This is a genomic window from Microbulbifer maximicatervae (SeqCode) (genome assembly GCF_052467305.1).
Genome location: NZ_CP174306.1, coordinates 3,859,214 through 3,915,541, shown reverse-complemented (window position 1 = coordinate 3,915,541; position 56,328 = coordinate 3,859,214). Strand labels below are relative to the sequence as shown.

The 56,328-nt window shown below is 47.5% G+C and carries 54 protein-coding genes, 1 other RNA gene and 2 pseudogenes (1 of these 57 running past the window's edge); 21 read left to right on the top strand and 36 right to left on the bottom strand.

What is annotated here, in order from left to right; genetic code table 11:
• The first annotated feature begins 114 nt into the window (after nt 1–114).
• Nucleotides 115–1,107, top strand: coding sequence for a hypothetical protein (locus ACJJI4_RS17150; protein ID WP_444925907.1), 993 nt, complete (start codon nt 115–117; stop codon nt 1,105–1,107).
• Nucleotides 1,108–1,493: 386 nt separating this feature from the next.
• On the opposite strand, the gene ACJJI4_RS17145 is transcribed toward ACJJI4_RS17150, so the two are convergent.
• Both ACJJI4_RS17145 and ACJJI4_RS17140 read right to left on the bottom strand, forming a co-directional pair.
• Nucleotides 1,494–2,618, bottom strand: a complete 1,125-nt coding sequence (locus tag ACJJI4_RS17145) for an alkene reductase (protein WP_444925906.1) — start codon at nt 2,616–2,618, stop codon at nt 1,494–1,496.
• 38 nt (nt 2,619–2,656) lie between these two features.
• Complete coding sequence (locus ACJJI4_RS17140; RefSeq protein ID WP_444925905.1) at nt 2,657–4,147, bottom strand: aldehyde dehydrogenase family protein; 1,491 nt, start codon at nt 4,145–4,147, stop codon at nt 2,657–2,659.
• A 142-nt stretch (nt 4,148–4,289) separates the two neighbouring features.
• Between ACJJI4_RS17140 and ACJJI4_RS17135 the strand changes: the two genes are divergently transcribed.
• Nucleotides 4,290–5,180 (top strand): LysR family transcriptional regulator, encoded by an 891-nt coding sequence (locus tag ACJJI4_RS17135; RefSeq protein WP_444925904.1) that lies wholly within the window; start codon nt 4,290–4,292, stop codon nt 5,178–5,180.
• Between the two features lie 116 nt (nt 5,181–5,296).
• Here ACJJI4_RS17135 and ACJJI4_RS17130 read toward each other — a convergent pair whose 3' ends face one another.
• Complete coding sequence (locus ACJJI4_RS17130; RefSeq protein WP_444925903.1) at nt 5,297–7,462, bottom strand: winged helix-turn-helix domain-containing protein; 2,166 nt, start codon at nt 7,460–7,462, stop codon at nt 5,297–5,299.
• 220 nt (nt 7,463–7,682) lie between these two features.
• Here ACJJI4_RS17130 and ACJJI4_RS17125 point away from each other — a divergent pair, with 220 nt between their 5' ends.
• From ACJJI4_RS17125 to ACJJI4_RS17115, 3 genes are read left to right on the top strand one after another with little or no spacing between them, the layout of a single operon-like run.
• Nucleotides 7,683–8,528 carry an alpha/beta hydrolase gene (locus ACJJI4_RS17125; protein WP_444925902.1) on the top strand — a complete coding sequence of 282 codons (846 nt, stop codon included), beginning with the start codon at nt 7,683–7,685 and terminating at the stop codon, nt 8,526–8,528.
• A 57-nt stretch (nt 8,529–8,585) separates the two neighbouring features.
• Entirely contained in the window at nt 8,586–9,326 is a 741-nt protein-coding gene (locus ACJJI4_RS17120; RefSeq protein ID WP_444925901.1) for a serine hydrolase, read from the top strand.
• A gap of 18 nt (nt 9,327–9,344) precedes the next feature.
• Nucleotides 9,345–9,788 (top strand): serine hydrolase domain-containing protein, encoded by a 444-nt coding sequence (locus ACJJI4_RS17115; protein WP_444925900.1) that lies wholly within the window; start codon nt 9,345–9,347, stop codon nt 9,786–9,788.
• A 167-nt stretch (nt 9,789–9,955) separates the two neighbouring features.
• On the opposite strand, the gene csrA is transcribed toward ACJJI4_RS17115, so the two are convergent.
• From csrA to ACJJI4_RS17085, 6 genes and pseudogenes are all read right to left on the bottom strand, one after another.
• Nucleotides 9,956–10,168 (bottom strand): carbon storage regulator CsrA, encoded by a 213-nt coding sequence (gene csrA, locus ACJJI4_RS17110; RefSeq protein WP_444925899.1) that lies wholly within the window; start codon nt 10,166–10,168, stop codon nt 9,956–9,958.
• Nucleotides 10,169–10,755: 587 nt separating this feature from the next.
• The gene (locus ACJJI4_RS17105) at nt 10,756–11,076 is read right to left on the bottom strand and encodes a hypothetical protein (protein WP_444925898.1); all 321 of its coding nucleotides are present in this window, start codon (nt 11,074–11,076) and stop codon (nt 10,756–10,758) included.
• 181 nt (nt 11,077–11,257) lie between these two features.
• Nucleotides 11,258–11,551: a hypothetical protein gene (locus tag ACJJI4_RS17100; RefSeq protein ID WP_444925897.1), complete on the bottom strand. Its 294-nt coding sequence runs from the start codon at nt 11,549–11,551 to the stop codon at nt 11,258–11,260.
• Nucleotides 11,552–11,569: 18 nt separating this feature from the next.
• A pseudogene (locus tag ACJJI4_RS17095) lies at nt 11,570–11,818 on the bottom strand (restriction endonuclease); the annotation flags it as partial.
• A gap of 69 nt (nt 11,819–11,887) precedes the next feature.
• Nucleotides 11,888–12,952 carry a helix-turn-helix domain-containing protein gene (locus ACJJI4_RS17090; protein WP_444925896.1) on the bottom strand — a complete coding sequence of 355 codons (1,065 nt, stop codon included), beginning with the start codon at nt 12,950–12,952 and terminating at the stop codon, nt 11,888–11,890.
• 2 nt (nt 12,953–12,954) lie between these two features.
• Entirely contained in the window at nt 12,955–13,584 is a 630-nt protein-coding gene (locus ACJJI4_RS17085; RefSeq protein ID WP_444925895.1) for a hypothetical protein, read from the bottom strand.
• Between the two features lie 1,025 nt (nt 13,585–14,609).
• Between ACJJI4_RS17085 and ACJJI4_RS17080 the strand changes: the two genes are divergently transcribed.
• Nucleotides 14,610–15,653, top strand: a complete 1,044-nt coding sequence (locus ACJJI4_RS17080; protein ID WP_444925894.1) for a competence protein CoiA family protein — start codon at nt 14,610–14,612, stop codon at nt 15,651–15,653.
• 97 nt (nt 15,654–15,750) lie between these two features.
• On the opposite strand, the gene ACJJI4_RS17075 is transcribed toward ACJJI4_RS17080, so the two are convergent.
• Nucleotides 15,751–15,945, bottom strand: a complete 195-nt coding sequence (locus ACJJI4_RS17075; RefSeq protein WP_444925893.1) for a hypothetical protein — start codon at nt 15,943–15,945, stop codon at nt 15,751–15,753.
• Nucleotides 15,946–16,272: 327 nt separating this feature from the next.
• Between ACJJI4_RS17075 and ACJJI4_RS17070 the strand changes: the two genes are divergently transcribed.
• Genes ACJJI4_RS17070 through ACJJI4_RS17060 form a run of 3 tightly spaced genes read left to right on the top strand, consistent with a single transcriptional unit; the run spans nt 16,273 to nt 17,121 of the window.
• On the top strand, nt 16,273–16,785 hold the full coding sequence (locus tag ACJJI4_RS17070) for a hypothetical protein (protein WP_444925892.1): 513 nt from the start codon (nt 16,273–16,275) through the stop codon (nt 16,783–16,785).
• 2 nt (nt 16,786–16,787) lie between these two features.
• The gene (locus ACJJI4_RS17065; protein ID WP_444925891.1) at nt 16,788–16,979 is read left to right on the top strand and encodes a hypothetical protein; all 192 of its coding nucleotides are present in this window, start codon (nt 16,788–16,790) and stop codon (nt 16,977–16,979) included.
• On the top strand, nt 16,963–17,121 hold the full coding sequence (locus ACJJI4_RS17060) for a hypothetical protein (RefSeq protein ID WP_444925890.1): 159 nt from the start codon (nt 16,963–16,965) through the stop codon (nt 17,119–17,121). Before ACJJI4_RS17065 ends, ACJJI4_RS17060 begins: the two co-directional genes overlap by 17 nt.
• A gap of 212 nt (nt 17,122–17,333) precedes the next feature.
• On the opposite strand, the pseudogene ACJJI4_RS17055 reads toward ACJJI4_RS17060, so the two are convergent.
• Nucleotides 17,334–17,576 (bottom strand): annotated as a pseudogene (locus tag ACJJI4_RS17055) (type I restriction endonuclease subunit R); the annotation flags it as partial.
• A gap of 206 nt (nt 17,577–17,782) precedes the next feature.
• Nucleotides 17,783–17,989 carry a hypothetical protein gene (locus ACJJI4_RS17050; RefSeq protein WP_444925889.1) on the bottom strand — a complete coding sequence of 69 codons (207 nt, stop codon included), beginning with the start codon at nt 17,987–17,989 and terminating at the stop codon, nt 17,783–17,785.
• Between the two features lie 2 nt (nt 17,990–17,991).
• Between ACJJI4_RS17050 and ACJJI4_RS17045 the strand changes: the two genes are divergently transcribed.
• Nucleotides 17,992–18,474: a type I restriction enzyme endonuclease domain-containing protein gene (locus tag ACJJI4_RS17045; protein ID WP_444925888.1), complete on the top strand. Its 483-nt coding sequence runs from the start codon at nt 17,992–17,994 to the stop codon at nt 18,472–18,474.
• Nucleotides 18,475–18,691: 217 nt separating this feature from the next.
• Here the strand turns inward: ACJJI4_RS17045 and ACJJI4_RS17040 are convergent, their stop codons facing one another.
• From ACJJI4_RS17040 to ACJJI4_RS17010, 7 genes are all read right to left on the bottom strand, one after another.
• Nucleotides 18,692–19,120 (bottom strand): hypothetical protein, encoded by a 429-nt coding sequence (locus ACJJI4_RS17040; protein ID WP_444925887.1) that lies wholly within the window; start codon nt 19,118–19,120, stop codon nt 18,692–18,694.
• Between the two features lie 6 nt (nt 19,121–19,126).
• Nucleotides 19,127–19,678 (bottom strand): hypothetical protein, encoded by a 552-nt coding sequence (locus ACJJI4_RS17035; protein ID WP_444925886.1) that lies wholly within the window; start codon nt 19,676–19,678, stop codon nt 19,127–19,129.
• Nucleotides 19,679–20,024: 346 nt separating this feature from the next.
• Entirely contained in the window at nt 20,025–20,204 is a 180-nt protein-coding gene (locus ACJJI4_RS17030; protein ID WP_444925885.1) for a hypothetical protein, read from the bottom strand.
• A gap of 386 nt (nt 20,205–20,590) precedes the next feature.
• Nucleotides 20,591–21,436 carry a pirin family protein gene (locus ACJJI4_RS17025; RefSeq protein ID WP_444925884.1) on the bottom strand — a complete coding sequence of 282 codons (846 nt, stop codon included), beginning with the start codon at nt 21,434–21,436 and terminating at the stop codon, nt 20,591–20,593.
• 711 nt (nt 21,437–22,147) lie between these two features.
• A complete protein-coding gene (locus ACJJI4_RS17020; RefSeq protein WP_444925883.1) occupies nt 22,148–23,335 on the bottom strand; it encodes an MFS transporter in 1,188 nt (395 codons plus the stop codon).
• A 91-nt stretch (nt 23,336–23,426) separates the two neighbouring features.
• Complete coding sequence (locus ACJJI4_RS17015) at nt 23,427–25,259, bottom strand: amidohydrolase (protein ID WP_444925882.1); 1,833 nt, start codon at nt 25,257–25,259, stop codon at nt 23,427–23,429.
• A gap of 82 nt (nt 25,260–25,341) precedes the next feature.
• A complete protein-coding gene (locus ACJJI4_RS17010) occupies nt 25,342–26,316 on the bottom strand; it encodes an MBL fold metallo-hydrolase (RefSeq protein WP_444925881.1) in 975 nt (324 codons plus the stop codon).
• Nucleotides 26,317–26,426: 110 nt separating this feature from the next.
• Between ACJJI4_RS17010 and ACJJI4_RS17005 the strand changes: the two genes are divergently transcribed.
• Complete coding sequence (locus tag ACJJI4_RS17005) at nt 26,427–27,314, top strand: LysR family transcriptional regulator (protein ID WP_444925880.1); 888 nt, start codon at nt 26,427–26,429, stop codon at nt 27,312–27,314.
• Between the two features lie 674 nt (nt 27,315–27,988).
• Here the strand turns inward: ACJJI4_RS17005 and ACJJI4_RS17000 are convergent.
• From ACJJI4_RS17000 to ACJJI4_RS16990, 3 genes are all read right to left on the bottom strand, one after another.
• Nucleotides 27,989–30,550 carry a hypothetical protein gene (locus tag ACJJI4_RS17000; RefSeq protein WP_444925879.1) on the bottom strand — a complete coding sequence of 854 codons (2,562 nt, stop codon included), beginning with the start codon at nt 30,548–30,550 and terminating at the stop codon, nt 27,989–27,991.
• A gap of 740 nt (nt 30,551–31,290) precedes the next feature.
• Nucleotides 31,291–31,743, bottom strand: coding sequence for a nucleoside deaminase (locus ACJJI4_RS16995; RefSeq protein WP_444925878.1), 453 nt, complete (start codon nt 31,741–31,743; stop codon nt 31,291–31,293).
• Between the two features lie 459 nt (nt 31,744–32,202).
• A complete protein-coding gene (locus ACJJI4_RS16990; protein WP_444915563.1) occupies nt 32,203–32,796 on the bottom strand; it encodes a hypothetical protein in 594 nt (197 codons plus the stop codon).
• A 1,091-nt stretch (nt 32,797–33,887) separates the two neighbouring features.
• Between ACJJI4_RS16990 and ACJJI4_RS16985 the strand changes: the two genes are divergently transcribed.
• Nucleotides 33,888–34,955 (top strand): competence protein CoiA family protein, encoded by a 1,068-nt coding sequence (locus tag ACJJI4_RS16985; protein WP_444925877.1) that lies wholly within the window; start codon nt 33,888–33,890, stop codon nt 34,953–34,955.
• A gap of 86 nt (nt 34,956–35,041) precedes the next feature.
• Here the strand turns inward: ACJJI4_RS16985 and ACJJI4_RS16980 are convergent, their stop codons facing one another.
• The 3 genes from ACJJI4_RS16980 to ACJJI4_RS16970 are packed head-to-tail and all read right to left on the bottom strand — an operon-like array spanning nt 35,042 to nt 36,200.
• A complete protein-coding gene (locus tag ACJJI4_RS16980) occupies nt 35,042–35,584 on the bottom strand; it encodes a hypothetical protein (RefSeq protein ID WP_444925876.1) in 543 nt (180 codons plus the stop codon).
• A gap of 1 nt (nt 35,585) precedes the next feature.
• Nucleotides 35,586–35,795 carry a hypothetical protein gene (locus ACJJI4_RS16975; protein ID WP_444925875.1) on the bottom strand — a complete coding sequence of 70 codons (210 nt, stop codon included), beginning with the start codon at nt 35,793–35,795 and terminating at the stop codon, nt 35,586–35,588.
• Nucleotides 35,796–35,831: 36 nt separating this feature from the next.
• A complete protein-coding gene (locus tag ACJJI4_RS16970; RefSeq protein ID WP_444925874.1) occupies nt 35,832–36,200 on the bottom strand; it encodes a hypothetical protein in 369 nt (122 codons plus the stop codon).
• Between the two features lie 789 nt (nt 36,201–36,989).
• Between ACJJI4_RS16970 and ACJJI4_RS16965 the strand changes: the two genes are divergently transcribed.
• The 3 genes from ACJJI4_RS16965 to ACJJI4_RS16955 all read left to right on the top strand — a co-directional run bounded on the left by ACJJI4_RS16965 (nt 36,990) and on the right by ACJJI4_RS16955 (nt 39,528).
• On the top strand, nt 36,990–37,409 hold the full coding sequence (locus tag ACJJI4_RS16965) for a hypothetical protein (protein WP_444925873.1): 420 nt from the start codon (nt 36,990–36,992) through the stop codon (nt 37,407–37,409).
• 478 nt (nt 37,410–37,887) lie between these two features.
• A complete protein-coding gene (locus tag ACJJI4_RS16960; RefSeq protein ID WP_444925872.1) occupies nt 37,888–38,337 on the top strand; it encodes a hypothetical protein in 450 nt (149 codons plus the stop codon).
• 28 nt (nt 38,338–38,365) lie between these two features.
• Nucleotides 38,366–39,528, top strand: a protein-coding gene (locus ACJJI4_RS16955) for an IS3 family transposase (RefSeq protein WP_444925871.1) whose coding sequence is annotated in 2 segments (ribosomal slippage) — nt 38,366–38,624 and nt 38,624–39,528 — 1,164 coding nt in all. Because the reading frame shifts where the segments join, the coding sequence is not laid out codon by codon here.
• Here the strand turns inward: ACJJI4_RS16955 and ACJJI4_RS16950 are convergent.
• The 8 genes from ACJJI4_RS16950 to ACJJI4_RS16915 all read right to left on the bottom strand — a co-directional run bounded on the left by ACJJI4_RS16950 (nt 39,525) and on the right by ACJJI4_RS16915 (nt 47,614).
• Nucleotides 39,525–40,094, bottom strand: a complete 570-nt coding sequence (locus ACJJI4_RS16950) for a hypothetical protein (protein ID WP_444925870.1) — start codon at nt 40,092–40,094, stop codon at nt 39,525–39,527. The two genes, ACJJI4_RS16955 and ACJJI4_RS16950, sit on opposite strands and share 4 nt — an antisense overlap.
• Nucleotides 40,094–40,519: a hypothetical protein gene (locus tag ACJJI4_RS16945; protein WP_444925869.1), complete on the bottom strand. Its 426-nt coding sequence runs from the start codon at nt 40,517–40,519 to the stop codon at nt 40,094–40,096. The genes ACJJI4_RS16950 and ACJJI4_RS16945 overlap by 1 nt, the downstream gene beginning before the upstream one ends.
• Nucleotides 40,520–41,238: 719 nt before the next feature.
• Nucleotides 41,239–42,480: a tyrosine-type recombinase/integrase gene (locus ACJJI4_RS16940; RefSeq protein WP_444925868.1), complete on the bottom strand. Its 1,242-nt coding sequence runs from the start codon at nt 42,478–42,480 to the stop codon at nt 41,239–41,241.
• Between the two features lie 53 nt (nt 42,481–42,533).
• Nucleotides 42,534–43,517: an HNH endonuclease gene (locus ACJJI4_RS16935; RefSeq protein WP_444925867.1), complete on the bottom strand. Its 984-nt coding sequence runs from the start codon at nt 43,515–43,517 to the stop codon at nt 42,534–42,536.
• 233 nt (nt 43,518–43,750) lie between these two features.
• Nucleotides 43,751–44,140, bottom strand: a transfer-messenger RNA (tmRNA) gene (gene ssrA, locus ACJJI4_RS16930).
• A gap of 173 nt (nt 44,141–44,313) precedes the next feature.
• Complete coding sequence (locus tag ACJJI4_RS16925) at nt 44,314–45,660, bottom strand: sodium-dependent transporter (protein WP_444925866.1); 1,347 nt, start codon at nt 45,658–45,660, stop codon at nt 44,314–44,316.
• A 40-nt stretch (nt 45,661–45,700) separates the two neighbouring features.
• Nucleotides 45,701–46,180 (bottom strand): SsrA-binding protein SmpB, encoded by a 480-nt coding sequence (gene smpB / locus ACJJI4_RS16920; protein ID WP_282931304.1) that lies wholly within the window; start codon nt 46,178–46,180, stop codon nt 45,701–45,703.
• 15 nt (nt 46,181–46,195) lie between these two features.
• Nucleotides 46,196–47,614, bottom strand: coding sequence for a sodium-dependent transporter (locus tag ACJJI4_RS16915; RefSeq protein WP_413663281.1), 1,419 nt, complete (start codon nt 47,612–47,614; stop codon nt 46,196–46,198).
• A gap of 190 nt (nt 47,615–47,804) precedes the next feature.
• Here ACJJI4_RS16915 and ACJJI4_RS16910 point away from each other — a divergent pair, with 190 nt between their 5' ends.
• Nucleotides 47,805–48,245, top strand: a complete 441-nt coding sequence (locus tag ACJJI4_RS16910; protein ID WP_444925865.1) for a type II toxin-antitoxin system RatA family toxin — start codon at nt 47,805–47,807, stop codon at nt 48,243–48,245.
• Complete coding sequence (locus tag ACJJI4_RS16905) at nt 48,242–48,595, top strand: RnfH family protein (RefSeq protein ID WP_413663279.1); 354 nt, start codon at nt 48,242–48,244, stop codon at nt 48,593–48,595. Before ACJJI4_RS16910 ends, ACJJI4_RS16905 begins: the two co-directional genes overlap by 4 nt.
• Here the strand turns inward: ACJJI4_RS16905 and ACJJI4_RS16900 are convergent.
• Nucleotides 48,592–48,936: an outer membrane protein assembly factor BamE gene (locus ACJJI4_RS16900; RefSeq protein ID WP_413663278.1), complete on the bottom strand. Its 345-nt coding sequence runs from the start codon at nt 48,934–48,936 to the stop codon at nt 48,592–48,594. The two genes, ACJJI4_RS16905 and ACJJI4_RS16900, sit on opposite strands and share 4 nt — an antisense overlap.
• Before the next feature lie 278 nt (nt 48,937–49,214).
• Here ACJJI4_RS16900 and fur point away from each other — a divergent pair, with 278 nt between their 5' ends.
• On the top strand, nt 49,215–49,625 hold the full coding sequence (gene fur, locus ACJJI4_RS16895) for a ferric iron uptake transcriptional regulator (protein ID WP_282931309.1): 411 nt from the start codon (nt 49,215–49,217) through the stop codon (nt 49,623–49,625).
• Nucleotides 49,626–49,675: 50 nt separating this feature from the next.
• On the opposite strand, the gene ACJJI4_RS16890 is transcribed toward fur, so the two are convergent.
• Together ACJJI4_RS16890 and recN are read right to left on the bottom strand one after the other, a co-directional pair.
• Nucleotides 49,676–50,275 (bottom strand): 1-acyl-sn-glycerol-3-phosphate acyltransferase, encoded by a 600-nt coding sequence (locus ACJJI4_RS16890; protein WP_413663277.1) that lies wholly within the window; start codon nt 50,273–50,275, stop codon nt 49,676–49,678.
• A gap of 280 nt (nt 50,276–50,555) precedes the next feature.
• Nucleotides 50,556–52,223 (bottom strand): DNA repair protein RecN, encoded by a 1,668-nt coding sequence (gene recN, locus ACJJI4_RS16885; protein ID WP_444925864.1) that lies wholly within the window; start codon nt 52,221–52,223, stop codon nt 50,556–50,558.
• Between the two features lie 228 nt (nt 52,224–52,451).
• Between recN and grpE the strand changes: the two genes are divergently transcribed.
• The 3 genes from grpE to dnaJ all read left to right on the top strand — a co-directional run.
• Nucleotides 52,452–53,072, top strand: coding sequence for a nucleotide exchange factor GrpE (gene grpE, locus ACJJI4_RS16880; RefSeq protein ID WP_282931312.1), 621 nt, complete (start codon nt 52,452–52,454; stop codon nt 53,070–53,072).
• Between the two features lie 123 nt (nt 53,073–53,195).
• A complete protein-coding gene (gene dnaK / locus ACJJI4_RS16875; protein WP_282931313.1) occupies nt 53,196–55,142 on the top strand; it encodes a molecular chaperone DnaK in 1,947 nt (648 codons plus the stop codon).
• A gap of 228 nt (nt 55,143–55,370) precedes the next feature.
• A protein-coding gene (dnaJ, locus tag ACJJI4_RS16870; RefSeq protein ID WP_282931314.1) for a molecular chaperone DnaJ crosses the window boundary here: on the top strand, nt 55,371–56,328 show its 5' portion. Its footprint extends 167 nt past the window's final position; only the first 958 of its 1,125 coding nucleotides appear in the window; it begins with the start codon at nt 55,371–55,373; its stop codon lies off the right edge, out of view.

Genomic DNA, 56,328 nt, shown 5'->3' with positions numbered 1-56,328 from the left:
CAGATTAAGTTCTAGTGTATTGATATATTGGCTAATACATTGAACTATGTATTTTTATTAGTATCTGATGATCTCTGAAATATAAATATACTAAAAATAAATGGTACTATTGTTATGTTTCGACTTTTATTCTTAGCTTTAGTAATTTTCGCTCTGTCTTGTTCTGTTCTTGCTGAGATGCCAGTTGTCAATGGAGTGAAAAATTGGCATTCGGTTAAATTTAAAAATGAGCTGTTACTAAATTTACACCTCTATTTATATGAATTAGCTAGAGATAAAGATTTACATAATGATTTAAAAGAGGGGCGAACTCTTTCTGTTGAGGAGCAAGAGATTTTTGACCTTGTAATTGGCGAGTATAGGAAATATGGCGCTGGCAAAAACATACATATTATCAGATCTAATTCTGAGATTTCAGATTTGACTGCCCTCTTGTTATCACATCACGCTGTTAAACAAGGTTCTGTGGAAAATGTTCTATATACACATATAAATAACCTCTCAACTATTTATAAAGCCAAGTTGTGGCCGGTCCATCAAGCGAGAAATCTTAATTGGTACCTGAATTTGAAAAGTAAACTTGATATTTATGGAGATAGGGTTTCTAGCAGCTTGGAAAAGCTATTTGATGAAAAGCTGGTTCTTGATGAGCATACGATAAATATTGTTTACAAACCTGGAATGCGCCAGGGCGCTACTACTTCTGGGAGAAGCTTTCAAACGATTATTAATAGTACCTATTCAGATTATAGTGATTGGTATGCGCTTGAGATGTTTTTCCATGAAATCTCTCATGCTAATGGAGTAGGTCGAAATAGTAAGTTGCAGCGGGTTATTAATACAGAGTTTAGTCGGTTGGGGCTGGACAGTCATAAAGGAATTTGGCATCCGATACAGTTCTATACCGTTGGAGAAATAGTTAAGAAAGTGATATTCGAGGATGACTCTGAGTATGTACCTTATGCCGAAATACGTGGCCTGTATAGCGGGCATTGGGACTACAAAGTACTTCTTGATAAGTATTGGAAGCCTTACTTGGATGGAAAAGTTTCTATGGAAGTTGCGATAAGTAATATTGCGGTAGCTTTATCAAAGAAGGCTGCTTGATCTTATACTAATATAACTAATTAGTAATATTGATGGTTTTACGGTGCCTTAAGATACTTGTAAACTTGAGGCTTATTAAATTCTCGGGTTTTACATTTTACCTAAGTCTAGTTCGGTCTACTCATCGACCTGATGATATAAATATATTTTTTTACCAGAGTGATGAGTGTTTGCATAAGATAAAGGTATAGCTTTAAAGCTTAAAAATATTACTTCTTATGAGTAGTCTGAAAAAAAGCCCCAGAAAATAGAATTCTCTGAGGCTATCTATTTCTAATCAATAAGCGCTTATGCCTTTTGGCTAGCGCTGATAGACTTTAGATATATTTATAAAAATACAACTTACAGCTAGCAATTCATGATGAACGAGCCCAACCTACGCCAGATCACGGCTGGTAGAGAGGGTAGTCCGTATATCCCACTTCGGTGCCGCCATACATAGTGTCTGGATCAACCTGATTGAGTGGCCATTCATTGCGAATACGTGTGGGAAGATCCGGGTTGGCAATAAAAGGTCGGCCGAAGCCAAAGATATCTCCATTACCTGCGTCAAGCACCCGCAAGGCTTTTTCGGGGGAATACTTTCCTGCATACATGATGCGCCCGCCAAAGATTTCACGTACTTCTCGATAGAAATTCTCAGGCAAATCCGGTGCATTATCCCAATCCGCCTCGGCCAGTGACAGATAGGCAATTCTGGCTTCATTTAGCAGCTTAATAGCTTCGATATAGGTCTTGTGGGGATCACTCTCTACCAGCCCAAGGTAGACTCTGTCCTCATCGGTACTTTCGAAAAGCGGTGCAAACCGAACACCGAGTCGTTCGCTGCCAACTTCTTTTGATACCGCTGCAACAATTTCTTTAAGGAAACGCAGACGATTTTCTAAACTACCACCATACTCATCATCGCGATGATTGGTATGTTCTGAAATAAACTGGTTCACAAGGTAACCGTTGGCACAGTGTAGCTCAACACCATCAAAACCGGCTTCCATCGCATTGCGCGCGGCTTGGGCATAGAGTTGAACCAGTTCTTTAACCTCCTCTGTTGTCAGCGCACGAGGCTCACTGGGTTCAGCCAGGGCACCTTGTCCTGGACCTGTCTCGATAAATACCTTAACAGCGTCTGCGCGGATAGCAGATGGCGCGATGGGTGCTGCATTACCAGGCTGTAGTGAAGTGTGGGATACACGCCCAACATGCCAGAGCTGGGCAAAGATGATACCGCCTTGATCGTGTACGGCTTTGGTCACTTTTTTCCAGCCTTCGATCTGTTCCTTTGAATAGATTCCAGGTGTCCAAGCGTAGCCTTGGCCTCTTGGTTCGATTTGTGTGCCTTCTGTAACCATAAACCCAGCACCAGCACGCTGTGAGTAATAGTTAGCCATCAAGTCATTGGCAATATTACCAGGCTGACTACTGCGTGATCGGGTCAGGGGTGGCAGAACAATACGGTTTTTCAGGGTGTAAGGGCCCAGATTGACTTCACTAAATAGAGCTTCGTTTTTCATACTTACTTTCCTGCTAAAAGCTAACCAAACTGAGCGACTCAAAAAAGACCCAGTGGTTCTTCATTAAGGCTGATTAGGATATTTTTCTTTTGGGTGTAGGCATCAATCATCGATTTGTGAGTTTCACGTCCGATACCTGATTTCTTGTAACCGCCAAACGGTGCATGGGCTGGAAGATCGTGATAGGTATTTACCCACATGCGGCCGGTTTCCACAGCTCGTGCAACACGCAGTGCACGGTTGATATCCTGGGTCCAAACAGCACCTGCCAGGCCGTAATCGGATTGGTTAGCCATCGCTATAACTTCCTCCTCAGAGGAGAAAGGAATCACCACCACAACAGGGCCAAAGATTTCCTCCTGAGCCACTTTCATTGCGTTGTCGGCATGGGTAATGATTGTCGGCTCAATATAAAAACCCTGTTCCAATCCCGGTTTTTGCAATCGCTTACCACCAGTCAGGATTTTTGCACCTTCTTCTTTGGCGATATCGATGTAACCAAGAATGCGGTTCATTTGAGCTTCACTGATCTGACTACCCATCTGCGTGTTGGGGTCCATGGGATCGCCGACATTTACAGATTCAAATTTGGCTTTTAATTCAGTGGTAAAACGGTCGAAGATAGTTTCGTGGACAAAAAGGCGGGCACCAGATTCACAGACTTGTCCCTGGTTAAGCAGAATAGAAAGGGCTCCGCCCTCAAGTGCTTTTTTCCAGTTCGCATCAGGGAAAACGATATTCGCTGATTTGCCACCCAGTTCCAATGTCGCCGGTACTAATTTATCAGCGGCAGCCTTGGCCACGTTATAGCCGATACCGGTTGATCCCGTGAAAGCCAGCTTTGCGATTTTAGGGTGATCGAGTAAAGCCTGGCCTGCCTCTGGACCTATGCCGGTAACTACATTCACTACACCATCGGGCAATATCGCTTTGAAAGTCTTAGTCAGCTCCAACAAACTGGATGAGGTCATTTCAGATGGCTTAATAACCACTGTGTTTCCGGTTGCAAGTGCTGGTGCAATCTTCCAGGCAGCCATCAAAAGAGGGTAGTTCCATGGAATTACCTGGCCAACTACGCCCATTGGCTCGCTAAAAACCAAACTCATGGTTTGATCATCGATCATTACCGCTTCATCGCTATGGGAGCGGATTACACCCGCGAAATAACGAAAATGATCAATTGCTAAAGGGATATCAATATTGGAGGTTTCGCGGATTGGCTTGCCGGTTTCTAACGCCTCCAAGTAAGCGAAGAACTCCTTTTTTTCCTCGAGCATATCGGCAATTTTGAGCAGGGCATCTTGCCTCTCAACAGCAGATGTCTGTTTCCAGCTGAGAAAGGCTTTTTCTGCTGCGTTTACTGCTGCATCAATATCCTGAGAATCGGCCAGTGGGATGCGGGTCAATAGATCGCCTGTAGCGGGGTTGAGGCTATCCATCGAACGGCCCGAGGCACTGTCAATCCACTTACCACCGATAAACAGTTGATAAGACTCTTGTGGAGCAAAGGCCTTAGTAGCTTGTTTCATATCCATCTCCAAACAATAAGAAGCGTACTGGCGGAGGCAGCTGTCCGGCCCCAGCCAGATTTAGCTCTGACTTAGGATGGTGGGAATGATAGGTAGGCAAGGATACAATTTGAAACAACTACTCTTTGTCTTGGTTACAAATATGAATGGTATAAGCCGCCTGGACCTAAAACAGCTACGTATACTGGAAGCACTGCTTCAAGAGAGAAATCTATCCCGGGTAGCCGAAAAGGTGGGGTTAACCCAGCAAGCGATAAGCGAACAGTTGCGTAAGCTGAGAGAAGTGTTTGATGACCGGCTGTTTATCCGGCAAGGCAACGGTATGGTCCCTACGCCTGTTGCTGAGCAGCTGGGAGGCAGGGTCAGCAGCATTTTGAAGGATGTAGAGTCACTGCTAACCCCAATAGCGTTTGATCCGGCAACTTATAGAGGGATTTTTAGTATTAGTGCCACGGATTACGCGATTCAATCGGTACTGCCCCAGCTATTAGAGGTTGTCCGTAAATCTGCCCCGGAACTTAAAGTTATCGTCAGGGACTTTGAAACAGATAATCTCAATCAGTTAATGGTGGCTGGTGAGATCGACTTAGCGCTCACCTTCCCCGATTTCATCCCGGATGACCTGCCCTACAAACAATTATTTGAGGAGCAGCATGTCTGTATAGCGGGAAAAAAGTCTCCACTGAAGGGTAAGTCATTAACATTGGCAGATGTAGCCGAGCTTCCGCAACTGATCATTTCACCATCACGGGCAAACCTCAAAGGATCACACGATGAATGGTTTGCGATGCAGGGGCTAAAACGCAATATTGTTATGTCGATACCCAGCTTTTCTGCCGCCCCAGATATTATTGCTGCGACAGATACTATTGCGTTCTACCCCTCAAGACTACTACCCAACAAAAAAGTTATTCCTCTTAAGTTGGACACGCAAACACCAAAATTTGAAGTTATAGCAGCATGGCATAGTCGATCTAACCATAGCCGGCTTCATATGTGGATGGTTGAACAGCTTATGAAACTTTTTAAGTAACCATGCAATTTAGTTGATAGAAAATAAGAGTAATATCTTGAATTAAATCGCGGTTGGGAAATAAGATGGTTTATAGCTAACCATCTTATTTTTGAAAACTAAAATAGGCTATATTTCTATTCCCGTAAGAATAACTCAGCCACTTCCTTTTTAGCGGCAACAACATAGGTAATCATTAGGTTTTCCTGATTAATATCAGTCAAGTAATCGATATCTCTATGTACTGCTCTCAAAATGGAAAAGTCACCAGTGCTGAGATCGAATGACCATAGCTGATCATCTCGATTGATTGAGTAAATCACATTCTCTTTGAGTACAAACCTTTTCTCACTGCCCTGATGAACCAGCTCTTCGATTAGTTGATCTTCCGCAGGACCGGGCTGCCAGAAGCGGTTCATATGATCCATATAGATCAGCCGGCCATCCTCGCTTCTTTGGGCCCAGTTAACTTGGGTATCGTTGATAATACTTACTTCGAGATTATCAAGGTTTACTTCTGCAAACTTTGTAACACCTTTCACCGTTAGAGTTAACAGTGCGAGGTTACTCACACTATCCCACTGAAATAGTCGGTCAACTGGATGCGCTAGTGAGAAGGCTTCTCTGCTACCGTTCAGGGAGATTTTAGTCAGTATCTGATTGGCACTCGCCAGTATGCTTTGGCCGTCGGCAGACCAGTTAATGCCGTAGATATTGGTATCCATTGGAAACTGGCTGACTTGCCGTAAATCGCTGCCATCAGTTATCCACACCTGGTCTTCACCGGAGCGCCTGGATGTAAACGCAATCAAGTTGCCATTGGGTTGGAAAATGCCATCATCTTCTCCCAAAATCGACCGTGTTGTGCTTGGGTAGAGTTCGCTGACATCTTCCTCCGAAGGTGTATCGATTGAATCAGATTGGTTAAGCGGTATTGATGCAATATCACTATCGTAACGCCCTTTAATGAGGAGTGCCCTCTGCCCATTTGGGTGGAATTCCGGCGAGCTGGCAGACTGATCCAGGGGTAAATCAAGCTTACTGACCTTTCCATCGTAAGTGAGAGAGAAGAGTTGCCGCCCTGTGCTAAAGATTAACTCATCTGTAAGCGGTGAAAAGTTAGGGGATATGGTCCTGCGCTGGGGGATTTCATCTGGATAGTCTACCGGGTGGCTGGATAAAAGCGCTCCTTTGGAATCCAGCATATCGATATAAAGCTGGCCATCTTGGTGATGGCTGGTTACAGCTATTAACCCATCAGTGATTGAGTAATCAAAGTAGGCCAGGTTTCCATTCTCCAGATCATAAAGGACTCGACTGGTATTATCCCTGACTGAATAGTTGATCAACCGCCAACGGTTAGTCTCTTTATGCAAAATAGCGAGATTATTGTTATTTAACCATACGGGGTTCTTAATGGCCGAGTTCTTACAGCGCATTAATACATTTGGTTGTTGTGGGCTGACTAATGCTTTTTGAAAATCCAGACTTACTAGGTTGTAACAAGTATTCTGCGTTAGCGGTATGGTGCAGTCTTCTTCAGAAATAAATACCAGTTTCTTGCCATCTGGTGATAGTGTATGGCGTCCATAAGTACCCCATTCGGGAGTTAATTCCGTTTCCTGCTGGGTATGTATATTCCTGGCCCAGATTTTATTAATGCAGAGCTTATCTAAGTAACGATTAAATATAATATATTCACCGTCAGGCGAATAAGAGGGGCTAAACTCTTTATGGTCAGTTGCAGTTACCGCCTGTAATCGATCAAATACAAGCTGAGAGCTTTGCTCGGGCGGAGAGTGTTTAAATATAACAAATACTAATAATACCAACCCGACAAGTGCAAAAATTGGAAATCGCTTTGGTTTGATAGCCTGGGTTTGGTGGCTTGGATTAACCGGTGTTATATCTATTTCATGCTCAGGGGGAGTAGGGGAGGGAGCTTCCTCTTCCGGTGCTGTTTTATCTTGTGGAATAGAATCACCATCTTGCCAAACAATATCACATTCCAGGCTATAACCTTGTTTGGCATGGGTTCTAATATAAGACTGCTGCTTGCGATTCTCCCCAAAGGCTTTTCTAAGTTGCGCAATACTTCTTTGCAGCGTATTTGGTGTGACTATTGTATCTGGCCAGACTTCAGACAGTAGCTCATCCTGGCTCACCACCTTTCGCTGATGCTTTGCCAAGTGGGTTAAGACGGCAAGAGCTTTTGGGGGGATAGTTTGCGATTGCTCATGTCGGGTGATCTGGTTTCTGGATAAATCAATAAAGAAGTCACCCACCCAATATTGTGAAGCCATTGATGTATCTACCTGAGCAAAATTTGAGCTACATTTTTGCCATCGATACTAGCATAAACCCTGATTACAGCTAAAGCGCGCCTTGTAACCTATTGATAAATAAGCATTTTATGCCAGCAGTAGAAAGTCATCGAAAAATCAGGAGCACTTCAGGTGTTTCACTGGCTCCTTGTTTAGATTGAGCGCTTCTCCGATCACATGTAACGGTATAAATACTGATATGAAAAAGCGTTTACTAGTCGCCTTTCTCCTGTTGCTACCTATCGCTGCCCTTGAAGCAGGTGAGCATAAGGCCCTGGAGTTATCCACAATCCAAGTAATACCCATTCAGGATTCCAGCAATAACAGAGAATACGAGCTGTTTATTAAGCTGCCTGAGAAATATAAGGAGAGTGATACTAAAAAGCATCCGGTTATTTACTATACAGACGCTTTATGGGCGGTTGAAATGCTATCTGCCACTACTGAATACGCACTGGAAGATGCCATTTTGGTGGGTATTAGTTGGCAGAAGGATATGGCCGGTGCTGAAAAAGAATGGTCGAGCCGATATCGGGACTTTAAGCCAGCCCTACCCTCAGATAATAAAGATAAAAAAAACTATAAAGGAGAAGCCCATCAGCATCTCGCCTTTATAAGAAATGACGTTATTAAGTATATCGAAAGCAATTACCGCGCGAATCCAGATAACCGTACTTATTTCGGTTACTCATTCGGGGGGCTCTTTGGTGTTTATGCCTTAATGAGCCAACCGGATACTTTTCAAAACTACATTATCGGTAGTCCATCAAGATTGATAGGCACTTATATGGATTCTCGGCTTGAATCAGAGCCTAACAAACCATTGATGGAACTACCCAAGCAAACAAACGTATTTATTGCTTACGGAGAATTAGAGAAGGAGCTGGGCGCTACGGTAGAAAGGTTCGTTAGTGAGTTAAAGGAGCAAGAATTAGCTAACTTAACTCTGGAGCCTGCGGTTATCGAATCCGCGAATCACACTACAGCTTTCCCGAAGACTTCAGTGCGCAGTATTTATTGGCTTGCCGATAAGCTGAAACACTAATCAATGGTATATCGAGACATATTAATAAAAACTTCAAAGTTAAATTGAGGATATAAGATGATTTTTAAGAAGCTAATCACAATCGGCCTATTGTACGGCATAAGCGCGACTGTAGGCGCGGGAGCCTTACAGGCACCAGAAATAAATATGGCCGACTATCGTAGTGACCTCCCAAGCCTGGAGAGATCCACTCCAAAGCTAAAAAAAGCATTTATTGATACAGCTCCAACGGATAGAAAAGACGGTATTCCTGTTGGGGAGATAGATAAAATCAAAGAGAGCTTGCAACAGCTGGCTCAGGAAATAGCGGATAACCAACACACACCCTACGATAGCCTGCTAATTGCTCAAAACAACAAACTGGTTTTTGAATCCTACTATTCCCTTGGCCGTGTCAACTTGCCTCACCCACAAGCATCTGCCACCAAGGCCTATACAGCCCTGGCAATTGGGCGGGCGATACAGTTAGGTTATTTGACCATGGCAGACTTGGACAAGCCTGTCATTTCCTTCCTAAAGGGGTTGGATAAGAAGCAACTTGTTAAAGGCGCAGACCTTGTCACATTGAATCATGCCATGAGCATGCAGTCAGGAATTCGTATTAAAGAGGAAAAACTGAGTGCCATACTGGAAAACAAAGAGCAGTTAACAGGGAAAAAGCTGGCTCAAATCTATTTAAGCCATAGCAAACCGATAACCTCAGAATCGCAAACCTATTTATACCAAGGCTCAGACCCAATGATTGCAATGCTGGTTCTGGATGCCGTGGTTCCCGGTTCCGCCAGCGACTTTATTTAAGAAGAGCTGCTGGAAAAGATGGGGATCGATATCTATCACTGGAAGGAGGCTGTAAGCGGCGTGCCCCAGGCAGGATCAAGAGCCATGATGACATCGCGCAGTATGGTTAAGTGGGGCACTTTAGTGCTCAATAAAGGCAAATGGAATGGTCAGCAATTAATTCCGGAAGCGTATATTGCCAAGGCCACTGGTAAGGTAGCTGTTCCCACAGATGATGAGTTTGACTACACCAATTTCTCCTACGGTTATTTCTTCTGGCGAACCCCTCTGAAGGTTGGCGACAAGAAATACCTAGCGAAATTTGGCTGGAGCGGTGGTGGCCAGTATGTTATCTCTATTGAAGAACTTGATTTGGTGATTGCGATCACCGGCCGCGGCGATGATGACAAAACCCTGGGCTTGATTGAACAACGTATTTTGCCGGTTTTTGTATCTTCTGCATTAAGTGGTACAGCCGGCTAAATTGTTACATTAATTAACATTGCCTAGGCGTTGTTAAAGTTTTCTGTTCAGCATTTAGGACCTTTGGAATAGGGAAACCCTAAATGCTGGACAGATTGTTCGATTATACAAGGGTTGCGGTTGTTATCGTCCTTGGAGCAGTAGGGCCTAAGCAGGATTGTTAGGGTTCATTCTACTGGGAGAATCTGTTTTTTTATCCCCCCGTTGTCTTGCCCCTGCTGTCTTTTGATTCTTCTATAAATCTCTTCACGGTGAACCGGTAAGGTCTTGGGAGCGATTATACCTACGCGCACCTGATTACCTTTAACTTCTAATATTGTGATTGAGACGTTTTCCCCAATCCTGAGGTTCTCGCCAGTACGGCGGTTTAAAATCAACATATTGGTTTCCTAATGAGACGCAAAGCATTGGCAAACCTCCCGCAAGGGGAAGGCCAGGAAAGTAATATCGGTTGCAGGCATTAGGAGGGGCGCGAGAACGGTAGGCGTAAAAAAAGAAAAGGCGGGCGCTAGACTCCCAATGCTTAGGGAATCGCCTCAGGCTACTGAATTTGCAACCTTTTATTGAAGACGAGTGGGTTTCTAGCGTACCATTCATGGAGCCACTTTGATAATTATGCTATCAATTTGGTTAGCTGGCCCCGGGTGTTGCCGCACCTTGGGTCAGCGCCTTTTACTTACTCTTACGTCACGCTACCGTTCTCCTTTGAGAATGGGTCTTTTATACAACTCTTGATGTTCTTGTTTTATCTTGGGCTGCTGGCTTGTCGAAGCCGATTTGATCACGGCCCAAAATATTGCTAAATATCTATCGATTCTACGCAGCTTTGACGCTGAAGAAAACTTAATAAAATCCAATAAGATTATTTGGGCGCCTATATTTTTGCGGGTTCACTTTGCCGAATGGCAATTGCTCATTAAAAAATAGAAACCAAAATAGTAGCCATTTTTAATGGGCACAATGAATTCTATGCGCCGTTAATCCTATTGGATTCTTCAACCCATTGTTGGTTAAAGCCTACTCTTTTGGTATAGCCGATGAAAATATTCATTAGCTTTTCCATGCAATTCTCAAGGTCGACATCAATATCTGGTTGTCCATCGTTTTGATAATCTTTAGCTGCCTGATCTGCCATTTTCCAGAAAAACTGAGTCAGTAGTTTAGTTTCTTCAGCTGAAGTGATATCTCTCTTGCCAAGTAGAATGTCTTCGGCCAGTTGGTTTTTTAGCTTGTGGGAGTAGTGAATTGCTATATCTTTGATGGCAAGTTCATGTTCGTTAAATTTCATCACTATGTGTAAGCCTCAATATATATTCTACTTTTTAAAAAGTTTTCGAGGTGTAGAGGAAGTTGAGAATTTTCGCCAGGCATTATGTCAGAAGGCTTAGGTAGGGTGATGCTAGTATTTTCAGAGACCATAAAAGTTTTAAAAGCAGCTTTTCATTATTATATGGTTCTAATGTTGAAGTTTAGGCATTATCAATTTCATTATCCCACTGCTGCTCATAACCCTTTTCGAAAAGGTATCCGCCAAAGCTGTTGTACAGCTTTTCTAGCCAGTATTCAGAGCTGACCTCGCAAGGTAATTCTGGCTCTTGAGCGGATTTATCAACCATGGCCCAGAAGAACTTGCTGAGATGAGTCGCTTCTTCTGAAGAGGTTACATATCCACGCTCTAAAATGTCCATTGCCACTGTATCTTGCAGTATTTCAGCAAAAAACAGGGCAATGGTTTTCTCTTCTTGATAGCGATATTCGATCACGGTACTAGCCCGCCCGTCTTAATCCACCGGCCAGTAAATACGCACCAGAGGCATTAGTGCACGGCCTTCCAAATCGAAGCTCTCATAGTGGCTGACGATAAGATCTGCCAAGTCATCCAGGTCTACCAGGGTGAGGGGAAAGGTAGAGCGGTCGGCTTCGTAGCGGGCTTCGCGGGTGAAGCCGCCAGTGCTGACAAAAAGACCGGAATTGCCTTCCCGCAGGGCGCCGATAAAGCCGCGTATGGCGGGGGCGCCCACTGCTGTGAGCCTGTAGCGGCGGAGAAGGCGCTAACGACCTTTCTGGCAGCCTCCGCGCCAGGTCAGAAACGGGCCTGATTAGGCCAATCTGAGTTGTGGGGTACCTGTGCCGGTTGATGGGCTAGTCTTTGCGAAGTTGAATACCAGTCCGTCCACCTCCTCAAGAGGGAGGGACAACTCATCGGCAACCTGCTCTCTGGTGATTCGCTCCTTCCAGAGTTCCTGGAATATCTTTTCCCAGACGATGGAACGCTCTCTGGGCAGCCCATCGGGTTCGGATTTGCCAAACTGCTTGTTGATGAGCACACAAAAGTTCCGATACTGCCAGTCGCTTAGTTTGCCGGCCTTATGTAGCCGGTAAGCCAGAGCAGCGACGGAAACCCCCCAGCGCTTCTTGGCCTGAACCAGTTGCTTAAGTGAAGTGACAAACGGAATGTTCGCAACTAGATCCATAGAAGGCATCAGAAAATGGGAAGCGAAACTGTCCGCCTCGCTTTCCGCCTGGCGCCCCTGCGGCTTACCGTGGCGGTGCAGAACCAGGTGTCCCAGTTCATGCAGAGCGTCAAACCGACTGCGCTCTGAGGTCTTAAACGTATTCAGGAAAATGTAGGGGACACCGTTTCGCCAGCAGGAGAAGGCGTCAACATTCTTGGTGTCTTCAGCCAGTGAAAAGACTCTGATCCCTTTGGACTCCAGTAACTTTACTACATTGGATACTGGCCGCTCTCCGAGGCCCCAATAGGAACGCAGAGCTTTCGCGGCGGCCTCGGGACTCATACCATGCTGCGTATCGATCAAGTCCAATTCTGGCAGATTGAAGCGCTCAGAGGCCCAGTCCGAAAGCAAATGCGCCAGGGAGCCGGCGGATAGGGCTGCCTCTCGCTCCTTGGCTGACATAGCTGACAGACTGCGGAAGGCCGTCGTATCCTTTGTGGGTAGGTCTATATCGTCGCCCACAAAAAAGGCGACCGGATAATTCAAGGCTTTGGCGAGCGCTGTGATCGTCGCATTCTCGAGATTGTCGACCTTGCCCTTTTCGATCCGCGATAAATGTTCAGGCGTGATACCCGCAAAGCCAGCTAACTCCCTGCCAGTAAGCCGCCTGCGCTTTCTGGCAATAGTCAACCTTGAAGGATTGAACATGACTACCTCTTCTTTGTAATCGTAATATCGAATTCTTCGACCTGATTATCTGCGTCACGGTGATTCCTTACCGGGTTCCAATCCTCATCCTGGATGATGAAGATGCGTTCCGCAAAGGTGCCAAAATTTCCATTTTTAACGGCTCTCGGACGCGATAACTCTGCTCTCACTTCCTCTTCTTTACAGGACACACAAAAGAACCATGTGTGCAGGTTCTCGTTTTGCTGGGCGTCATCCGCCATGTAGTCCCAGAGATAGCCAGAGGGATTGTCCACCAGAGCTGCCACCCCTTTTCCCTTGCTACTTAAAGGGTTCGGGTCGTGCCGGCCGCAAGCAACATCCACATTCTGAAACAGGATCAGCTTTCCCTGCTGCTCGTTCTTAACCGCTTCAACGCCGTTTGGCCGGGCCATTTCCCAGCCCTGTTTCTGGATAAAAAGCGCTCTTAATGCGGCCACTCCAGCCATATAAGAGTACATTCCGGGTGCGTTCTGGGGATGCAGTGAAGTGGCCTCATTGCGGGCCGAAATCGCCTCCAGCGCGACCTTCTGAAGTTCTGAGATAGAGACATTAAACTGGGAAAGCTCTCCCGGAACCTCATGAGGTTCTCGATAGATTCGTGACGAGTGCATAGCGAAGCCTAGGTTAATTTTTTAAGCCTCAATTGTGGTGTCAAAAATTAACCTCGTCAAGTGTTGCTCGCTAGAGGGGGGGGGCTTAGTCCTGTATATCCATTCAGCCTGTACTTTCTTACTGAACAGTGCTGTTGGTAACGCCGGGTACGTTATCTGAGTGGCACCGATGCGCGCAATAGCCAGCCACCCCAAGAGGCTAGCTTGGTCATTGAAATTGCTCCACAACTGCACAGCGGAGCGTTCTGCGGGCCAGTGAAAGTAAATTCCAGAGAAGGACCCGCGCTGCCCCATTGGCGGCGCGGGCTGCCTGGCAGTTGTCGGGCGCTTACTTTTACTGACAGGGGGCATCCTCTGTCATAGTGACTGCCTGGCTCCAGGTGCCGCCGCTAGTTCAGGAACCGTATTCATCCCCTGCACTCGTAATAGGCTGGTATGGCTGCGGTTTCTTGGCTGATTTGGACGGGTTAGCTTAGATTAATTGGGATGGTCCAGATAAACAATAGCCTCGGAAACACAAGGTTTGCGAGGCTTTCGTGGGCTGCCTGGTACAGCAATTTGGTGTAGATGGCGGGAGTTGAATAATTGGCTGTAGGCCCCGTATTTACTTGGTTTTTGATTTGGTAAGCCGGGGAACCCCACAAATTACCCCACCGTTGGAACAAAGTAATCCCCAGTTTGCCGCTTTAGTTACCTAGCTCTTCTCTGCCCCTAGTTGGCCCAATGTGGAATGCACCGGCAGGCTTCCCGGAGCCCCGAGCAAAACCTTCGCTGATGTAAACAGGAGAGCGTTGCTCCTCTTTGTGCCGATGTTCTGTCCCGGTCTGACCCCGCATAAACTTTCTGGTAGTGAGACAGCCCTCAGATAAGGCGAGGCAACTGATTGTGGAAAAACCTTCCCCTTGATGGTGCCTAGTTTTTTTAGTCCATAAAAAGAGACAAGATTCTAGTTTCCCAGCTGTAGTTTCAAGATGAGCTTATTTGTAATAATTGGTGACAGATAAGGGATTATGAGTCATAGGGTTATGAGTACACTAATACCATTTGCGATAAATAGGGAAAGTGGCGAACTTTGTGGTGTTGAAGATGTGCCGCGTGGGCGTAGCTGTAATTGTGTCTGTCCCTCTTGTGGGCAGAGCGTTGTCGCTAGGCGTGGTGAGAAGGTGGAATGGCACTTTGCTCACGACAGTCGTGCCGAGGTAGTAGCTGAAAAAGAGTGTGACCTATCTTTTGAGTCGGTTTGTGCTCAAATGCTTAGGCAAATGTTACTTAGTTTAAAGAATGAGCCCTTATCCCTTCCTGACTACATTGGAATTGTGGAACTAGTTAGAGATGGGAAGTCATTCGAAGAATCGATTCCGATAACTAAGGCTTCGAATCCTGTTGTCAGTGAGTACAAAGAGTTTTCTATTCCTTATACGCTTGTGGCAGCCATACAAAACCATGAACTACTCATCGATGTTATTTATAGAGAGCGTGCTGGGATAACCTTGGAAGACTACCCCGAGAAAGTAGCGGGCCACCTTGAGTTGGATGTGTCGCAATATGCATCTCTAATCGAGCGTAAAGGCGCAAGGGCAACCACTTATAAGGCTGCTCTGAGGGGATGGATAATAGAGGAGCATATAGCAAAAAAATGGCTCTATCATGCCAATGAAGAGAAAAAACTTGAGAACTATACCGCAACGCTCAAGGCAAAAATCGAGAATGAACTCTCTGATTCAGGGGGTGGGGTAAATGAATCCATGAATGCTAATAATGAAATTTTTAAGCGTCAGAAAAGTGGTTATTCAATGGGCCCTACCTCTAAGAATATCCATGAGACAATGAGAATAGGAGCTAAAGAAAGGGGCAGTAGATTCAGGCTAAACCCAGAAGATAAAGAATTGAATATCAAAAAGTGTTGCCTATCTTGCAGACTACAGTTTGTCACAAAGGAATGTCCTTTATGCCTTCCTGATGAGAATACACGGATATTTTGTGCGCGCTGTAGAAATCATTATGCTGGAAATTCTTGCCCGAGATGCGAAGCTTTAGATAAGAGTGGGCCTCAGGTATTCTCAGGCTAAGGCCCATATCTGGCGGCGCTGTAGCCTTCATCGATTGGACCCGCCTACTGCACTTTAAACTTACGGAGTCATAATTCCAGCTAATAGAGAGTTTAACTTATCGTGATGATTTGTACTTTCTATTTGCGTAGCTTTTGAGGTGCATCATTGCAGCAGACTTAGGATTCAATCCGCGTAGTTCAGTTGTTCGAACATCTCCATCAGGCAGGTATACATGCAATATGTCATCATCAACTCTATATTCCGCTGATATTTCATGTCCATTGAACTTAGTTGTTATCTCTTGATTCATATCGGTTTCCTTTCGATATCAGAAAGTAAAACTATACACCGTAGTTGCTCACCAAAAATGTATTGCTACTCTGTCTTCACAGATAGGGCTGTTACTTTTGATGGTAAATACTCATCCACTCAATGTCTTCCATCGCTAGCTGGGCCCATATGAAAATGAGGTGCTGAATGTGCAGTGTTGAATCAAGAAAGTGGATTATTTTCCTAAATATTTTTATTGGTACTACCGTGTGGTAAATATAGGTAGGTCTTACAAGTCCAGCACATTGCCGCATAAACATGTGTATCGTAATATCCCCTTGCTTCGTTAAGCAGGGGAAAGGATTCGATGCTTGCAACACATCAAGACGCTGAAAGGCGTTATGGGGCCATTAGGGCTCAGGTTTTGAATGTCGCCGAAAGTATGCTCCGAGAGAGTTTTCCGGCACTTCGATTGAAGACTATTGATAGCGAGGCCCTAAAAGCTGTCATGGCTTGGGATAGGCACCCTGGTAGGCGTGTTAATTGGGATTGGGCTGGTAGTTATCCAGAGTTAAGTTATAGGCATCCTAAGCGTTTTGAGTGCGCTATTTGGCATCGGGGGCAGCTCAATGGCTCATCCCTTGGTCGGCCTACATACTGTGGAGGAAGCTTGAGGCTTGACTTCATCGAGGCTACTCCTGAAGACAAAGATATTCCTGTTTTGGACGTAGTGGTTGTGGCAATGCAAACCTATGCGGATGTCTTGGGGGCCAAGGAGCTACGCATAATGCACCCCATTAATGAGGCCGTTAAGTCCTATTATGCTTCACATGGATTTACCTATGTGAGCCGTGGTGACTATCTCTATTTGAGGATTTAACCGTGAGCAAAAAAGTTACTGACATTCGAGACAAGAAGATTAGAAAGCCGGTGACGGTTGAGGAGGCTGCAAAGCGGGCCTACCGTGAACGCTTCCGTAATACCCCTGTCGAGGAAGAGCCGAAGGGCTTAGCTTCTGGCAAGGCTGACTCAGATGGTCGAATGAGGATGGATGATAATGACGGAGAAGACTAAGGACCCCAGGCGCTTAAGCCCAGCTGAGAAGCAGATAGTCCCGCTACCGGAAGAGGTGGACCCTAAAGATGTGGCAATGAGAGCGCGGATTGTTGCCTTTCAGCATATGGTTAAGGTAAAGCACAATACTCGGAACAAGTAGCAGACTGCTTGTGTAACGCAGTATGGTCTGTGAAATGCATCCCCAAAATGGGACTCCAGGATACGAGAAATGGAGAAAGGAGCGGTCGAAGAAGCGGAGTGAAGAACTACTTTCCGCTGATTGTGATTTTGGCCAAGTAGGGCTTCTTAGTGGTGGTAAGTGTTCTATACGTGATGAGAGCCCAGATGCGGACCGTGCCCTCAAAATAGCCAAATAGACCGCTGATTGGCTTTAGCCTCAATCACGGCCAACGGCATACCGGGTTTGAGGTAGAGGACGATATCGGCGGATTTAACGGTTTTACGCGCACCTACTTGCCCGCGCACTATCACCTTGCCATCCCACAGCTTTACCTCTTGGCGCAGCTGGTTGAGCCGGTCCCAGCCGGCTTGTTCGATGGTGGGGAGGATAAATTTACTGATGATATACGCTTCGGAAAACTGCTTCTTGTCCATGTGATGCAGGCCTACAGGTGGGCCATGGGGGCCCATTACGATTTTTGAATGATTATTACGACTAAATCTATCACAGGATGGGCTTTAGGGGGATGTGGTGGGGGAGTTAGTTTGGGGGATGGTTGTTTAGCAGCAGAAATAGGTGTGTATCAGGTGGATAAGTGTGGCGGGCATCTGTAACTATCCAAATATCTTTGGGTTTGACGTTAGTAAGGACCAAATTTTTTACTGAATACTTCCGCCAAGTTTGCTTCAACACCCTTTAGATTCTCTGCATCGTCGAGTAAATCAGCCAGGCTGTCTTCATCAATTGAATTTTTATCAAGGGTTTCAATGTGATTTAGGTAGTGGCGTATTGAGTCGAGGATTAGGGTTATGTCGGAATAGGGGAGTTTTAGGTTTAGGGTTTCCATAATTGTTTTCGTTTGTTGTTATCTATTTAGGGTTGTTGCTTTATAGCTATTGGAATTTCCAAATCATCTACGATACCTTCTTTCGGGTTGTTTGGTTCATCAGCGTATTGGAGGACTTCTCCAACGAGATTATCGACCTCTACCAAGACCTAAAAACGGAAATGACCTCATTCGCGGATATGGGGATCAATTACGAGGAAAAAGCCTTCTACGATATCCTCAAATCCCTCTCGGTAAAGTACGACTTTTCTTACCCGGAAGACAAGCTGGTCGAATTGGCTAAACGAGCCAAACAAGAAGTCGACAGCGTCGCCAGCTTCCCCGCCTGGAATCAGCGGGATGATATTAAGGCTGAGTTGCAAGTGAAGCTGATTCTGCTGTTAGCGGAGTTCGGCTATCCACCGATTGCCAATGATGATGTGTTTAAAGAGATTCTGGAACAGGCGGAGAACTTTAAGAAGTATCAGGTGGAGTTGGTGGATTAGTAGTACTCTAGCAATAACGAATAACGGTACCTTGATTTGGTCAGGTCTGCTATACCAACTACGATGTACATGACATCAAAAAATCGAAGTTTCTCTGTGCGAGATTAGGGACCAAAAAAGACTTTGTTTTCGGGGCTGAGAAGGGGTTTCTGGTAAAAGTTATCTAATAAAAATGGCTCGCTACGAGCCATTTTTTGTGTTGATGAGTGTTGTTATATTATGCTGCTTTGGCAAAGCTTTCATCTAGGCTTATATTTTCTTTAATTATAAATTCTTTTACGTCTATATAAGTATTCATGCGTTCATTGGCTTCAGATAAATTACATAGTATGTCTTCAGCGGTCTCAGTTATAAAAAGCTCTAATATTTGGATGAGGGGATTGAATTCATCACCCTTAAATTTTTTTAAAAGTTTTACTTTCTCAAATGCTGCTTTAAAGCCTTTCAGTTTGAACCCAATAATATGTTCGTATCGTCTATCCCAGATCACAGTTAAAAATTCATCTATTCGATCAGAGATTGTAATTGTGTCTCTGGACAAGTACTCAATATGATCCATGCTTGAGTAATAACAAGCTTTCTTAACAAAGTTATCAGAAGCTTGCGTATCAAAATGATTAGCTAGAAATTCGTTTAGTCTTTCCATTTTGAATTACCAGATTTGTTTATCATATCGATTTATATAATCTTTAGGTAGGTGGGGCCTGTTCTGATCTGCCCTAACTAGCTCAAACTGTACCACCTTCCCTTTAATGAGTTGATCATCATCAAAAACAACATACACTGCAAGGACAGCATTTTCCGGTGCAAGTTCACGTTTTGCCATACATACCATATGTGGAACATACTCATAAACATAAGTGGGGTTCACTATGTAAATGAAGACATCTTTCTCGCCCTCTTGACCAAAGCATGGACGTCTTAAGCCCCGAAATAGCGCGGAACTGCTTTCCAGCCCTTTTGAGGCATCGGGAAAGATAAGTGTACCCTGAATGTTCAGTTCTTCATGGTAGCCGATATTGTTGACCGGCGGTATTAAGCCACAAACATTATAGAAAAGCTGATAAAGCTCAGTCTTGGCGCCAATATCAGCATAGTTTTGAACTAATTCTCGATCAATTCTAAGTGATATTTGTTGGTCTTTATTGTTTGGAGAAGGTGCGGATATTTCAAGTGGAAGCAACTCCTGTAAAGATTCCGACATCCGACTCTCCGAGAGAATTTTGCCGGAGCGTACAAAATTCCACGATATCGGTCAATCAGGAACTAATATACTGGTAGAAATATGTGTCATTTATGATTGATCTGTATTTCTCTGGTCGGCTACCTCTTGAGTAGAGGAAAATTTGGCTTGGTGCAGAGGGTATCAGCTGGTTGTGCTGGTTCAAGTCAGCTTACTTAATAGGGGAGGATACATTTTGTGATGATATCCGCTTCGGAAAAGCTGCTTCTTGTCCATATGATGCAGGCCTACAGCTGGGCCATGGGGGCCCATTACGATTCTTGAATGACTATTACGACTAAAATTGTTTTCGTTTGTTGTTATCTATTTAGGGAGGGTGCTTTATAGCTCTTGGGATTTCCAGATCATCTACGACATCTTCTTTCAGGTTGTCTGGTTCATCTGGACTGTTCTGGGTTGCTTCGTTGTGGCGCTTTTCTATATCAGGCAATAGCTCATCCAGTCGTTTTTCAGCATCCTTAAGCGCTTTTGTTATCCGGTCGTTCAAAAATTTACCTTAATTTCAAAACACAGTAATCCTGCAGGGAAGGTTTGTGCGTAGTACTGATATATTGGCACCTCTGTACTTCATAGTGGGTGCGATTTTTCTTGAGGTAGGCCTTATGTTCTGATTTCGTCAGCTCCAAATATAGTGGCATGTACTTGTGCTATTTTACGGCCTATAAAAATATTGCATGAAATCCTTGAATGCTGGATTCCGAACTCTATCGATAGCTTTAAATGTTGTGCTCAAATCTAACAGAACACCTCTAGTGATATATTGGTCAGCTTTAGAGAATCAACTTCAGATTTTTCAGACCTCTAAAAAGTACCCTTTTTATTCTTATATATCTAGGATATTACCCCCTTTACCAGCAAAACTAATTGATAATTCTAAAATTTGTTATTATTAAAATCATAAAATGCTTGAAAAAGCTCTTCCTTTGTATTCATTACGAAAGGGCCGCCCCTAACTACCGGCTCATTTAGAGGTTTCCCCGCAACCAGTATGAAGCGGCTACCTTTATCACCGGCTTCGATTAAAACTTTACTTCCTTTTGTTAAAATGCCTAGTTGACGCTCAACCAGCTTTGACTTCTTTGATCCCGTATTTAGAGAACCTTCAATTACATAAATAAATGCATTATGTGTTTCTTCTAGATTCTGTACAAATTTATGGTCTTGCGCCAAGGTTACATCAATATAGGTGGGGTAAACGTATCTATTTTCCACAACACCTTTTGTGCCAAAATTAGTTGTCCCTGCAATGACTTTGATGTTTTGGCCTTTTGTAGTTGCTTCAGACGAAATTTGACTTTCTTCAAACTCCTGGTAGTCAGGATCAATCATTTTCTTATCTTTAGGCAAATTAACCCATAGTTGAAGGCCCCTTAACAATCCATCTTTTTGCTCAGGCATTTCCGAATGTATGACACCTTTACCTGCAGTCATCCATTGCACGCCATTTGGCTCTATAACGCCTTCATTTCCCATATTGTCTTTATGTCTAATTTTTCCATTTATCATGTAAGTTACAGTTTCAAAACCTCTATGCGGATGGTTGGGAAAGCCTCCAATATATTCATTGGGGTTGTCGCTTTCGAATGAATCCAATAGAAGAAAGGGGTCCAGCATTTCCAGGTTTTGTGTCCCAATCAAGCGAGTTAACTTTACTCCGGCTCCATCAGAACCCTGTTCACCAGATGTTGAGAACTTTAATTCTCTAATACCGTTTGACATAGTATATTCCTTGAATTAGTCGGTTTCGTTGTTGGTGGGTAGGATCAAAGGCTTCATCAGATTGATTGTGTCTATTCATGTTCCACTTTTAAATTTCAAAGGAAGACTATTGACGAACATAGTTCAAATAAAGACCCATGTGGGGAAGTTTAAAGCCATATCGACAGTAGTAAAATATAAATATATAGATGTATTCGTTCGATTTATTAGAATTGTCAGAGAAAGCTGATTAAGTTAGGTGGATTACAGTCATTGTTAGATATTCTGATACAGAAATAATAAATTGGAACATTATATTTTGAGATGGTGTTAAAATGAGGTGCCGGTTTACAGTGTCGTATATGTTTTATTGTTCCAATAAGTGGGCTTATATTAGTTTTTAGTTGTCTTTCCGGGAGGGCTAAATTAGATAACAGTTAGGATACTAATATGTATTGGACTCAACTATTCTTGTGATAAATACTATAGCGAGTTGCTTGTCTTTAGGTTTTTTTGCGGTTGTGGATTAGAGTTTTATGGTATTTATGAGTATTTTGTCTTAATCGGGGTTAAAAGCTTGTATCCCTTCCATGGGTGCTTTCTGTGCCTTTGAGAATAGCTATTATGGATTTACTTTTTTCAAGCTTAATGACAGTTGATTTTTCAAGGCTATAGTGGGAGCTCCTTATTGGTATCATAAGTTATTAAAATAAGAGTTTTAGGTCTACTCTGCTAGGGGATATTCAAGGCCTCCTGGTCTGCAGAGCCTACAAGCTGATTTCTTACAAATACTGTTGCGACAAGCAAAAAACATGAAGCAATTAGCAGCGTATTTGATATTCCTGCGTAGGAAGCTATTTTTCCCCAGAGCATACCTCCTATAGCCATAGCGCCCATATATGTTGCCATAAAAAATGACATTCCTCTTGCCCTTATCCAATTTGGTAGCATTTCCTGAGTAGCCAGAATTAGCGGAGATAAAAAGAGTAACCAGCAAAATCCCGCAGTGAACATTCCTACTGACACATGGATATAGCTGGTTAGAAATGACAGTAATAACATGGATGTAGCATAGCCAATAGAAGCGATACACAGTAAATTATCTACGTTAAAGATTGTGCGGAGCTTATTGGTGAAAAACACAGCACCTACCGCACCGAGCCCTAAAAATGACATTAATAAACTGTATGCTTTTGGATCGTCTGTATATAATTGAGATGAAAAAGTGGGAAGTAACGCCCATAGAGCGCTAGCAAAAATAAAAAACGTCAGTGCTCGAACCAGTGCGTGTTGAAGTTTTGATTCTCGCTTTATGTATTTCAGGCTATTTTTTATTGCTGATACGAAATTCTCACTATGTTGATTTGTTGCGCCGTTTCTATTCGGTGTCCAATAGCTAAGAGCCATTATTACACATAAGAAAGAAATAGCGTTTAAAGCGAAAAGTACCTCCAGGTTAAAATAGATCAAAAGTACTCCGCCGAGTATTGGACCAATTACTCTTGCCAGATTAATTCCCATGCTATTTAGGGCTATGGATTGGGGGAAGTCTGCTTTGGTTACTATTAGTGGTGTTATAGAAGACCAGACTGGGACCATTAATGCAGTTCCGATACCAATTAAAAAGGTTAACGTCAGTAACGATAAAATAGATGTCGATCCGGTTGCTGTAAGAAGGCATAATATGGAGGTAAGCAGGAATATCCATATTTGTAATATTATTAAATATCTTTTCTTGTCGACAATATCTGCGAAGGCACCAGCTGGAATCGCAAGAAATAGTGTGGGTAAGGATGCTGCAGATTGAACCATAGCGATCCAAAATGGTGATGAGGTTAGTGAAATCATTAGCCAATTTGCACCAATCTCATGAATCCATGTTCCTGTATTTGAGATTAATGTTGCAGTCCAAATGATCAAAACAGTTTATTTTTGAATGGGGCAAGGGAAGTCAAGGCTTAACTCTCTTTATAAAGGCCACTACTTAAAGTGGCCTTTCTGTGGAAGCTATTTATGGCCAGTAGCTGCCATAGAATTTTACAGGTGACCAACTAGGCAGAAGGGGCTCTAGTTTTGGTGATAAAGACTGATAATCCCCATCTCCATATACAACCTCTCCATCTACAACAGTTAGTACAGATCTGATTGACTTGATTTCTTCCAGGGGGACTTCCATGTAATCTTTCGATAAAATTGCAAAATCTGCTAATTGACCTTTAGACAACCTTCCTTTGATATGCTCTTCTCCTGAGAACCAGGCACTGCCAACTGTATAAAGTCTGAGCGCTTCTTCTCGCGTTAAAAGATTTGATGACTCATAGAGCTTGCGGCCACTGACGGTTTCACCGGTGACTAAATAATGTAGGCCTACCCAAGGGTTAAAGGTTGAGCCCCGTGTGGCATCAGTACCCATACCAATAGGGATACCTTTATCGACAAGCATTCTCAATGGAGGTGTAGCTTTTGCCTTTTCAGCTCCATACCGTTCAGAAAAGTCATCACCAAGGAATACCATACGACTTTGAATGGCAACGCCGCCACCAAGTGACTTTATACGTTCGATATTATTCAGGCCTATTGTTTCGGCATGTTCAATCGACCATCGAAGTCCGCGTAGCGGTTTATAGCTATTTACGTCTTCAATAACGTCTAAAATCCTGGTAATTGATTCATCATAGGTTGCATGAATCCTAAATGGCCATCTACGCTCTACCAGTAACTCAATAATTGGTGTTAGATCTTTTTCCATATCGGCATCCAACACTGGTCTGTCGGATCTAAAATTTTCAAAGTCTCCAGCTTTCCATAGTAGATACTCACCTCCTCCATCAATTTCAAAGCCGTGCTCTTTAGTACTGTCAGTGTTTGTCCCCGCTTTATTTCCCCTTGTCCAATTGTGGTAGTCTTCCAGTTCTTTCCCTGGATTCTGTGCAAATAAATAGAAGGATGTTCTCAGTGGTAGTTTTCCTTCTGTGGCCAGTTTTTCTGCGACACTATATCCATCGGGATAACCGAACCCGCCACCTCCAGCGTCAATAACAGACGTTAAACCAAATTTTGCCAGTTCGTGAAATAAGTGAATTGTTGAATTTACTTTTACTTCTTCTGAAGTGTCTGGCAGAGCTGCGATCTTGCCGTAAAAAATTCCAGGATGTGGCTGTGCTAGCATTAACCCTGTGGGTGTTCCATGTGAGTCACGTACGAATTTTCCGCCCTTTGGATCTTCCGTATTACTGTTGATTCCAAGTTTATCCATGCCCATTTGGTTAAGCATTCCAACACTATAGAAATATTGGATATATACTGGGGTGTCGGGAGCTGCCTTGTTAATTTCAGTAATAGTTGGCAACCGTTTTTCCTTGAATTGCCATGGAGACCAGCCACCTATAATTCTTACCCATTCACCTTTTGGTGTTCTACTTGCTTGCTCAGACAACATGTTTAAAGCTGTCTTTAGATCGGGCACACCGTCCCAGCGTAACTCGCTCGTATAAGCTAATCCGCTACGCAAGAAGTGTGAATGAGAGTCGATCAAGCCCGGTATAACTCGTCTATTCTTCGCATCAATAACTTCAGTCGTTTCACCTCTGTACTGATGTATTATTTCATCGGTGTCTACATCCAGAATCTTTCCGTCTCTAACCGCTATGGCCTGGGCAACTGGCTTATTCTTATCTTGGGTCGTTACCTTTGCATTAATAATGATCATATCCGCATAAACGGCACTGTCGAAATTTTCTATCACCCCCTCATTTGCGATGGTTGCATTTTTGCATGCAGCCAAAACCGTGGCGGCACCCATTAAGATTAGGCGTTTTCGCCATACATATTTTGAATATGACATACTAGATTTCTTAGATTTGAAAGCGCTTACCTACCTACTCAGGAGGTATAGTAAGCGCTTATGGAGGAATGAGATCAGAGGGTTATTTAACTTTAGAAGAGGAAAGCTCTTTATATGCTGCGGGGACATTCAATCCAGAGTGAACCCACCCGTGAAGGGCATACCCTTGGTATTTTGGCAGTTGAACTTTCTCAACCGTCTCCTCAAGGGATAGTCCTCTTGCAATTGCCTTTTCCACTTTATTTTTAAGTGCAGTCAAGTAATCAATATGCCATTTTATTGCTGAACGGTTTGTAATTGGGCCATGACCAGGGATAACTAGTGTAGATTCATTTATTGCGCCATATACATATTTCATGGTCGCTAATGTTTCTAATAGATGGCCATCAAGCAGCCAAGGTAAGGCAGGTTTGGTAGAGACTACGGGATTACCTGTCCAAAGTATGTTCTCTCCTTTAACGGAGACGAATAGATCGCCGCCAGTTTGAGCAAAACCAAAGTCATCTATGTCTACAGTTTTGCCTCCTAAATCAACAGAAATACTTCCGTTTTTGGGGACTAAAATGTCGCCGGTTTTGGGTATTACATCCTCAATTCCCCTGCCTTCACCGAAGTTACTAATCATGAACGCAGTATCTTGCTCGAAATAGTTATCTACATAATCCTTTGCACCTTCATGCTGGATAATAGATACACTGCTTGGAAAAACATAGTTTCCATATGAGTGATCACCGTGATAACTTGTATTAACTAAATACTTGATGGGTTTATCTGTTTCAGCCTTGACCAGCGATATCATTTGTTCGGCAAGGCGCTCATTTATCATTGACTCTATCACCAGAACAGAGTTTTCGCCGATAACAAATCCGCCACTTGTTGCAATAGGATAGCCATTGCCAGCTTTTTCAGAGGCGTCTGAAGGTATTACAGCATATATGCCATCTGAAACCTTTTGAGATTCAAGGATGACTGTATTGCCATCCCACACGGGCTCTTGGGCAATCGCGTTCACAGTAAAAGCTACACCAGCCAGTAGTGTAGTAATGGATTTAAGCATTGTAGACATTTCCGGTAATTATTAAAACGCGAGAAATCCTACATCATGTTTGATTAGTAGTTACGGCAAAGATAATATGGATCGAATCTATCGATATATGGTGTACTTCCGTGAAAACCACGCTCGAACAGTTAGAAGCTTTGGATGCTTTAAGGAAGGAAGGCTCAGTATCAAAAGCTGCTGATCAACTTGGCAAGAGTCAATCCACAATTAGTTATACGCTACAAGAACTTCAAGATACCCTAGATTTAACTCTGGTTGAAAAAGATGGAAGGAAAACCAAATTAAATCATGCCGGTTTGCTTTTGAGTGAGCAAGTTGAGGTGTTACTGAGACAACATTATGACATTGAGAATCTAGCTGGCCAGCTAAAACAGGGGGCGGCAGCTACGTTGAGTATTGCAGTAGATACTTCATTTCCAAAGAGTATTCTCGATGCTACTTTGAAATTGTTTCACAGTCAGCAAAAAAATGTCCGCTTGTCTATAAAGGAGCAAGCGATGTCTGGAACTAATGCGTTACTTCTTAATAATGCGGTGGATTTATGTATCGGTATGACTCCACCCCCCGGTTTCTTAAGCGATAAATTGCTAGATGTTGAATTTATCTTAGTGTGTAGCCCAGAACATAGCTTATCTAACCAAAAAAATGTTTCTTATTATGAACTGAAGAGAGAGACTCAAGTTCTAGTAGCAGACTCCGGCTCGATGGATGTTTCTTTCGGTTGGCTTTCACCAAATGTGAAATGCTCCGTTTCCAACTTGAACGAGGCCTATCGCCTTGTAAAGGGAGGACTAGGTTATGGCAGGTTGCCGGTGCATATGGTTGCCGAGGATGTTCAGTCAAATGAGCTATGTAAAATTGATATGATTCATGGATTTTCCTATACAGTGTCTCTTTATTTAACTGTAGGTAATAAAGCACAGAATAATTCAGTCAAGCAATTTTCAAAAATTTTGTTCGATATGGTAAAAAAGTATCAAATTAAAAGTTGCTGATTTTAATTCGATCTTATAGTCGACCAGAAGTCCTTTAGCAGTTCGCATATAAATGTAAAAGCATTATCAATTATTTACCATCCTTAAAATTAGAATGATTAATAAAGAAGCTATAGATAAATGTGGATTGCTTCCGCAATGTCACTGAGGATAGCGATGATCAAAAACTTTATTATGCGGGGGAGCCTAATCAGTTATCCGGTAGAAAGTGGTAAATTATTGTGTAAATTTAGGCTGATACTCCAACCTGAATAGATAGCTGCTACTGATACGAGTAAACCTTCCTCTTGAGAATGTCTAGGGAGCCTCTGAATAACTCCGTGATACCTCTGGTTTTTAGAACGGTTCACAATCAAGGCGCGGCTTCTCAGGAATGTCTAGACCTTTCAAGAAGTCGCAACGCGGAGTGTGAATCGCTCTGCAAGCCCCGAAGGGCGGGCCCTGAAGACTCGCAGAGGCATTACGGAGTTATTCAGAGGCTCCCTAGCAGTCGAATGCCACCAAATTCCAGCCTAGCGGTGTGGTAATCGGTTATGTCCGGACGGTAAGTTTACTTTCACTTTCACTGGCGGCCTCCGTCATTGTGTTGGTAGGAAGATTCCCAGTTATAGTTAGTCGCCAGGTATCGCATGGGTTGCCCGGGCGTGCAATGGCCACCCGAGCAACCGCGCGATTTACTCCGGTACTGCGATAATTAGAAACGACACGTGCGATTCGCTGTTTTCTTGAGTGTGCTTGCTGTTCCCCGAGTCGCCGTCGCCGATCAGTGCGTGTGGATTGTGCAGTATGACCTGCGAGCCTGATGTGGAGTAGGTTTCCGAACCTCCGCCGACTTGCCGGATATCGTGGTCACTGCTGTCATAGTGGACGCGATAGCCAGAGAGGAACACTGCTGCGTCGCTTATGGGTTGGCCCATCTCGACATACACGTCATCACTCGTTTTTTGGAGGTTTGTCACGTACTTTGCGATCAGAGGGGGGCTCTTGCTCAGCTCAATGAGATTGCCATCAATCGATGCGATGGCATTGTTGCCCGAGTCATCGTGCATCTGTGCAGTCGATTGGATACCCACTTCGTAGTTGTTCGGAACCGCGGTGGTTGCATCGAGCTCAATGGTGCGAACATGGTGTGCTTTTGGGGGTTCGCTCGGGTCGTTGTCCTTGTGGTACTCGCACGCCCAGCCTCCAAGGGCAGCATAAGCTTCTGGCTCATCGAGGGGGATGTATGGGCTGGTTGATTCATCGGGGATACCGGTGATGGTTCTCGGTAAGATCACACCGTCTTTGGGGCCGTCGACCACTGCGATGCAGGACAATGTCAATTGGGAGGCTGAGGGGCTTAAACCTTTCTTCTGGCCGTACAAAGTGGCGTCAGGAGTGACGGTTAGGACGGCATTCTTGTTGTGAACCTGGGTGAGTGACAGGCCCAGCGTTTGCGTCTGGTGGTCCGTGCTTCCTTCGTACTTGAAGAACCAGTAGGTGGCGGCAACGATAAAGCTCGTCACTTCTGAGCCGTATCTGCTGAAGTCAAACCGGAACCTTCCGCCGTTTTCATCCAGCTGCTGATTGATGTGCATCATCTGAATATTCGGAGGCGCGATTGGGGTGGAATGAAGCTTGATTGGCATATAGGCCCAGTCACCGCCAACCTGGAGATAGGCGGGCGAATTCGTCTTCTTGACCTGGAAGCCGGGAATCGCGATGTCGACACTCCCTTTCTTCGAACTCAAAATTGAGATGATCAATTGAATGACCCAGCCAAGCGGAACGAATGCCCACCAGAAGGGGAGCTTCGCTTTTGTTTTCACCTGAATGTTGAGCACATCGTCGTAGGCGTTGAAGCTTATCGTCGCAGAGAGCTTTAGGGTTTGGTAGACCCACAGGGTCATGGCCCCACGCTTCACTCTGATGTCGGCACTGATAACAAGATCGCCGTCGTTGTTGAACGCCGCTTGGAGGTTGTTTTCTTTGATTTTGATATGCGCACCCTCAATCACATCCTCGACGTCTGTGTTGAGGTACATTTTTTCGGGGTAGGTATCGGTCACCGTCAGCTGCGATGAGGTCAGTGGCGTTGCTTCAGCAATCGCCGTAGCCACCGAAGTCAAAATGATGTCGTTGGATACGATGAGTGCGGATGTACAGTTGCTAGGGACAGTCTGTGGTAGAAGCGCGTCTATTGGCTGGCGATTCCCACGGCATATCCCAAGTCCGAACAGGTTTGAGTCGGAGTCGCCATCAAAGGCTGTATACATCACTCCGATGTCCAGGTTCCCGGCGGGCAGGGGAGTGTGTTGAGCAACCGTGTATTTGATCGGCCAATCAAAACTTGAGATGAGTTGGTCGACTGCTCCTTTCATCGCGTCGGTAATGTCGAGGCCCTTGATCGACTTTGAGAGTTGAATATCGCTGAGGTCAAGTTCCATCATGTCCCAGTTGGGCTTCTGGATGGTCACGGTGACTTGCCCATAGTGGTTGATGCTGGCGCTGGCTTGCATTTTGTCGAGGTCAAGAACGAGCCGGGCGTGACCGGGGCTTTGGCCCTGCGCATCTTCGATGTTGCTTGTGATACCTGGGAATTTGATGAACCCTGTGATGGGCAGGTCGAGCGTCGCCTTTTGGTCTTCGGGAGCGATGAAGGCGGGACAATCAAATGCGAATTCGTAGCGAACCTTGGCGGGGCCCTTGCCGACACTTCCGCTGAAGGACCATTGGCCTGAGTCGCCTTCGAAGAGCTCGCTAATCCAATTGTTGACCGCTCCTTGGGTCGAGGCACTGATCAAGTCCCAGCCTTGCGAAAGGTCCGGGTCTGGCGAGGATTCAACTTCTTGAAGATCTTGCTGCTCTTCAATTTCTTCTTCAATTAAGTCGCTTGGCTCTTCTCGATCAAACAGGCCGCGCAGCTCCTCGACCAGCTCGGGGCTCGGGTCGCATACCCGCTGAAAGGTCGAAATTGGGTCGAGCGCGAACTGGCGTGCATTGCCTTCAGATTCACCGAGCCACTCGAGCATGCGAGCTTCATGTTGCAAAAGGTTGCTCAGGGTGGGATCGCGTCGCAGTGGGTCTGTTTGAGATGTTGGTGTGAATTCGAAAGAGAGAGAGGTCGAACTATCTAATTGTGTGGCTTGCTTGCCTAGCAGGCGCTGCAGGTCGTCAGGAGAGAGTGTGAGGGACGCGGTTTGCTTTTTGAGTTGGCGCTGCAGGCTGTCGGGAGAGAGTGTGAGAGTCTCTTCCATGATGATGCTCCGTAATCTTCATTAGTTTGATTTTTTTGAAAAGGCGAGTGGCCGGGTAACACCACGAGCCCTCTTTGATGCGGCAATCGAACATCAGGCCTACTAGAAAATTGCCACCCGCCCTAAGTTACTCTTCAAAAGGGCACCAGCCAACAAGGTCGAAGGCATTATCAGGAAAAATGTTGATGTCTTTTGTTTGATAACATTTTTTGCGCCGTTATTGGGGTTTTCTAAATGAAGCCTTTCGGTGAAAAGTTACGGGACTATTGCAGCAGCAAAGGCTTTATCAATAGCTCTTGAGGTTTTTGCTACTGGATGAGTATTGTGTGACAGATCAAAAACGTTCCCTTGGATATGAAAAGCGGAGGAAGGAGAGGGCTAAGTAACGTGCCAAAAAGCTGTTATCAGATTTTGAAGAGACGGATAAGACTGGGCTTTTTAGTGGGGGTGAAAATGCGATGCGGCACGATATTCATGGTGGGAAACCTGCATGACTCTGGTCTAAATGATAAAAGAAAAAATCTCAACTCTATCTGGTAGGAGTTCGCCCATAAACTGAGCTAGCGAATTCCGGCTCTGTGTTAGCCGGGGTATCTTTTCACTAAGTATTTCTAGCTTACTCTGTAGTGAGGCTTTGACGGCAGGGCATCCACAAAACCGAGGTATTGAATGCTCATTCTCTAGGTACAGTAATAATTCTTTTATTGTTTTTTAGTTAACCCCACTTTAATTCAATGTTTTTACTCGCCAATATCTTCATGCCGGATCTCAGGGTGCTGCTGGATAAATTCATTCATAAGACTAATGCAATCAGAATTATTTAGGATGGTTAGGCTTATGCCTTCAGATCTGAGTAACAGTTCATCTCCCTGAAAGGTTTTGTTTTCACCGATAACAATATTCCTAATACCGTATAAACGTATGGCTCCGCTGCACATTGGACAGGGCGAAAGTGTCGTATAAAGCGTGCACTTTTGATATTCGATTGCTCGTAACCTTCCAGTCTTTTCCAATGCGTCCATTTCAGCATGCTTGATAACACTATCCTGCTGGATACGCTGATTGTGGCCTCTGCCGATAATTTCTCCATCACGAACTACTACACAGCCGGTGGGAACACCTCCTGCGGCCAAGCCCTTGCGCGCTTCCTCAATGGCTGCTTGCATAAACGCTTCGTGCTCAGACTTGCTCATGGCAGTCCTTTATTTAAGTTTTTAAGGGTGCTTGAAGTATAGAATGTAGAGCTTTATTGATGCATTAATGACAGCTAAGGTAACGGCGAAGACTATTGCCAATAGATTTGTATTTTTCCACTGGTGGTGGCTCTTACTTATGTGGAAAAAACCTTTATCGACGTCTACAAGTGAGCGGCCTCCTTAATTGTGGGTAGGCTTTTCTCTCGCGTATAAGTGCATCTCCTGAGTATTGTAAGGAGAGCATCACATGATCGATGGATGAGGCTTTGTTCTTTTTGAATTGAGTGGCGAAGTGGGTTCTTTAAAGTATTGTTTTAAGCAGGTTAATGGGTAGAAATATGGGTATTCCTAACACAATATTGATTTGCCCCGCTTATTTAGAAGGCTCCGACAGGCATTGAGCCTGCCGGATTAAAAGTTCCAGCGTCTAGTGATCTGCCAAAAGGGAAATCGAGATTATCTATTGCTATTCACTCTTTTAGAGCCGACGTACATTGCAAATAAACGAAGGCCGATGGAAATTAAGACAAGCATACTTGGCGCTGTTTGAGCGGGTATTGCCTTTAATTGCGTGATTTCTCTTTGAAGGGTCATCGTTTGGTGTGTATTGGTCTGGTGCTTTGGAACTTTGATGACGTTTTTTTTAAGTAATTTATCGAACGACTCGATTTCTCCCGCAAGCATATCCAGGAGTTCCAATTCGGTCTTGCCTTCCCATGGTAGCTGTGTCCTATATGCGTCAACTGCTTTACCAAGCTTTTTCCACTCTTCTGCGAGGAAGGCTTCAAGTGATGAAAGGGTTCTCAGCTTCGAGTTCATGGATTGATTGACTCGGTAGGCGTTTTGTCCATGAGCGCCGCTCGCCATCATTCCTGCAAAGTGCTGTACGTTATGTTTGGCGGTATTCAGGTTCCGGCTGATTAAGTTGAGTTGATCCAGAGTGCGAACCAGAGTCTGATCAAATCTCGGATCTTTATCCTTAATCGCTGTCAGAGCGGTGTTAACCAGTCGACTCACCTGTATCTTGGTTGCATGTTCGTTGATGGACATATCCCTTTATCCTCGTAAATCCATTGAAGAATGTGTTTCACCTCTCTGATTTGAGATGAATGTGCCACATTCAGGTTTTTGCTTGATGAAAACGCGAATTCTAAATTAAATCTGCCGAGTGTCGCGGTCTAATAGAGTACGGGCCATTGCACGGAAGCCGGGGGCGGTCATGGTATAGCCCAGTGGCCAGGGCTAGAGCCTGCTCAGCAAGAGGGATAATGTGTGGCTGGCCCATTTTCATTTTTCGCGGGCAGTTTTATGTGCTTGGTATCCCAATTGATTCCCGTCCACTCAAGTTTTCCCAATTCTCTATCGGGCAGAGTAGGAGTTTTAGGACTGCTCTTACTATTGGGGTCGTCTATGGCAGTTAGTAGGCGCCCGATTTCAGTAGGGTCTGCAATTGCTGCCAGGTGTTTTTGCTTGGTGAGGGTAAGTGCGCCGGATCACCCCTGCGTACTTCAGGCAATTTGATGGGGGCAGTGGCGCAAAACTGCTTTAACCCCACCCAAAATAGCTGGATTTGGTGGCTCGGGTTAGATTAACTGGGATGGTCCAGATAAGCAAAAACCCCGGAAACACTAGGTTTGCGGGGCTTTCGTGGGCTGTCTGAGACAGCAATCTGGTGGAGATGGCGGGAGTCGAAAAATAGCTATAACCCATTGATAAATAAAGATTAAATATTTTCTTTTTTCCAAAACCCGTCAATAAACCCGTCCACTAGAGCAAAGTAACCCCTGTTTGGCGAGTAAGTTACCTAGCTCTGCTGTGCCCCTGGTTGGCCCAATGTGGCATGCACTGGCAAGCTTCCCGGAGCCCTGTACTGACGCGAATAAAACCTTCGTTGATGTCAACATATGTCAACAGGAGAGCGCCGCTCCTCTTTGTGCTGGTGTCCTGTCCCGGTCCGACCCCGCATAAACCTTCCTGGTAGCGAGATAGCCCTCAGGTAAGGCGATGCAACTGATTGTGGAAAAATCTTCCCCTTGATGGTGCCTAGTTTTTTTAGTCCATAAAAAGAGCCAAGACTCTGGTTTCCCAGCTGTAGTTTCAAGATGAGCTTATTTGTAATAATTGGCGACAGATAAGGGATTATGAGTCATAGGGTTATGAGTACACTAATACCATTTGCGATAAATAGGAAAAGTGGAGAACTTTGTGGTGTTGAAGATGTGCCGCGTGGACGCAGCTGTAACTGTGTCTGTCCCTCTTGTGGGCAGAGCGTTATCGCTAGACGTGGTGAAAAGGTGGAGTGGCACTTTGCCCATGATAGCCGCGCTGAAGTGGTGGCTGAAAAGGAATGCGAGCTATCTTTCGAATTGGTTTGTGCGCAAATGCTAAGGCAGATGCTTCTTGGCGCGAAGAATGAACCTCTAGCGCTTCCAGCATATAAGGAGCTTTTGAGCCTGAATAAAGATGGAGTTACTTGTAGTGATTTAATCGAAGTAACTGAAGCCTCAACCAATTCAGTGACTGAGTACAAAGAGTTTTCGATTCCGTATACGCTCATAGCAACGATACAAAATCATAAGCTGCTTCTCGATATCACACACAGAGAGCGTGTGGCAATAAGCCTTGATGATTATCCTGATAAAGTGTCAGGCCACTTGGAGCTTGACGTGTCAAGCTATCTATCTTCACTAAAAAGTAAAGAATTTAGCGGAATTACCTATAAGGCTGCTATGTGGAGATGGGTAACTGAAGAGACTGTAGCTAAAGGATGGCTCAATCACAAAAGAAAAGAGAGGAAGCTTGATGAGCTAAGAGAGACCCTAAATGTAAGACTTGATAATGAGATAGCTTATTTGAAAAATATGTTCCGCGAACGAAGCCGAACATCAAAGCGCGTAAATAATTATATTGGGGCACGCGGGCATCAGAGAGTTACCCCCCCTAAAGTTCCTAGTGATAAGTATACTCATGAAGCAATGAGGAGAAGGGTTCAAGAAGAAGAAAGAAAAGAAAAAGAATCTAGAAGACGGTTATTAGAAGGTGAATGGCCTAACACTCAAAGCTACTGTCCAGTTTGTAAGCATAAACTTGTTGCCCAAAAGTGCTCTTCTTGTTCTCCAAACGAATATACCAGGACTTCGTGCCAACACTGTGATGGGACATGTACTGTAAAAAAATGCCCGAACTGTGGAGTCTCAGCTAAAAAATGAATCTCAGGTTTTCTCAGGCTAAGGCCCATATCTGGCGGCTGTTGCAGCCTTCACCGATTGGGCCCGCTTAGTGGTCGTCAGGCTGACTAGTAGTGTGTCAGGTTGGTGCTGAACAGTAGGCCGTCAAGCTTCTCAGCCTCAACCACGTCTTTGAATGCGTCGGTGCAGTAGATAGTTATATAGGATTCCTTACTCCTGAATACCGGAACATTCTTCAGCTTGTCTTTATCGAACTCAATACCTGATAACAGGTTCCCATTCTTGCTGACTGAGCCGGGCACTACTGCGCTGAGGTCTTCAGCAATTGTTAGGGGGTTGAACAGGTAAAACTTGGCTTTCTGATGGGTGCAAGGGAGGAACTCGCCAAACGGGCCGAGAACGCCCTCTAAGGACTGGTAAGCCGATTCATGCAGCACAAGGTAGTTCCGCCACTTTGACAGTGTAGGAATAGCAGGAACGGCATCATCAATGCTGAATTGAATCTCCAGGGGCACCCAGTCGTCAGCGTATTTGATGGGTCTGGTATCGATTACAAAATCATCATCCCCGCGCTTATCTTCGACCTCATCGATATCGAAGTTTGGACTCATGTAATCACTGTAATTCGGAGATAGTCGGTAAAATTCCACATTAGACTCCGGCTTGTTCGCGAGCTTCATCGGCAGGCAACATAACATAGTGGGGAAAACTGGAGAATTTCAGGTCGTACTCAATTGCCTTGAGAACCTTTTCAACCTCAGTTTCATTCAAGTCCTGAATATCTAGTGCAGCGAATTCTAGTTCCAGCCATGTGTAATAACCCACTCTATGAATACGGGAGTGGGGGACTGCGGAGGGCATTTTGGGGTGAGGAGTATCGGCAGTGCTTCTGGGTAGTCATGTCCCATTTCTTATGTCATCTATCCTAATTTTCACTCTGGCCAGGATGGCTCTTAGTGGTGTAGCCATTGAGTGGGCCCCTGAGACGATGGCATGTGCATCGCAGTTCCCACCGGGGTGAGGCTTCCCATTCTTATCCATAAATTGCCCAAGCCGGGTAGAGTCATGTTCCTCGCCTCTAAGTTTTTTCCTCGTCATAGGGACCGACTCTTGGCGGTACTTGTCTAGTGTTGCCTCTACTTGGTCAACAACTTTCAGCGCCAGGTAGTCGGATTTAGAAAGATTTTTCTTTGATATAAACCTGTCGATAGCCACCTCGCGGCGGTCTTTCAGGTAGAACGGCTTCGGCTGCTCGTAGTGTCCCACTGCCTTTTCCTCTTGGGTAGCGTTTGGGGAAGGAGTGCAAAACCTTGTAGATGGAATATAGAACCTCTCGGGAAGAGCGTGCCTACTTGGAGCTTCGTTTTTTTAGACTTTGTTCTGTGCGATTTTTTTTGAATAGAATTATTTATTTGTCTGTCGTTTAAAGCTGCTTTATCGACCTACAGAAAACCTTTATTTTCGCCAAAGCGTAGGCATTTTGGTCTACGTATCCCTAGAAACATTGCATATCCGCTCTCAGCAGCTCTCACGCGCGTACTGGTCGCAAAACTGCGTTGGGGCTTAGTGATTAGGTGCCTGCCGATAAGTAGACCGAGGATGGGAGGTAGATATTTCTAGGATATTTATTTTTTCAGACCTAAAAAGGACTGAGACTCCGAGCTGGTACGGTGCCTCATGAATTTTTAGGGGGGTAACCTGTACATTAGTGCCACATATAGCGGTATCCCCCGCCGACTCACATATATCCACCAATTTCGCCAAAAGAGGGGTATTTGCTGGCCTGCTCACCTCACAAATACCTTCAATGGCTTTCCCGTGCGCACTGATCGCAAAAATCCTAAGGACTTGAGAGCCCTGCACGCAAAAGCTTGTAGCCACTAAGGGGAGCTCATCACTCTGGTTTTAATCGCTCAGAGTCTCCTGGTAAGTTTGATTGTTTCTTGATTTATCCTTGTTAGAATTAATCCAGGCGCCACATGTTTAATTGGTGGTTACATTGCTATTGAAAGAATTACATATCGTTTGGAATGGAAAAGCTCTCAGAGGAACTGAATGATTCGGAATATAGATGACTCAAAAAAAAACGTACCGTTACCTGTCATTGCAGGTATCATTTTAAGCATTCTGTTGTTTCTTATACTTAATTCAATTGAGCTTGAATTGCCTGAAAGTGAACGGGGAATGAAAAAAATTGATGGGGTAATTGCTAAATGCGATTTCAACTTCAATAGAAAGAGCTCAGGTGTTCACCTTGATGTTTACTTTCATAAAGCTAAAAATAAAAGGCTTCAAATGAGTATTTCCAAGTTTACTTATTCAAGGGAAAGTTTGAATGCTTTAGATAGCATATGTCAAAAGGGTGAGTATGCATATGCTGATTATGTTGCAAAAAGAATGGTTTATGACCCTAATAATATTCGTTATGTGATACATACTTTTAGAGTAGGGGATTTAACATTTGTCAAATACTAGGGCTTAGACATTTTGGTGTTAGTGGGGGGAGCTTGGTTATACTCCCTAGAATTCTGATGGAAAGGCAGGGCAGTCGGACTGAGCAAATTTTGAAGGGTGAGCAATGCTTTTGCATCCACCTATTTTTTTAGTCCTAAAAAAGGGCTGAGATTTCACGCCGCAGCTAGCGGGAGACCTTAGTTATTCTCAGAGGGCACTCTGCACGACAGTGCAATGTATAAAGCTGACTCCCGGTCGGCCCACTGGAAACCTTCATTCTCGCCAAAGCGTAGGTATTTTGGACTACGTATCTCGAGATGCCCTGCTTGTCTATTTTCATTAGCTCTCCCGCGCGTATTGGTCGCAATACCCCATCGAGGCATTGGAATGAGAGGCTACCAAGGACAAAGCCCAGTAAGACATGAAGAAGCTGTCTATGATGGGAATCCTTGTGGGAAAATAGTATTACAAGAAATTCAGCATCAAGGATGTAGAGATAATGAGTAAAGCACCGAGTGAAGTGGAAAAACAAGGCTCCTGGGTAGAGGATTGGCGGGGCGTCCTATTGTTAATAGCAGTACCTGTAATTTTAGTTCTCATTGTGGGTGGGGTGTATATAGATAGGTTCGATGGAGGGTTTTCCGGTAACAATGGTGACTGGGGAACATTTGGAGACTACATGGGAGGTCTTCTCAACCCCTTATTTGCATATGTTGGGCTTATAGTTCTTCTATCAACAATTCGCTTACAAATTAAAGAGCTAAGAAATTCTACTGAAGAACTCGGGCATACAAGGGCGGAGTTGAGTAACTCTGCGAAGTCTCTTAAAGAGCAAAGTGAATCTCTAAAAAAACAAAATTTCGAAAATACCTTTTTTCAGCTAATCAAGCTGCACAATGACATCGTCAATGATATTGATCCTACCCACCAAAGACGGACACTCTCTTAAGCGATAAACTACGCAGCAGAGGTGCCCTATGACACGATCAAGTAAATCAACCAAAACCACTCGTAAAAAATACTCAGAGGAATATAGAAAAGATGCCCTAGCACTGGCGGTCAAGGTAGGGGTAAGCGTTGCCGCTAAACAGCTTGGGTTACATCCTTCCCAGATTTACGGATGGCGAAGCAAGGCTAAGTTACATCAGAGCCGAGGGGATGCCGAGAGAGAGCTGGCCACAGAGAATGCTCGCCTTAAGCGGCAGCTGGCTGAGCAGGCAGAGGAGCTGGCGATCTTAAAAAAGGCCGCAGCGTACTTTGCAAAGAGCCTGAAATGAGGTACGCCTTCATGCTAAAGCACAGGCATAAGTTCAGCATCAAAGCGATGGCTAAGGTATTGAGCGTATCTCGCAGTGGGTTTTACGATTGGGTGTCAAGATCGGCCGATCAATCCAAGCGCCAGCAGTACCAAATGGAGCTTGATGGTTTGGTACAGCAGCGCTTTATAGCCAGTAAAGAACGTAGTGGCGCCCCTCGCCTGACGAGGGAATTGGCCAGTGAGGGGAGTAAATATAATCAAAAAACAGTTGCTGCCAGCATGCGTCGACAGGGCCTACGGGCTAAAGCCGCCAAGAGATATAAAGCCACAACCTACTCAAAACATGGTCTGTCAGTGGCCCCAAATCTGCTCGAGCAGAACTTCAATACTGAAGCGCCGAATCAGAAATGGGTCGGGGATATTACCTACCTACGAACAGAAGAGGGTTGGTTATATCTGGCTGTAGTGATAGACCTATATAGTCGGCTGGTTATTGGTTGGGCGATGTCAGAAACGATGACAGCTACATTGGTCTGTGACGCCCTTCAAATGGCTTTATGGCGACGTAAGAAACCTACAAATGTTATCGTGCATACTGACAGGGGAAGCCAATATTGCTCTACAGATTATCAATCTTTAATTACAGCTTATGATCTGCGGTGCAGCATGAGCGCCAAAGGTAACTGCTATGATAACGCCTGCGCAGAAACGTTCTTCCACTCACTTAAGGTAGAAGTAATCCATGGTAACCGCTTTCCTACAAGGTGCCTCATGCGGGAAACCGTATTTGAGTATATAGAAATAGACTACAATCGAAATCGCTTACACAGCGCCAATGGCTATCTCAGCCCTGAGGCGTTTGAGGAACAACTAGTCGCTTAGTGGTGTGTCCGTTGTTGGTGGGTAGGATCAGTATTGCTGATTGAAAGGGGGCGGGCATCACTCAGGCGCTCACCATCTGGCGCTTCACCGGTGAAAACTAAACCGGCAAGCTTTCCCATGTAGTCGTGAAAGGCACTTAGGCGCCGAGGCACAGGTAAACCCGTTGACACCCAAAACCCATAGAACTTGAAGCGAGTTGTTATCCGGAATTGCCCAGAGGGCAGGGGTGAACCTTTCTTGCCGTGCTTAGTGGTTCTGTTGCGCCGTGTCTCGGCGTTGAATACGGAATAGCGCTCACTACCATCAACCAGGCTGCGGAACTGGAGGGATACACCACCGCGCTTGCTGGGGCCATAGTTCCCCACTGAATAGCCGACATACTCCAGCGGCTCCACACTAGCTAAACGTGATGCTTCGGTGATAAGGGGCCGCTCATGTTCGGAAAGCCACTCAGCAGGCACAGGGTGGCCACTGGCAGGGGTTAAGGTAAGGCGGCCACTATCGACCGCTATACCGTCACCACGCGCTAGAAGTCGCTGTAAAAGCTCTCTAGCTGGCTCGCCCATTAGTCCTCCAGTAGATTTAAGGACTCAACAAGTTGGCGCTCGCTGTCTGGTAACCAGTAAACGCCATGGCTTCCTGCTATACCGTCTCGGTCAATATGCCCCTCCATACGGCATTTGACGGCTATTCCCCGCTTTCTAAGTTGCGATACGATTTCGGGGCTATTGCTTGCCCCCGTGACTTTATCCAACTCCTCACGGCAACATGACCGCTTAACAAGAGTTTTAAGAGCTCGTCTCTGCCTAGCTGTAAGGCGGCGATGTTTTCCCGGTGGTAAAAGTGCCAGCTGTTGCTCGTTCGCACCCACTACCTTGATACCAGGATGGATGCCTTCAGCTGCTTCAAATAGTGATTCACTGGTATTATTTAATGGCTTAGTTACTTGGTCGGGGCCGCTCTGTTCTGGGGTGGTTCTGATTGTTTCCATAGCTCCTCCCGTTAGCCCTGAGCTTCTCTAATAAATTTTTGGCGAAGGTCCAGCAAATACTCTCCTTCCCATACGGTTGTTTTTGGCCCTAGCTTAATGCCAGGTTTGACACGTCCATCTGAAACCCACTTCCACCACGTCGAAAGCCCAACGCTATATAAATTCGCGCAGTCCTTTGCTCGATAAAGAGCGTCTCGGTTAATGGTGCTTGTGTACTCGGCAGTTCCAACCATGAGATTTCCTCTCTTTAAAAACGCAAAAACCCGCACTAGGCGGGTTCGATTAAAAAATCAGATGTGAAAATAATGGTACCGCTGTGTGACTTCTCTTTAAGTGGTGAGTGTGGTCCTCCTTTGAACTCAAATTTCAGGCATAAAAAAACCCGCTCTAGGCGGGTTTAGTGGTTTAAGTTGTTAATTTTTAAAGCTGAAGACACCAGGCTATGGGTGCGAAATTTACTTATGACATTCTATTTTTCGGGCACAAAAAAACCCGCAATCGGCGGGCTTTGGGAGATTGGGCAGTAAATTTGCGTACTTTCCTCAGCATGGGATTTTTATACAGTTCTGGCACAGGGAAAGTCAAGGGTTTGTGGGCTTTGTTAGATTGATAGAGACTGTAAGAGTGTCCAGTGAGGGTTTTACAGAAATCGGCAACTAGCTCTCAGGAGCCAGGAAAACCACATAAGTATTTGATTTTCTAGATATTGCTGTTGGTGATTAGGCGCTTGAATTACTCAATCTAAAATTAGCGGTTATTACATTATTAGCCTCGGCTTGAGCTTTTAAGTTGTCCAAATAATCTGCCCACGTCTGCATCATTGCAGCTCGCTGCTCTAGGTGTTTTGTACGGTTGTAAGCTCGTCCCAGCGTATCTTTCACTTCATGGGCCAGCTGGTGCTCTATGTATTCCACACGGAAGCCCAGGACCTCATCCAGCAGAGTGCGGGCCATAGCGCGGAAGCCGTGGGCAGTCATGGTTTCGTTGTCATAGCCCAGCGACCTGAGCGCAGTCCTTACGCCGTTGTCAGACAGTGGACGGCTCTGGCCTCGAGCTGATGGAAAAACATATTTGCCACGGCCTGTTAGCGGCTCTAGCTCCTGCAGTAGTGCCAGCGACTGTTCTGCTAGCGGGATAATGTGCGGCTGGCCCATTTTCATTTTTTCGTTGGGCAGCTCTATTTGCTTGGCCTCCCAATTAATTTCGGCCCACTCCAGTTTGCGCAACTCTCCAGGGCGGCAGAATAGGAGCGGCGACAGCTTCAGGGCCGCTCTTACTACTGGAGTGCCTTGGTATTCGTTTATGGCAGTTAGCAGGCGCCCAACTTCAGCAGGGTCGGTAATAGCTGCCAGATGTTTCTTCTTGGTGGGGGTGAGTGCGCCGGTCAGGTCTGTGGTGGGGTCGCGGTCAGCTCTCCCGGTGGCCACGGCAAAACGGAAAACTTGGCTAGCTACTCGCTTTACTCGGTGGGCAGTCTCCAGGGTGCCCCGGCTCTCAATACGGCGCAGGCACCGCAGCACTTCCGGCGGGCTTATCTCGGATATAGGACGCTTACCCAAATAGGGCTTTAGGTCACGCTCTAAAGCGAGGGTGGCGCGGTCCTTTGATGAGCTGGATAGGTGCGCCATCTTGGCGGCAAACCACTCATCACTAACGGCGGCGAAGCTGTTGCGATTGGCCTCCAGGGTGGATTCTTTGCGGGCGCGTTTTATATCGCGAGGGTCGACACCTTCGGCAACATGCTGGCGGGCTTCATCACGGAGTTCGCGGGCGCGCTTCAGGCTTACATCTGGGTAGAGCCCAATTGCCATTTCTGGGCGTTTGCCATGCAGGCGGAAACGGAATACCCAGCGCTTGGCTCCGGTCGGGGTCACTTCGATTGCCAACCCTTTCTCATCGGACTCGATGTACTTCTTGTCGCGTGGCTTGAGGGCGCGGACCTTGGTGTCAGATAAAGCCATTTTACTATTCCCTCGTCCATTTTGGGTTCTGACAGTTGCAACTTTGAAGAGAGTTAAGTGCCGACTACTTCCAAATTATTTTCAGGCATATTCTTCTTTCGAGCTTTAACTCCCTCCTTGAGCTTGCCCCTAAATATTTCATTCCTGTGATATTCGAGGTAGATGGACTGGCTGGGATTGAAAGAGCCTACATTTTTAAGCGGGTTTACTCCCCAGGCTTTGAGTTGGCTTCGGATTGTGTCATCCGAATACAGTAGTGTTCCCTCACTTGAAAAGGTAATAAACCCAGTATCGAATAGCTTATCAATGTGTGGAGCAAGCAAAAGCCCATTATTGCCGTCTAGCTTTTCCTTGTCGTTGCTAATTACCCATGGCTTTATGTGGCTAGCTATTAAAAAGCGAGGGTCTTTTGTATTTGACAGTCGGCATGATTTTTCTACAAGCTTTAAATTTTCTTTGAATTTTCCTTGCCCTCTTCGTGCTTTTATTAATGTTTTGCTTTCTAAATTGCAAGGGCCGTGCCTGTTTAGAATTGTGGCTTGCACAATATTCGCAAGTTCTCTTTGTGTTGTATCTGAGTTTTTAGACGGTGCATAACATAGCTGACAAAGAATCTGAGCGAGCTCTGAGGAAATTTCTGTTAGGTAGCAATTCTGTAGGCCGTTCCCGTTACTGCGTAGCGGCGAGTGCTTCTTTGGTAGATGCGGTGCTATTCTGCCGATGTGCTCTTTCGGCTTTAAGGGGGTATCAATTTTTAGCCAGTTTATAGGAACGTACCAGCCAGAGCTCGACCAAGTGCTCCCTTTTTTGTCGAGTGAAGGAGGTCGAGATTTCTCCTCACATCCATCGACCACCAGACCTATATAGCCAATTTTCATATTGGCATATGAAAAGACTACGTCCTCAGGTGATGTGCGTGTGAGGTTTTCATATGTTTCTTGGTGTCGGCCATCTTTTGACTTTTTGGGCGACCAGATGAAACCACCCTCAATCTCTTCAGAGTGCATAAGCTTGTGATTTACCCACCAAAACCTCATACAACCCTCCCTAGTAAAGCCTGATGCTTGGTCGGTGTCATGACTTTGCTGTATGCACCTTCGGCAATTGGACGGGTTGGCGTGTGGCTGAGGGCTCACCCCGTCCAATAACCCGTCCGCTTGAGGCTGGATTTGGACGGGTCAGCTTAGATTAACTGGGATAGTCCAAATAAGCAAAAACCCCGGAAACACTAGGTTTGCGGGGCTTTCGTGGGCTGTCTGAGACAGCAATTTGGTGGAGATGGCGGGAGTCGAACCCGCGTCCGTCAGCACTCTGCCAGAGGCTCTACATGCTTAGCTCCGTCTATTGATTTAACCCATTACAGCCCGGCGGTCAGGACGTATAGGGCGATCCCGAAATTTGTTTAACCGCTTACCCACGGGTATGGCTTGCGGCGATCCAGTTCTGTATAACAGTCTACAGCGCGATACTGGAACCTTGCTGAAGACTGCTAAGGGGCGAACCCTTAGTTAGTGCTTCACAAGCTGCTTACGCAGCGAGTTGGGCACCGTAGTTGTCGTCGTTGGCAACTAATAAAATACAGCTTTGGATTTACGAGATTCGCTGCCATCTCGGCATGCACCCAAGGTTTCGTAACCGGCGTCGAATCCAAGTCATCCCCGATAAGAAACACTCATGTGTGTCACCTAAGTATACCTCAAAATTCACGTTAGCAATAAATTTTATGTAATTGGCATTTGAGCGATCAGAGTCGCTTTAGTCAGGCGCTTTGAGGGAGGGCTTAGGTGGGAAGGGAGTTCCCGGCGGTGAGGTACCGCCGGGGGGGAGATCAGCTTAGCGAATGGACTGCACGAAAGCGGTCAGGATTAGCAGTGGGCAGACGATGCGCACGTACCAGGGCCAGATCTTCCAGAACAGGGTGTGTTCAATATCTTCATGGCCTTTCTTGAGCTCACTCAGCAGCTGGTCGCGGCGCCAGATCCAGCCGGCAAAGATACAAAGTGCAATACCGAGCAGGGGCTGGCCGTATTCAGTACTGATACTGACTGCCAGTCCGAAGAGGGCGTCGAAGTTGTAGATGATGCCGCAGCTCACGCCGAAGATGATCAGGCCAACGATCGGGGTGGCGATGCGGCGGGGGATATTCAGGTTCTCGATAGAGAATGCCACCGGCACTTCCAGCATGGAAATGGAGGAAGTGAGGGAGGCGATAACCATCAGCGCGAAGAAGGCGATGGCGACGAATATCCCGGCTTCACCCATGGTGTCGAACAGCGCGGGCAGCACTTGCAGAATCAGGCTCGGGCCGGCGATCAGGGAACCGTCGGCAGAGAAGATCTGGGTACCGGCTTCCTGGGCTACGTACATGGCGGGCAGGATTAGCAAGCCCGCTGTGAAGGCGATGCCCACATCAATCAGGGTTACCAGGGCGCCGAGGCGCGGCAGGCTTTCCTGCTGGCTCAGGTAGGAGCCGTAAATCAGCATGGTGCCTACACCCAGGGATAGGGAGAAAAAGGCCTGGCCCATGGCGGAGATCAGCAGATCCGGGGTGAAGTGGTCGAAGTTGGGCATCAGGTACACTTCCAGGCCGGTCAGGGCGCCGGGCTGGGTGAGTACGTAGCAGATCAACAGCAATAACAGGATGATCAGCGATGGCATCAACAGGGTGGACCAGCGCTCGATCCCTTTCTCAACACCACTGGCGATAATCAGCATGGTAAGACCACTAAAGATAGCGGTCATGATCATATTGCGATCGGTGCTGTTGCCGGCCAACCACTGGGCTGCTTCTTGGGCGCCGAACAGGCCGGCGAAAGGTTCGGCCAGGTGCGCCACCATCCAGCCCGCCACAATGGCGTAGAAGCTCAGGATAAGTGAGGCCACCAGGATACCGCCGAAACCGGTCAGGCCTCCGAAAAAGCGGCTGATGGGCCCGTTGGAAATGGAGCGCAGCGCCTGCACCATATTGCGGCGCGCGTGGCGGCCGATGGTGAGTTCGGCCATCAGGGCCGGATAGGCGAGCGCAAAGGCTAGAAATAAGTAGGCGACTACAAAGGCGGCGCCGCCGTTGCTGGCAGCCTTGGTTGGAAAGCCCCAAATATTGCCGAGACCAACGGCGGAACCCGCCGCGGCCATCAAAAAGCCAATATTCGAGCTGAACTGTCCTCGCGGTGCACTCATGGTAAATCCCGTAATTATTCTTCTAATAGTTCACTGTGCACTATTTGTGCGCCGAGCGCATTAGGCGCTGCTTTTCGCGGTTCCAATCGCGCTTCTTCTCAGTCTCGCGTTTGTCATGGCTCGCCTTACCTTTGGCAAGGCAGACTTCGCACTTCACCAGATGCCCTTTCCAGTACATGGCTGTGGCAACCACGGTGTGACCCTTCTGCTCAACAGCGGCGATCAGCTTGGAAAGCTCGCGCTTGGTTAGCAGCAGGCGACGGGTGCGGTCGGGCTCGGTGACAAAGTGGGTGGAGGCACTGGGTAGCGGCTGGATGTTGGCACCCAGCAGCCAGGCTTCACCGTTTTTGAAAATGACATAGCTGTCGGTCAGCTGGGCTTTGCCCTCCCGACAGCTTTTGACTTCCCAGCCTTTCATCTCAACGCCCGCCTCAAACTTTTCTTCAATGAAATAGTCGTGGCGGGCCTTCTTGTTGAGGGCGATGGTATTGGATGTTTGTGCTTTCTTTTTCTTGGCCATGAAAACTACGAGTGACTATATAAAACTGTGTCCAAAAAACTTCAGGGCCACGGTATTGATAAAGATAAGCAGCAGTATCAATGGGATAAAAGTGCCCAGGGAGAAGTTAACGTATTTTTGCGAAAACGAGCCTGCAAAGTTGCTGTCACCTTCTTGCAGCTCTTTATCAAAATTGGATTTCTTCCATTTGTAGATCACGAACAGACATACCAGCAAGCCGTTTAAAGGCAGGATGGTGTCGTAGAAGATGATCTCCACCAAATCGAAGAACGACTTGTTTGCGCCGGCCAGTTGTACAAACTCTGTAAACCAAGTGGCCATACCGAATGATACGGCGCAAGCGATGGCCAGTACAAATTGAACTGCCGCAACGATGTAGATGGCCTTCTTACGCTCCATGTTGCGCTCGTCGCGCAGGGTGGCGATGGGCACCTCAATAATGGAAACCAGGGAAGTAATGGCGGCAACCAGGACCAGGAAGAAGAAGATGGCCGCTACGGCGCTGGCACCCATGTAGCCGATTCCGTCTTGCAAAGCGAGGAAAATCTTCGGCAGGAACAGGAAGATCATACCGGCGGACGAGTCGCTCAGCTCTGTCGGATCAATCTGTGGGTTAAAGTGGAAAATACTCGGCAAAATCAGCAGGCCAGCAGTGAAGGCTACCAAAGTGTCAGTAATCGCTACGGCGCGGGAAGAGCCGGGAATGGAGTCCTTCTTCTTCATATAGGAGCCGTAGGTAATCATGATGCCCATTCCCAGAGACAGGGAGAAGAAGGCCTGGGCCATGGCTTTACTGATTACGTTGCCGTCAATTTTGCTGAAGTCGGGTACTAGGTAGTACTGCAAACCGAGGGCGGCGTTATCCAGGGTCAGTACAAAGAACACCAGTCCCAGTAACATTACAAACAGCATGGGCATCAGGGTTTTTGCGGCCCGCTCGATACCGTCTTTAACGCCCATAGCGAGAATGGCATTGATGATCAGCATCAGGACAACCAGGTAAATAAATACCGTGGGTGTATTGATAAAGTGGATAAAGAAATCCGGGGTGGCGAGCTTATCCAGATTGCCGGAGAAGATCTCTACCAGGTACCCCATTACCCATACGGTGACCACCAGATAAAAAACCGCGATCATAAATGGCGTGATCAGGGCCAGCCAGCCGGGAATACTCCACAGCGTGGAGCCCTTGGATATCTGCCGATAGGCCCCGACGGGGTCTTTATCTGAACGGCGTCCCATAGCGAGTTCGGCCATCATCACCGGCAGGCAGATCAGAAATACGAAGAGAGCGTAGACCAGTAAGAAGGCGCCGCCCCCGCTCTTGGTGGCTGCTACAGGAAATGCGACCAGGTTGCCAATACCGACGGCGGAACCTGCTGCGGCCAGGATAAAGCCCAGCCTTGACCCAAAATGCTCTCTCACTGCGGTCATAAGTACTCTCGCTATTATTTTTTGAATGCTTGTAGTTTTTGTTACTGCGGCTGGGGCTAAGTGTGGCCCACCGGTAAAAAATGCGATTGTTGCAGGAATTGTCTTGCTTGAGTAGCGCCGACTGGCAAAATTAGCCGTTCAACGGTAATCCCAGGCAATTTTGCCTGATGGACTGGGTTAGACAGTAGGAATGACTGAAATAGAACGCAGTGCGCTGGTGATGTACAGCGCGGAACAAATGTTTGATCTGGTCAACGATGTGGCCAGTTACCCACAATTTTTACCCGGCTGTCGCGCTGCGGAGATTATCCACAGCGATGACACGACTTTAGAGGCGCGCCTGGATTTGTCGCGCGCGGGTATAAAGCAGAGCTTTGTGACTCGAAATCAGTTGGTGCGTCCCAAGTCGATGACACTCAAGCTGGCGGATGGTCCCTTCGAGCAGTTCGAGGGACTGTGGGAATTTACTCCACTGGCTGAAAATGCCTGTAAAGTGAGTTTTACCCTTTCGTTTTCGATGAAAAATCGATTGATCGCGGCGGCTGCGGGAAAAATTTTCAGTGACCTGGCCAACCAGATGGTCGCGGTTATGTGTGAGCGCGCGGAAGAAGTTTACGGGAAACCCCAATGACAGAAGAGAAAACAATCTCGGTGGAGGTGGTGTACGCGCTGCCCCACGAACAGCGATTAATGCGTTTGTTGGTATCTGAGGGTACTACTGCGCGGGAGGCGCTAATTCGCTCGGGAATTCCCAAGGAGTATCCTGAAGTCGATCCGGATACGGCAAAGATGGGTATTTTTGCCCAGGTGCTGGGGAGTAAGGGGCTGCCGCCGGCGGAAAGTTATGTCCTGCAACCCGGGGACCGGGTTGAGGTATATCGCCCCTTGATCGCCGATCCCAAAGAGGCGCGCAAGCAGCGCGCCGAGAAAGCCAAGCGTATGGCTGAGAAGAAGAAGGGCGCCGAGGGGACTTCCGCTTAGGGCCAGCCTGTGGGCTGCCAGTCGCCGCTGGTGGCTACCAGGGAGTCTTCATCAAAGTAAACGCTAAAGGTCTTTTGGGTGATATTGCCTTTCTTGTCGCGAAGGCGATTGACGTAATCCCAGCGGTTGGGGTTGTAAGTATCTTCCAGCAGCGGAGTGCCCAGAACAAACTGTACCTGGCGTCGCGTCATCCCTGGCTTTAGCTGATCCACCATCTCCTGGGTAATGATATTGCCCTGCTGCACCTCAATACGGTGTACACCGGGGAATTTTACGAGTGTGCAAGCTCCCAGCAAGCTGCACAGGAAGGCGATAGTGAGAAATCTCAGACTAGGCGGCATTCATTGCTCCATTATTCGGTTTCAAACGGCAGCGCTCACGCTGATTTCTTACAAACAGTCAGTTTAGTCTCAAGTGGAGAAAAAAAGTTCCTCCACTTACCAGTTCTGCCCTAAGTGAGCAGTACGGGGTTTCTCTGACTCCGTAGGGCATGGGATAATACCTGAAGAGTTGGCTCGCTGACAGACGGGACTCCAGGGTCGGAATCCTTTATAAATGGCCGCTGTGGGTTTGGGCAACTTCGGATAACTTTTAAAATCCTGCCGGGAAATATTGATACATGTCGAACGAAAACCAGGAATTGCGCAAGGCTGGCCTCAAGGTCACTCTGCCGCGGGTGAAGATTCTGCAATTGCTCGAAAGCACTAGTGAGCAGCATTTGAGTGCTGAGGATGTCTATAAGCTGTTGCTGGAGGCGGGAGAGGATGTCGGCCTAGCTACTGTGTACCGGGTATTGACCCAGTTTGAGAGCGCGGGCCTGGTTGTGCGCCACAACTTCGATGGCGGCCACTCTGTATTTGAGTTGGATCGAGGCGATCACCACGACCATATGGTCTGCACCGATACCGGTAAGGTTATCGAGTTCCACAATGAAGAGATTGAGGAGCTACAGCGCCAGATCGCTGAAGAGCACGGCTATGAGCTGACTGGCCACAGCCTGGTTCTGTATGTGACAGAAAAAGAGAAGTGATTCTTCCGGGTGCGGTATTCACCGCACCCTTCAAATGCTTACGCTGAGTGTTACGACTGGCAGGGTGGGGTGTAAAGCTCTGGGAACTTGCCAATTTTATCAGCGTAAAATTCCTTGAGCTTCAACAGCTCGGCTTCCAGGTTTTCACTGAATTGCGCTATCGGGCCTATGCCCACTTCTTTTTTGGGGAAGCTGATATAGCCCAGCACTACCGGCACCCTGGCGTTGCGGGCGATATGGTAAAAGCCGGTCTTCCAACGTTCCGCCAAACCGCGAGTGCCCTCGGGGGGAATAGCGATAACCAGTTCTTTGCGCAGTTTGAACTGCCTGGCGGTGGCATCCACCAGGTTGTTGGCTTTGCTGCGGTCTACGGCGATACCGCCGAACCAGCGCATGGGGCCACCCAGCGGGAAGGTAAATAGCTTGTCTTTGCCCATCCACTGCGGGGTCATCTTCAGTTTGAGTGCGGCGAGAATAAAGTAATAGCCATCCCAGTTAGTGGTATGGGGGGCGCCGATCAATACGTACTGCTTTAGTTTGAGAGACTGCTCGTCAGCTTTGACACGCCAGCCGTGCAACTTCAGTAGCACCCGTGCAACCAAGCGGAGGATTGGGGTGACAATAGGGGTGTTGAAAATCGTTCTCTGCATAACCTCGGCCGGGACTACTCATACATCGAAAAATAAGCCGCCAAGTATATGGTGACTTTAGCCGCCGCTCCCAGTCATATTTGTGCGTTTGTCCTAAATCGGCACATATATCCGACGAAAGGGGTGGTATACCGGATTGTGTGGCGGTCATTTATTGATCTACGGTATAAGATTGCTTACCAAAATGCACCATTTTTGCCCTTTGGTGACATTTGGCGCTGGAATCGTATGAAGGAGGTGGGGCTGACTCCATAGCCAGCCCGAGAGAGGGGTTGGAGAGTTAATTTCTCTCCAGCATTTCCTCGGCATGAGCCAGGGATTGGGCGGTGGGGGCGCCGCCGAGCATGCGCGCCACTTCTTCGCGGCGCTCGCCGTTGGTGAGTTCGCGCAGTGCCACAAAAACACTTTCGCCATCGCTGTGCTTCTCCACCAGGTATTGGCGGTGGGCTCGCGCCGCTACCTGGGCCAAGTGGGTCACACAGATCACCTGGCCGCTGCGGCCATTGCGGGTTTCCCCCAGTTGACGCAGCAGGCGGCCCACCACATCACCGGTGGCACCGCCGATACCCACATCCACCTCGTCGAATACCAGGGTGGGGGTGCGGGAGGTTTGCGCAGTTACCACCTGGATTGCCAGACTGACCCGGGAGAGTTCACCGCCGGAGGCAATCTTGCCCAGGGGGCGAGGCGGTTGGCCCGGGTTGGTGGAAATTAATATCTCCGCTTCTTCAAGTCCCTGGCTATTGGGCGTATCCAGCTCTTGTAGTGATAGCTCTACTCGAGCGTGAGGCATGGCCAGGTCGGCCAGCTGGCCGTTCACGGCCTCCGCCAGCGAAGCTGCCGCTTTACTGCGCAGTTTGCTGAGCTTGCCGGCAACTTTTCTGTACTGCTTCTCCAGTTGTTCACAATCTGCGGCAAGGCGATCCAGGGCATCTGGGCTGCCGATATCGTCCAGCTCTGCCTGTAACTGTTGCTGCAGAGCCGGCAGCTCCTGCGGTTGGACTCGGTGTTTGCGCGCCGCCTGGTAGATGGCGCTGAGCCTGTCTTCAACCTCGGAGAGTCGCTCCGGGTCCATCTCGAAGCGATCGATATGTCGGGAGAGGGTGGCTGCGGCCTCATCTACCTGGATGCGCGCGCTGTCGAGCATCTGTGCCACTTCCACTAAGGCCGGAGCCTGTCCGGGCATGGAGGACAGCAGTTGCAGGGCGCGGTGCAGTTGTTCGGCGATATCGCCTTCACCGCCGGACAAGAAAGCGGCCAACTGGTAGCTGCCACTGAGGATTTCCCCGGCATTGGCCAGCTGTTGCTGTTCGCTCTCGAGGGACTCTATTTCCCCTTCGCTCAAGCCAAGTTGATCCAGCTCCTTAAGCTGGTATTCCAGCAAATGGCGGCGGGCTTCGGCTTCCTCGGCGCTGTCAGCCAGGGTGCGATAGCGGCGATAGTGATCCCGCCAGGTTTTGAAGCGGCTGCGGGTCTCTGCGGCGAGTTCCTGGGCCTGGGCGTATTCATCCAGCAGGCGCAGGTGTGTTTCTTTCTTCAGCAGGGATTGGTGTTCGTGCTGGCTGTGGATATCAATTAGCTGCTCGCCGAGGGCGCGTAGCTGCAATAGCGTGACCGGTTGGCCGTTGATATAGGCGCGGGAGCGGCCATCGGCGCCAATAGTGCGGCGCAGAATGACTTCCTGCCCGGCGTCCAGCTCCTGGGACTCGAGCCAGCTGGCGGCGCTGGGGTGCTCGGCGATATCAAATGTGGCGCTGATGTCGGCGCGATTGGCGCCGGTGCGCACAAGCTCAGCGCTGCCGCGACCGCCCAGCGCCAGGCCGAGGGCATCCAAGGTGATTGACTTACCCGCGCCGGTCTCGCCGGTCAGGGTGCTGGTACCGGGACCAAACTCCAACTCCAGTTGGTCCACCAGGGTGAATTGGCTGATAGACAGATGCAGCAGCATAGAGATCGCTTGTGTCCTTGCTAATCGGCGGGCGCCCGGCCCAATTAGTGGTTATTTATACAGTATTCGTTCCCGGTTAGCTATAGGGGCGGGGCCACATTACTCTGAGGATGTGCGCTAGCGCGAAAAACCACTTGAACTGTGCGGGGATGTCCCCATATAGGCTCCAGTGCCCGAGAGACGGGCTCAACTCACATTACTGACAGAGTCGACGCGACGGAGAAAGCAGTGGCCAGAGAGCGCAGCGAAGAAGATCAGATTAAAGAGGGGGCGGAGCACGCACCAGCTACAGACGAGGGCGTTTCAGCAGAGATTGAAGACCCTTCCTCTATAGAAAGCGAACTTGCCGAGGAAGCCCTGCGGGAAGAGGCCGAAGGTGCCGATGCCCTGCACGAGGAAATTATCAAGTTGCAGGAGCAGCTGGCAGCGCACAAGGATATGGCCCTGCGCGCCCAGGCGGAAGAGCAGAATGCCCGCCGCCGCGCGCAACAGGATATCGAGCGCGCGCGCAAATTTGCGGTAGAGAAGTTGCTGCAGGATTTGCTACCTGTAGTGGACAACCTCGAGCGTGCACTGGCGACGATCGATACGGCCGACGAAGCCAACAAGGCCTTGGTAGAAGGTATCGAGCTGACCCACAAATCTTTCGTTGAAACCCTGACGAAAAATGCTGTGGAAGTTGTCGATCCGGCCGGTGAGCCCTTCGACCCTGAGCTGCACCAGGCTATGACCCAGGTGCCCAACGGCGAGGTGGAGCCGAACACGGTTCTGGATGTGTTTCAAAAAGGTTATCGCCTCAATGGCCGCCTGGTTCGCCCGGCCATGGTGGTGGTCAGCAAAGCGCCGTAACGGCAGAAGTGTAAAGCGGCCTTGAAATTTAGCGGCCGGCACCAATATAGCTGACATCAAGAATTATTCGCGCGGTGTAAACAGAACATAGCTGGCAGCGCGCATCAAAAGAGGATTTTACAGATGGGAAAAATTATCGGCATCGACCTGGGTACCACTAACAGCTGTGTAGCGGTACTGGATGGTGACAAAGCGCGTGTAATCGAAAACGCCGAAGGCGATCGCACTACACCTTCTATTGTTGCCTTCACTGACGACAACGAAATTCTGGTAGGTCAGTCTGCCAAGCGTCAGGCGGTGACCAATCCCCAAAATACTCTGTTTGCGGTTAAGCGTTTGATCGGCCGTAAATTCAAAGACGACGTTGTCCAGAAAGATATCAAGATGGTTCCTTACACCATCACTGAAGCTGACAACGGCGACGCTTGGGTAGAAGTGAAAGGCGATAAAAAAGCTCCGCCGCAGATCTCTGCCGAAGTCCTGAAGAAAATGAAAAAGACTGCGGAAGACTTCCTCGGCGAGAAAGTAGAAGCTGCAGTAATTACCGTACCGGCTTACTTCAACGACTCCCAGCGTCAGGCCACTAAAGACGCCGGCCGCATCGCGGGCCTGGACGTTAAGCGTATTATCAACGAGCCGACTGCCGCTGCACTGGCATACGGCCTGGACAAGCAGGGCGGTGACCGCACTGTAGCGGTATACGACCTGGGTGGTGGTACCTTCGATATCTCCATCATCGAAATTGCCGACGTCGATGGCGAGAAGCAGTTCGAAGTACTGTCCACCAACGGTGACACTTTCCTCGGTGGTGAAGACTTCGACCTGCGCCTGATCGAATACCTCGCAGACGAGTTCAAGAAAGACCAGGGCATCGACCTGAAAGGTGACCCCCTGGCAATGCAGCGCCTGAAAGAAGCTGCAGAAAAAGCCAAGATCGAGCTGTCCTCCAGCCAGCAGACCGAAGTCAACCTGCCGTACATCACTGCAGACGCTACAGGTCCCAAGCACTTAGTGGTTAAACTGACCCGCGCCAAGCTGGAAAGCCTGGTAGAAGAGCTGGTTACCCGTTCCCTGGAGCCGGTAAAAATCGCTCTGCAAGACGCTGACCTGTCCGCTTCCGGTGTAGACGAAGTGATCCTGGTAGGCGGTCAGACCCGTATGCCAATGGTTCAACAGAAAGTCACCGAGTTCTTCGGCAAAGAGCCGCGCAAAGACGTTAACCCCGACGAAGCCGTTGCCATGGGTGCTGCTATCCAGGGCGCCGTACTGTCCGGTGACGTTAAAGACGTACTGCTGCTGGACGTAACTCCTCTGACCCTGGGTATCGAAACCATGGGTGGCGTTGCGACTCCGCTGATCGACAAGAACACCACTATCCCCACCAAGAAGTCCCAGGTTTTCTCCACTGCGGATGACAACCAGACAGCGGTAACCATTCACGTGGTTCAGGGTGAGCGCAAGCAGGCTGCACAGAACAAATCCCTGGGTCGTTTCGACCTGGCCGATATCCCACCGGCACCGCGCGGCATGCCGCAGATCGAAGTAACCTTCGACATCGATGCCAACGGTATCCTGCACGTACACGCGAAGGACAAGGCCACTGGTAAAGAGCAGTCCATCGTGATCCAGGCTTCCTCCGGTCTGTCCGAGGACGAGATCGATAAGATGGTTCAGGACGCTGAGGCCAATGCCGAAGCGGACAAGCAGTTCGAAGAGCTGGTGCAGACTCGCAACACGCTCGACGGCCTGATTTCTGCGACCAAGAAAACTCTGGAAGAAGCTGGCGACAAAGCCACCGCTGAAGAGAAGGCAGCTATTGAAGCGGCTGTTACCGAAGCGGAAGAAGCGGTTAAAGGCAATGACAAGGCCGCTATGGAAGCTGCAACTACCAAGCTGACAGAAGCTTCTGGTCCGGTTGCCCAGAAGATGTACGCCGAGCAGGCTCAAGCCGCTGGTGCTGAAGGTGCCGCTGGCGCTGGTGCCCAGGGCGAGCAGCAGTCCTCCGCTGGCGACGACGCAGTAGACGCAGAGTTCGAAGAAGTTAAGGACGACAAAAAAGAAGGTAAGTAAGCGTTCGCTTGCAATTCCGGCGGCAGCTTTTAAAGTGGCCGCCGGAGAACTTCAGGGGCGCGGCGCCTTACTTTCAGAGGCCCGCGCCCTGTGTTGTTTCAGGTATCTGCCAATATTTGCCGAGTTTTCGCAGTTTTGGTGGTGCTCCGTTCGCGGGGCTTAGTTAGAAACCGAGAAGTAGAAAGAGAGTTTGGCCGTTCTTGATGCCGGACCAGAGAACATAGTTTTATGTCGAAACGCGATTATTACGAAGTCCTCGGCGTCGAGCGCGGCGCTTCGGATGCAGAGCTGAAAAAAGCTTACCGCCGGGTGGCAATGAAGTTTCACCCGGACCGTAACCCCGATGACAAGGAATCTGAGAACAAATTCAAGGAGGCCAATGAGGCCTACGAGGTTTTGTCGGATTCCGAGAAGCGCGCAGCTTATGACCAGTTTGGCCACGCCGGTGTGGAAGGCCAGATGGGCGGTGGCGGCGCCGGTGGATTCGGTGGCTTCTCCGATATTTTCGGCGATGTGTTCGGTGATATCTTCGGTGGTGGCGGCGGTGGCCGTCGCGGCGGCCCTGCTCGCGGTTCCGATCTGCGCTATGACCTGGAATTGGACCTGGAAGACGCAGTGCGCGGCACCACGGTCAAGATTCGCGTTCCGACTCTGGCAGCCTGTGGTACCTGTAGCGGTTCCGGTGCCAAGCCCGGTTCCTCTCCGCAAACCTGTGGCACCTGTGGTGGTGCTGGCCAGGTGCGTATGCAGCAGGGTTTCTTCTCTGTTCAGCAAACCTGCCCCAACTGTCGCGGTCGCGGTACCACTATCTCCGATCCCTGTGGCAGCTGTCACGGTCGCGGTCGCGTAGAGGAAACCAAAACTCTGTCCGTTAAGGTACCGCCCGGTGTGGATACCGGCGATCGCATTCGTCTGTCCGGTGAAGGTGAAGCCGGGCCCGACGGCGGCCCCGCTGGTGACCTCTATGTACAGGTAGTGGTGAAAGAGCACGACCTGTTCCAGCGCGATGGCAAGAACCTTTACTGCGAAGTGCCGATCAGCTTTGTTTCCGCTGCCCTCGGTGGCGAGCTGGAAGTGCCGACTCTCGACGGTAAAGTGAAGCTGAAGATTCCTGCGGAAAGCCAGACCGGCAAACTGTTCCGCCTGCGCGGCAAAGGTGTTTCCCCGGTTCGCGGTGGAGCAACCG

Bases quoted from the DNA above. Each gene is read 5' to 3' on its own strand.
- ACJJI4_RS16950 (WP_444925870.1), bottom strand. From the start codon at position 40,094: ATGGGCGAGCCAGCTAGAGAGCTTTTACAGCGACTTCTAGCGCGTGGT.
- ACJJI4_RS17040 (WP_444925887.1), bottom strand. From the start codon at position 19,120: ATGGAAAGACTAAACGAATTTCTAGCTAATCATTTTGATACGCAAGCT.
- ACJJI4_RS17025 (WP_444925884.1), bottom strand. From the start codon at position 21,436: ATGTCAAACGGTATTAGAGAATTAAAGTTCTCAACATCTGGTGAACAG.
- ACJJI4_RS16890 (WP_413663277.1), bottom strand. From the start codon at position 50,275: ATGCAGAGAACGATTTTCAACACCCCTATTGTCACCCCAATCCTCCGC.
- ACJJI4_RS17035 (WP_444925886.1), bottom strand. From the start codon at position 19,678: ATGTCGGAATCTTTACAGGAGTTGCTTCCACTTGAAATATCCGCACCT.
- ACJJI4_RS17070 (WP_444925892.1), top strand. From the start codon at position 16,273: ATGCTTGCAACACATCAAGACGCTGAAAGGCGTTATGGGGCCATTAGG.
- ACJJI4_RS17015 (WP_444925882.1), bottom strand. From the start codon at position 25,259: ATGTCATATTCAAAATATGTATGGCGAAAACGCCTAATCTTAATGGGT.
- ACJJI4_RS17115 (WP_444925900.1), top strand. From the start codon at position 9,345: ATGGGGATCGATATCTATCACTGGAAGGAGGCTGTAAGCGGCGTGCCC.
- ACJJI4_RS16985 (WP_444925877.1), top strand. From the start codon at position 33,888: ATGAGTCATAGGGTTATGAGTACACTAATACCATTTGCGATAAATAGG.
- ACJJI4_RS16940 (WP_444925868.1), bottom strand. From the start codon at position 42,480: ATGGCTTTATCTGACACCAAGGTCCGCGCCCTCAAGCCACGCGACAAG.
- ACJJI4_RS16995 (WP_444925878.1), bottom strand. From the start codon at position 31,743: ATGAGCAAGTCTGAGCACGAAGCGTTTATGCAAGCAGCCATTGAGGAA.
- recN (WP_444925864.1), bottom strand. From the start codon at position 52,223: ATGCTGCTGCATCTGTCTATCAGCCAATTCACCCTGGTGGACCAACTG.
- ACJJI4_RS16915 (WP_413663281.1), bottom strand. From the start codon at position 47,614: ATGACCGCAGTGAGAGAGCATTTTGGGTCAAGGCTGGGCTTTATCCTG.
- ACJJI4_RS17090 (WP_444925896.1), bottom strand. From the start codon at position 12,952: ATGTTCAATCCTTCAAGGTTGACTATTGCCAGAAAGCGCAGGCGGCTT.
- ACJJI4_RS17145 (WP_444925906.1), bottom strand. From the start codon at position 2,618: ATGAAAAACGAAGCTCTATTTAGTGAAGTCAATCTGGGCCCTTACACC.
- ACJJI4_RS16910 (WP_444925865.1), top strand. From the start codon at position 47,805: ATGACTGAAATAGAACGCAGTGCGCTGGTGATGTACAGCGCGGAACAA.
- ACJJI4_RS17125 (WP_444925902.1), top strand. From the start codon at position 7,683: ATGAAAAAGCGTTTACTAGTCGCCTTTCTCCTGTTGCTACCTATCGCT.
- ACJJI4_RS17060 (WP_444925890.1), top strand. From the start codon at position 16,963: ATGACGGAGAAGACTAAGGACCCCAGGCGCTTAAGCCCAGCTGAGAAG.
- ACJJI4_RS17085 (WP_444925895.1), bottom strand. From the start codon at position 13,584: ATGCACTCGTCACGAATCTATCGAGAACCTCATGAGGTTCCGGGAGAG.
- ACJJI4_RS17120 (WP_444925901.1), top strand. From the start codon at position 8,586: ATGATTTTTAAGAAGCTAATCACAATCGGCCTATTGTACGGCATAAGC.
- ACJJI4_RS17150 (WP_444925907.1), top strand. From the start codon at position 115: ATGTTTCGACTTTTATTCTTAGCTTTAGTAATTTTCGCTCTGTCTTGT.
- dnaK (WP_282931313.1), top strand. From the start codon at position 53,196: ATGGGAAAAATTATCGGCATCGACCTGGGTACCACTAACAGCTGTGTA.
- ACJJI4_RS17140 (WP_444925905.1), bottom strand. From the start codon at position 4,147: ATGAAACAAGCTACTAAGGCCTTTGCTCCACAAGAGTCTTATCAACTG.
- ACJJI4_RS17080 (WP_444925894.1), top strand. From the start codon at position 14,610: ATGAGTACACTAATACCATTTGCGATAAATAGGGAAAGTGGCGAACTT.
- ACJJI4_RS16900 (WP_413663278.1), bottom strand. From the start codon at position 48,936: ATGCCGCCTAGTCTGAGATTTCTCACTATCGCCTTCCTGTGCAGCTTG.
- ACJJI4_RS16935 (WP_444925867.1), bottom strand. From the start codon at position 43,517: ATGAGGTTTTGGTGGGTAAATCACAAGCTTATGCACTCTGAAGAGATT.
- ACJJI4_RS16945 (WP_444925869.1), bottom strand. From the start codon at position 40,519: ATGGAAACAATCAGAACCACCCCAGAACAGAGCGGCCCCGACCAAGTA.
- ACJJI4_RS16965 (WP_444925873.1), top strand. From the start codon at position 36,990: ATGATTCGGAATATAGATGACTCAAAAAAAAACGTACCGTTACCTGTC.
- ACJJI4_RS17050 (WP_444925889.1), bottom strand. From the start codon at position 17,989: ATGGAAACCCTAAACCTAAAACTCCCCTATTCCGACATAACCCTAATC.
- ACJJI4_RS16990 (WP_444915563.1), bottom strand. From the start codon at position 32,796: ATGTCCATCAACGAACATGCAACCAAGATACAGGTGAGTCGACTGGTT.
- csrA (WP_444925899.1), bottom strand. From the start codon at position 10,168: ATGTTGATTTTAAACCGCCGTACTGGCGAGAACCTCAGGATTGGGGAA.
- ACJJI4_RS17105 (WP_444925898.1), bottom strand. From the start codon at position 11,076: ATGAAATTTAACGAACATGAACTTGCCATCAAAGATATAGCAATTCAC.
- ACJJI4_RS17000 (WP_444925879.1), bottom strand. From the start codon at position 30,550: ATGGAAGAGACTCTCACACTCTCTCCCGACAGCCTGCAGCGCCAACTC.
- ACJJI4_RS17135 (WP_444925904.1), top strand. From the start codon at position 4,290: ATGAATGGTATAAGCCGCCTGGACCTAAAACAGCTACGTATACTGGAA.
- ACJJI4_RS17130 (WP_444925903.1), bottom strand. From the start codon at position 7,462: ATGGCTTCACAATATTGGGTGGGTGACTTCTTTATTGATTTATCCAGA.
- ACJJI4_RS16960 (WP_444925872.1), top strand. From the start codon at position 37,888: ATGAGTAAAGCACCGAGTGAAGTGGAAAAACAAGGCTCCTGGGTAGAG.
- ACJJI4_RS17075 (WP_444925893.1), bottom strand. From the start codon at position 15,945: ATGAATCAAGAGATAACAACTAAGTTCAATGGACATGAAATATCAGCG.
- ACJJI4_RS17010 (WP_444925881.1), bottom strand. From the start codon at position 26,316: ATGCTTAAATCCATTACTACACTACTGGCTGGTGTAGCTTTTACTGTG.
- ACJJI4_RS16925 (WP_444925866.1), bottom strand. From the start codon at position 45,660: ATGAGTGCACCGCGAGGACAGTTCAGCTCGAATATTGGCTTTTTGATG.
- fur (WP_282931309.1), top strand. From the start codon at position 49,215: ATGTCGAACGAAAACCAGGAATTGCGCAAGGCTGGCCTCAAGGTCACT.
- ACJJI4_RS16905 (WP_413663279.1), top strand. From the start codon at position 48,242: ATGACAGAAGAGAAAACAATCTCGGTGGAGGTGGTGTACGCGCTGCCC.
- smpB (WP_282931304.1), bottom strand. From the start codon at position 46,180: ATGGCCAAGAAAAAGAAAGCACAAACATCCAATACCATCGCCCTCAAC.
- ACJJI4_RS16975 (WP_444925875.1), bottom strand. From the start codon at position 35,795: ATGCCCTCCGCAGTCCCCCACTCCCGTATTCATAGAGTGGGTTATTAC.